49 protein-coding genes, 1 other RNA gene and 3 pseudogenes are annotated in these 47,363 nt (G+C 60.1%); 25 read left to right on the top strand and 28 right to left on the bottom strand.

All coding sequences use genetic code 11. From position 1 onward, the window contains the following. The 8 genes and pseudogenes from DTJ15_RS09030 to DTJ15_RS09000 all read left to right on the top strand — a co-directional run. Positions 1-120, top strand: a pseudogene (locus tag DTJ15_RS09030) (IS5/IS1182 family transposase); the annotation flags it as partial. A gap of 30 nt (positions 121-150) precedes the next feature. Further along, a complete protein-coding gene (locus DTJ15_RS09170; protein WP_193599717.1) occupies positions 151-288 on the top strand; it encodes a polymorphic toxin type 50 domain-containing protein in 138 nt (45 codons plus the stop codon). A gap of 51 nt (positions 289-339) precedes the next feature. Beyond that, positions 340-648, top strand: a complete 309-nt coding sequence (locus tag DTJ15_RS09025; protein ID WP_249109862.1) for a hypothetical protein — start codon at positions 340-342, stop codon at positions 646-648. A 42-nt stretch (positions 649-690) separates the two neighbouring features. Further along, a complete protein-coding gene (locus DTJ15_RS09020) occupies positions 691-1,002 on the top strand; it encodes a hypothetical protein (RefSeq protein WP_249109861.1) in 312 nt (103 codons plus the stop codon). Positions 1,003-1,059: 57 nt separating this feature from the next. Continuing rightward, entirely contained in the window at positions 1,060-1,212 is a 153-nt protein-coding gene (locus tag DTJ15_RS09015) for a hypothetical protein (protein ID WP_249109860.1), read from the top strand. Then, complete coding sequence (locus DTJ15_RS09010; protein ID WP_103765193.1) at positions 1,200-1,520, top strand: hypothetical protein; 321 nt, start codon at positions 1,200-1,202, stop codon at positions 1,518-1,520. Before DTJ15_RS09015 ends, DTJ15_RS09010 begins: the two co-directional genes overlap by 13 nt. A gap of 77 nt (positions 1,521-1,597) precedes the next feature. Continuing rightward, positions 1,598-2,002, top strand: a complete 405-nt coding sequence (locus tag DTJ15_RS09165; protein ID WP_408902179.1) for a hemagglutinin repeat-containing protein — start codon at positions 1,598-1,600, stop codon at positions 2,000-2,002. A gap of 133 nt (positions 2,003-2,135) precedes the next feature. After that, a pseudogene (locus tag DTJ15_RS09000) lies at positions 2,136-2,921 on the top strand (hemagglutinin repeat-containing protein). 298 nt (positions 2,922-3,219) lie between these two features. Here the strand turns inward: DTJ15_RS09000 and DTJ15_RS08995 are convergent. From DTJ15_RS08995 to DTJ15_RS08965, 7 genes are all read right to left on the bottom strand, one after another. Further along, a complete protein-coding gene (locus DTJ15_RS08995; RefSeq protein ID WP_249109859.1) occupies positions 3,220-4,032 on the bottom strand; it encodes an NrtR DNA-binding winged helix domain-containing protein in 813 nt (270 codons plus the stop codon). Between the two features lie 41 nt (positions 4,033-4,073). Further along, positions 4,074-5,261 (bottom strand): hypothetical protein, encoded by a 1,188-nt coding sequence (locus DTJ15_RS08990; protein ID WP_249109858.1) that lies wholly within the window; start codon positions 5,259-5,261, stop codon positions 4,074-4,076. 228 nt (positions 5,262-5,489) lie between these two features. After that, positions 5,490-6,245, bottom strand: a complete 756-nt coding sequence (locus tag DTJ15_RS08985) for a 1-acyl-sn-glycerol-3-phosphate acyltransferase (RefSeq protein WP_103765189.1) — start codon at positions 6,243-6,245, stop codon at positions 5,490-5,492. Between the two features lie 67 nt (positions 6,246-6,312). Continuing rightward, the gene (locus DTJ15_RS08980) at positions 6,313-6,978 is read right to left on the bottom strand and encodes a YdcF family protein (protein WP_192848469.1); all 666 of its coding nucleotides are present in this window, start codon (positions 6,976-6,978) and stop codon (positions 6,313-6,315) included. Then, positions 6,975-7,856, bottom strand: coding sequence for a hypothetical protein (locus tag DTJ15_RS08975; protein WP_249109857.1), 882 nt, complete (start codon positions 7,854-7,856; stop codon positions 6,975-6,977). The genes DTJ15_RS08980 and DTJ15_RS08975 overlap by 4 nt, the downstream gene beginning before the upstream one ends. Beyond that, the gene (locus DTJ15_RS08970) at positions 7,853-8,596 is read right to left on the bottom strand and encodes an ATP-binding cassette domain-containing protein (protein WP_249109856.1); all 744 of its coding nucleotides are present in this window, start codon (positions 8,594-8,596) and stop codon (positions 7,853-7,855) included. The genes DTJ15_RS08975 and DTJ15_RS08970 overlap by 4 nt, the downstream gene beginning before the upstream one ends. Positions 8,597-8,619: 23 nt before the next feature. Further along, on the bottom strand, positions 8,620-9,057 hold the full coding sequence (locus tag DTJ15_RS08965) for a hypothetical protein (protein WP_043557919.1): 438 nt from the start codon (positions 9,055-9,057) through the stop codon (positions 8,620-8,622). 131 nt (positions 9,058-9,188) lie between these two features. Here DTJ15_RS08965 and DTJ15_RS08960 point away from each other — a divergent pair, with 131 nt between their 5' ends. From DTJ15_RS08960 to DTJ15_RS08950, 3 genes are all read left to right on the top strand, one after another. After that, positions 9,189-11,105 carry a hybrid sensor histidine kinase/response regulator gene (locus DTJ15_RS08960; protein ID WP_081563287.1) on the top strand — a complete coding sequence of 639 codons (1,917 nt, stop codon included), beginning with the start codon at positions 9,189-9,191 and terminating at the stop codon, positions 11,103-11,105. Further along, positions 11,102-12,601 carry an ATP-binding protein gene (locus DTJ15_RS08955; protein ID WP_052348878.1) on the top strand — a complete coding sequence of 500 codons (1,500 nt, stop codon included), beginning with the start codon at positions 11,102-11,104 and terminating at the stop codon, positions 12,599-12,601. Before DTJ15_RS08960 ends, DTJ15_RS08955 begins: the two co-directional genes overlap by 4 nt. A 94-nt stretch (positions 12,602-12,695) precedes the next feature. Further along, positions 12,696-13,142 (top strand): SufE family protein, encoded by a 447-nt coding sequence (locus DTJ15_RS08950; RefSeq protein ID WP_043557920.1) that lies wholly within the window; start codon positions 12,696-12,698, stop codon positions 13,140-13,142. Between the two features lie 77 nt (positions 13,143-13,219). On the opposite strand, the gene DTJ15_RS08945 is transcribed toward DTJ15_RS08950, so the two are convergent. Beyond that, complete coding sequence (locus tag DTJ15_RS08945; protein WP_197981626.1) at positions 13,220-13,531, bottom strand: hypothetical protein; 312 nt, start codon at positions 13,529-13,531, stop codon at positions 13,220-13,222. A gap of 315 nt (positions 13,532-13,846) precedes the next feature. Then, positions 13,847-16,297: a membrane-bound PQQ-dependent dehydrogenase, glucose/quinate/shikimate family gene (locus DTJ15_RS08940; protein WP_043557921.1), complete on the bottom strand. Its 2,451-nt coding sequence runs from the start codon at positions 16,295-16,297 to the stop codon at positions 13,847-13,849. 387 nt (positions 16,298-16,684) lie between these two features. Between DTJ15_RS08940 and rpmI the strand changes: the two genes are divergently transcribed. The 6 genes from rpmI to lpxB are packed head-to-tail and all read left to right on the top strand — an operon-like array spanning position 16,685 to position 22,250. After that, entirely contained in the window at positions 16,685-16,888 is a 204-nt protein-coding gene (rpmI, locus tag DTJ15_RS08935) for a 50S ribosomal protein L35 (RefSeq protein WP_043557923.1), read from the top strand. A gap of 14 nt (positions 16,889-16,902) precedes the next feature. Beyond that, positions 16,903-17,256, top strand: a complete 354-nt coding sequence (rplT, locus tag DTJ15_RS08930) for a 50S ribosomal protein L20 (protein ID WP_043557924.1) — start codon at positions 16,903-16,905, stop codon at positions 17,254-17,256. Positions 17,257-17,311: 55 nt separating this feature from the next. Beyond that, a complete protein-coding gene (locus DTJ15_RS08925; RefSeq protein WP_249109855.1) occupies positions 17,312-17,476 on the top strand; it encodes a hypothetical protein in 165 nt (54 codons plus the stop codon). Next, the gene (pheS, locus tag DTJ15_RS08920; RefSeq protein ID WP_043557925.1) at positions 17,452-18,522 is read left to right on the top strand and encodes a phenylalanine--tRNA ligase subunit alpha; all 1,071 of its coding nucleotides are present in this window, start codon (positions 17,452-17,454) and stop codon (positions 18,520-18,522) included. The genes DTJ15_RS08925 and pheS overlap by 25 nt, the downstream gene beginning before the upstream one ends. Position 18,523: 1 nt before the next feature. Beyond that, positions 18,524-20,992, top strand: coding sequence for a phenylalanine--tRNA ligase subunit beta (gene pheT / locus DTJ15_RS08915; protein WP_249109854.1), 2,469 nt, complete (start codon positions 18,524-18,526; stop codon positions 20,990-20,992). A 34-nt stretch (positions 20,993-21,026) separates the two neighbouring features. Continuing rightward, on the top strand, positions 21,027-22,250 hold the full coding sequence (lpxB, locus tag DTJ15_RS08910) for a lipid-A-disaccharide synthase (protein ID WP_081563289.1): 1,224 nt from the start codon (positions 21,027-21,029) through the stop codon (positions 22,248-22,250). Positions 22,251-22,316: 66 nt separating this feature from the next. On the opposite strand, the gene trpS is transcribed toward lpxB, so the two are convergent. From trpS to DTJ15_RS08825, 17 genes and pseudogenes are all read right to left on the bottom strand, one after another. Further along, the gene (trpS, locus tag DTJ15_RS08905; protein ID WP_249109853.1) at positions 22,317-23,306 is read right to left on the bottom strand and encodes a tryptophan--tRNA ligase; all 990 of its coding nucleotides are present in this window, start codon (positions 23,304-23,306) and stop codon (positions 22,317-22,319) included. 103 nt (positions 23,307-23,409) lie between these two features. Next, on the bottom strand, positions 23,410-23,901 hold the full coding sequence (locus DTJ15_RS08900) for an FKBP-type peptidyl-prolyl cis-trans isomerase (protein WP_043558393.1): 492 nt from the start codon (positions 23,899-23,901) through the stop codon (positions 23,410-23,412). 86 nt (positions 23,902-23,987) lie between these two features. Beyond that, positions 23,988-25,220: an argininosuccinate synthase gene (locus DTJ15_RS08895; RefSeq protein WP_043557929.1), complete on the bottom strand. Its 1,233-nt coding sequence runs from the start codon at positions 25,218-25,220 to the stop codon at positions 23,988-23,990. A gap of 110 nt (positions 25,221-25,330) precedes the next feature. After that, positions 25,331-26,542, bottom strand: coding sequence for a 23S rRNA (adenine(2503)-C(2))-methyltransferase RlmN (rlmN, locus tag DTJ15_RS08890; RefSeq protein ID WP_373364578.1), 1,212 nt, complete (start codon positions 26,540-26,542; stop codon positions 25,331-25,333). Between the two features lie 72 nt (positions 26,543-26,614). After that, entirely contained in the window at positions 26,615-27,370 is a 756-nt protein-coding gene (locus tag DTJ15_RS08885; RefSeq protein ID WP_248630590.1) for a TlyA family RNA methyltransferase, read from the bottom strand. Then, on the bottom strand, positions 27,370-29,328 hold the full coding sequence (dxs, locus tag DTJ15_RS08880) for a 1-deoxy-D-xylulose-5-phosphate synthase (protein WP_081563502.1): 1,959 nt from the start codon (positions 29,326-29,328) through the stop codon (positions 27,370-27,372). Before dxs ends, DTJ15_RS08885 begins: the two co-directional genes overlap by 1 nt. A 6-nt stretch (positions 29,329-29,334) precedes the next feature. Further along, positions 29,335-30,243 carry a polyprenyl synthetase family protein gene (locus tag DTJ15_RS08875; protein ID WP_249109852.1) on the bottom strand — a complete coding sequence of 303 codons (909 nt, stop codon included), beginning with the start codon at positions 30,241-30,243 and terminating at the stop codon, positions 29,335-29,337. Between the two features lie 178 nt (positions 30,244-30,421). Continuing rightward, positions 30,422-30,667: pseudogene (locus tag DTJ15_RS08870) on the bottom strand (exodeoxyribonuclease VII small subunit); the annotation flags it as partial. A gap of 187 nt (positions 30,668-30,854) precedes the next feature. Further along, positions 30,855-32,201: an NCS2 family permease gene (locus tag DTJ15_RS08865; protein WP_249109851.1), complete on the bottom strand. Its 1,347-nt coding sequence runs from the start codon at positions 32,199-32,201 to the stop codon at positions 30,855-30,857. Between the two features lie 14 nt (positions 32,202-32,215). Next, on the bottom strand, positions 32,216-33,607 hold the full coding sequence (locus DTJ15_RS08860) for a glycosyltransferase family 2 protein (RefSeq protein ID WP_249109850.1): 1,392 nt from the start codon (positions 33,605-33,607) through the stop codon (positions 32,216-32,218). A gap of 3 nt (positions 33,608-33,610) precedes the next feature. Beyond that, the gene (lepA, locus tag DTJ15_RS08855; RefSeq protein ID WP_043557939.1) at positions 33,611-35,413 is read right to left on the bottom strand and encodes a translation elongation factor 4; all 1,803 of its coding nucleotides are present in this window, start codon (positions 35,411-35,413) and stop codon (positions 33,611-33,613) included. A 78-nt stretch (positions 35,414-35,491) separates the two neighbouring features. After that, the gene (locus tag DTJ15_RS08850) at positions 35,492-36,460 is read right to left on the bottom strand and encodes a peptidoglycan -binding protein (RefSeq protein ID WP_043557940.1); all 969 of its coding nucleotides are present in this window, start codon (positions 36,458-36,460) and stop codon (positions 35,492-35,494) included. Between the two features lie 2 nt (positions 36,461-36,462). Further along, positions 36,463-38,007 carry a MotA/TolQ/ExbB proton channel family protein gene (locus DTJ15_RS08845; RefSeq protein WP_249109849.1) on the bottom strand — a complete coding sequence of 515 codons (1,545 nt, stop codon included), beginning with the start codon at positions 38,005-38,007 and terminating at the stop codon, positions 36,463-36,465. Then, on the bottom strand, positions 38,004-38,729 hold the full coding sequence (locus tag DTJ15_RS08840; protein WP_052348880.1) for an OmpA family protein: 726 nt from the start codon (positions 38,727-38,729) through the stop codon (positions 38,004-38,006). The genes DTJ15_RS08845 and DTJ15_RS08840 overlap by 4 nt, the downstream gene beginning before the upstream one ends. A gap of 97 nt (positions 38,730-38,826) precedes the next feature. After that, positions 38,827-39,654 (bottom strand): inositol monophosphatase family protein, encoded by an 828-nt coding sequence (locus DTJ15_RS08835; protein WP_086431222.1) that lies wholly within the window; start codon positions 39,652-39,654, stop codon positions 38,827-38,829. 2 nt (positions 39,655-39,656) lie between these two features. Beyond that, on the bottom strand, positions 39,657-40,223 hold the full coding sequence (gene efp, locus DTJ15_RS08830; RefSeq protein WP_043557943.1) for an elongation factor P: 567 nt from the start codon (positions 40,221-40,223) through the stop codon (positions 39,657-39,659). Positions 40,224-40,369: 146 nt separating this feature from the next. After that, positions 40,370-41,434 (bottom strand): lysine-2,3-aminomutase-like protein, encoded by a 1,065-nt coding sequence (locus DTJ15_RS08825; protein WP_192848482.1) that lies wholly within the window; start codon positions 41,432-41,434, stop codon positions 40,370-40,372. Positions 41,435-41,555: 121 nt separating this feature from the next. Between DTJ15_RS08825 and epmA the strand changes: the two genes are divergently transcribed. Genes epmA through DTJ15_RS08810 form a run of 3 tightly spaced genes read left to right on the top strand, consistent with a single transcriptional unit; the run spans position 41,556 to position 43,725 of the window. Beyond that, positions 41,556-42,557 (top strand): EF-P lysine aminoacylase EpmA, encoded by a 1,002-nt coding sequence (gene epmA, locus DTJ15_RS08820; protein ID WP_043557946.1) that lies wholly within the window; start codon positions 41,556-41,558, stop codon positions 42,555-42,557. A gap of 56 nt (positions 42,558-42,613) precedes the next feature. Beyond that, complete coding sequence (locus DTJ15_RS08815; protein WP_103765178.1) at positions 42,614-43,018, top strand: hypothetical protein; 405 nt, start codon at positions 42,614-42,616, stop codon at positions 43,016-43,018. Between the two features lie 5 nt (positions 43,019-43,023). After that, positions 43,024-43,725, top strand: coding sequence for a hypothetical protein (locus DTJ15_RS08810; protein WP_103765177.1), 702 nt, complete (start codon positions 43,024-43,026; stop codon positions 43,723-43,725). Between the two features lie 10 nt (positions 43,726-43,735). Here DTJ15_RS08810 and DTJ15_RS08805 read toward each other — a convergent pair whose 3' ends face one another. Both DTJ15_RS08805 and DTJ15_RS08800 read right to left on the bottom strand, forming a co-directional pair. Beyond that, positions 43,736-44,314, bottom strand: a complete 579-nt coding sequence (locus DTJ15_RS08805) for a thiamine phosphate synthase (RefSeq protein ID WP_081563299.1) — start codon at positions 44,312-44,314, stop codon at positions 43,736-43,738. Beyond that, positions 44,301-44,732 carry a hypothetical protein gene (locus DTJ15_RS08800; RefSeq protein ID WP_248460891.1) on the bottom strand — a complete coding sequence of 144 codons (432 nt, stop codon included), beginning with the start codon at positions 44,730-44,732 and terminating at the stop codon, positions 44,301-44,303. Before DTJ15_RS08800 ends, DTJ15_RS08805 begins: the two co-directional genes overlap by 14 nt. Positions 44,733-44,860: 128 nt before the next feature. Between DTJ15_RS08800 and DTJ15_RS08795 the strand changes: the two genes are divergently transcribed. The 5 genes from DTJ15_RS08795 to DTJ15_RS08775 all read left to right on the top strand — a co-directional run bounded on the left by DTJ15_RS08795 (position 44,861) and on the right by DTJ15_RS08775 (position 47,159). After that, positions 44,861-45,094: a hypothetical protein gene (locus tag DTJ15_RS08795; protein WP_103765175.1), complete on the top strand. Its 234-nt coding sequence runs from the start codon at positions 44,861-44,863 to the stop codon at positions 45,092-45,094. 5 nt (positions 45,095-45,099) lie between these two features. Next, positions 45,100-45,492: a cell division protein ZapA gene (locus DTJ15_RS08790; RefSeq protein ID WP_081563301.1), complete on the top strand. Its 393-nt coding sequence runs from the start codon at positions 45,100-45,102 to the stop codon at positions 45,490-45,492. A 97-nt stretch (positions 45,493-45,589) separates the two neighbouring features. Continuing rightward, a non-coding RNA gene (gene ssrS, locus DTJ15_RS08785) (6S RNA) lies at positions 45,590-45,749 on the top strand. A 14-nt stretch (positions 45,750-45,763) separates the two neighbouring features. Next, positions 45,764-46,333, top strand: a complete 570-nt coding sequence (locus tag DTJ15_RS08780; protein ID WP_249109848.1) for a 5-formyltetrahydrofolate cyclo-ligase — start codon at positions 45,764-45,766, stop codon at positions 46,331-46,333. Between the two features lie 10 nt (positions 46,334-46,343). Then, positions 46,344-47,159: a TIGR00282 family metallophosphoesterase gene (locus DTJ15_RS08775; RefSeq protein WP_043557959.1), complete on the top strand. Its 816-nt coding sequence runs from the start codon at positions 46,344-46,346 to the stop codon at positions 47,157-47,159. The last annotated feature ends 204 nt before the right edge of the window (positions 47,160-47,363 follow it).

The following is a 47,363-nucleotide window of genomic DNA, read 5'->3' as shown; positions in this document are numbered from 1 at the left end:
ATCGAGATCATGTTCGGAAGGCTCAAGGACTGGCGGCGGATCGCAACACGCTATGACAGGTCTCCGACAGTCTTTTTCTCAGCCGTCTGCCTCGCCGCAACCATCATGTTCTGGTTATGAGTCCTGAACCTAGGGAATCTATATATAAGTTTGATTTTAATAAAAAAAATCGGGGAATATACACAGGGGGAAGGAAAATTCTATGACACTACTATAGGTAGTATACATGTGTCTAAGAAAGGTGCACATATCGTTCCAGCAGCCCCAAAGGGATGGGAAAATAAATAAAAAGTATTATGAATTTTTCTGTCTTGGTAAAGGCTAAGAAGAGAGGAATCTATGTCTATAGAAATGATACCGGATATTTATTTATGTATTATGACAGCATTTTTAGGAGAGATATATCCTGAAATTCGTTTAATATCTGCGGATTACGGTGAGGATTTAGTTATTAGAGTACATATGGTTTTAGATAGACCTGTGAATGATGAGGATATTGAGGAGATGGATTGCGTAATTACAGAAATTGATGCTGCATTTAATTTGGAAGATGCATCAGATATAGAAGATAGAATTTTTTTCTCGGAGGAACCGCTTTGTGAAATAGAGGCTCTCCCATATATCATTTATATGAGGTATGAAGAATAGTATGTTTGTATTGGATTTATAAGTTTACACAGTGAGGGTAGAATGCAGATTTCACAACGTGAAAGGAATATGAGGCTTGTAGGGGTATCACAAGTTTTACTTGGGGAGGTGCATAGAAATTTACGATTTGTATCGGTTAATTTTATCGGGAATGATATACATGTAACATTCGCTTTTGATGAAAGTTCGAAGGGTAATGTAAAAATGAATTTCTATAGGATTAAGAAAAAAATAGCCACAAGCTCTTTCTTAAAAGATGTTGGGGATATTATATTTTCAGCTATTTTATCAAATGAAAAATTTAACTCTGTGGGTAAGTTTGGGAGAATTATTTATGCTAGAAAAGAGTGTTAGTAGATGATATTTATATTTTTCCGATTAAATATTAAAAATAGATATTAGGGATAGGTTATGAATGTATCTGATGCAGATTTTTTTACATTTTATCAGAATTTTTTAGCAGTCATTTTTGCTGAAGGTGATGGTGACATGCCTTTTACAGTTGATTTGTTTGGAGCGGATGTAGTTGAGGAGATATGGTTTGAAAAGCGATGGCAGCTTTGACTCGATTGGGGTTTTCAGGGCTGATTTATTATCGTAGGGATGGATTCGATATTAGAATTATTCTGAAAAAAATGTTTCTAGATAAAAGTGAAGAGAATTGGCTTAATTGTTATTTTATTCCTACCGTTCTTGGTAAGGGTTTAGCTGTGAAGTATCTTATTTCTCTCGATGAAGAGAATGATCCGCAGGTTATCAATAATATTTGCGAAGAGTTTCGTAAGGATCTGGAGCGTATTTTTGATGAGCATGGTGTAGGATTTGATGTGGACCTGCCCTATGATAATTTGCTTTCACTTGATAGTAAATGAGGGGTTTTCGTATTTTATGGTATAGGCTGGGTTCTGTAATGAGAACCCGGTTTTTTTATTGTAAATCATGATACCGATTGCCCTTCCGTATAGGGCCTTGGACGTTCGTCGGTTATGGCAAGTCTCGTGATGCTGATGCGAGGGATGGCACGAACTGGACTTCCAGCACGGTGAATGCCGACAAGGGAGACCTGATCCTGAAGGTTGGAGGTACGGCCACGATTATCGGGTCCAGCCTGAGTGCGGGACATGACATAGGTATTGATGCGTCCTCGGTTGCGTTCAGGGCGGTGTCGCGGAGCCCGAAACAGACGCAGGACAGCATGTCCAGCTATTACGGTGTCAGCGGTGGTCTTACCGGGGATTCCGTGCACGGGAGCGTGGTGCAGTCCGCGCTTGCGGCGAGCCACAGGGCAAGGGCAGCACCGTGCTGCGGACCTTCAATGCCATGCAGGGGGCCTATCAGCTGGGTACGGGGCTGAGTACGGCCGTGATACTGGTTTCTCGAAACTGTTCAGTCTGTCCAGCAGCACGCAGGTCTCCAGTAGTGGGGGAAGTGACGGCAGCAGCAATGGCGGCAGCGGGTCTCTTGTCGGTGTGTCGGTCTCGTTTGACATGTCGAAGACCAGAAGCCACTCCGAACAGGAGCAGAGCACGGTTCTGGGCAGCATGGCCACAGCGGGCAACCGGCTTTCCATCGTGGCCCGTGGCGATCATCCGGGGTTGGCGGATGACGGGTCGATCAGTGCCATTGCGGCGCAGCTGGCTGCGAAGAACAATATTGATCTTGAAGCGGGCTGGAACCGTCAGAGTGCCCTGAACCACACCACGCAGAAGGGCCTTTCGGTTGGTGTTGAAGCGAGTGTGGGCACGAGCGGTGTTGGCTTCAGCCTATCTGCCTCCGGGTAGATGCAGCGGACGAACATGGAGAGCCATCAGGCGACAGCGGTTGATACGGTCCTGAATGCGACCAATAGCGTCAGCCTGACATCCGGTGGCAGGACCACGCTGAAGGGAGCGGAGGTCAATGCGCCCCGGATTGATGTAAAGGCGGCGGAACTGGAGATTACCAGCCCGCAGAACACGTCGGATTACCGCAGCACGGCCATGCAGGCGACGGCTGGGGTGAAGATACCGCTTTATGGTACTGGTGGCAGTGTCTCTGCGAGCTATCAGAACCAGAAGACGACGGATCATTTTGCGTCGACGGGGAAGGTGCTTTCCGGCCTGTATGCGGGCGATCAGGGGATCGGGATTGACGTTGCGGGCAAGACGAGCCTGACAGCAGGCGTGATCTCCAGCACGGCGTCCCGTGAGAAGAGCCACTTTAATACGGGCAGTCTGGAAGCCCACAGCCTTGGGAACAGTTTTGCATGGAAGAGCCAGAGCGTGGGCTTCTAGGCGGGTGTCGGGAGCGACACGCTTTCCGGGTCAATGACGAAGATAATGATCAGCTTCGGCACGGGCATGGCTTAGAACTCCATGAGCATGCTGGGCGGGAACCGTTCGCATGATGAGAGCAGTGAAAGCCAGTCCGCGCCCCCTGAGTGAATATGCCTTGGGGAAGTGTCGGTGGGTGTACCAGCACTTCACGAACTTATGGAAGAAGCAGGACAGGGAAATTGGGACAGTTTTGTGATGTCTTTCCCTAAAGATGGGCCTGTTTCAATGAAGTTCCATCATACGTGATAAAAATCGCTTAAAGAGTCGGCACATCAAGCGGTAAAAATGCCGCTCCCAGATAGCAGGAAGCCATAGCGGCTGGCCGGAAGCGGTATAGCTGGGCGGGGCGTCCTACGGTTGGGCGGTCGTAGGTGCCGGTTTCTTCCACAAGCTGCTGATGCAGGACAAGGCGGCGGAAGTTGGGCTTGTGCATGAGGCGGCCAGATACCGTTTCCATCGCCTGTTGCAGCTGTAGAAGAGTGAAAGACGAGGGAAGCAGTTCAAAAACGGCTGGACTGTAGCGGGTGCGGGCACGTAGCCGGGACAGGGCCGTGGCGAGAAGGCGACGGTCATCCCGGTCCGTGTTTTTCTGTTTGGGCGGGCTGCGTGGCACCAGCCCGGATTCCCACAGCAGTTCGTAACGCTCCAGAACACGGGTATCGTCCCACGGCAGGCCATCCAGCCCAAAGGCTGGAGCGATGCGGCTCTGGCGTTCCTCATTGTTGTCGGCCCATTGCCTGATGGCCGTGATGAACTCGGCCAGCTGCTTGTTGCCGCTTTCGTCCCGGCGGTCTTCCCAAGGGAAACGCTGGTAAAGCGAACCGTGACAGCCCCGTGGATGGCTGTGGCTCAGGGCCAGATAGGTGATGTGAATATGGGGCGTCTGTTCCCGTATGGGAAAGGAGCTGAATGTATAGAGCTGCTCCATGTAACCGATGGGGCAGTGTGTCAGGGTTTCCGCCCAATGGCAGAGGCGTTTCTGCAGGGAATGATGGCTTTCCTCCAGGGGGGGAGTGTCCCGGTCATGGCGCAGCAGGGCGACGTGGGGTGCATCATCGCCCAATGTCATGAGAACGGTAATCAGGTCTGTCGGGCAAAGGCTTTGGAAGGTCATTGAGGATGAGGAGCAAGCTGGCGGAAATGGCTGTACAGGGTCTGCAAATGGTCGGATGAAAGCCCCGGGGGAACGCCGTGGTCAAGAGGGATGCTGACCGTCAGGGGATGGGAGGAGAGGGACAGCATCCGGGGGCTGGTCATCATGTCGTTCAGGAGCCCCTGCATGGCGATGGGTACGTTGTGCTGGATCCATGAACTCTGAAGCAGATCATGCAGGGGCTCCTGCCAGTTGGTCAGACTGACGGACAGAATGCCAGAAAAGGCCGGGACATAAAGTTTGCCACCAAGGGAGAGATGCGGCGGTGGCGTGTCCTGTTTTCCCGGAGCCACCGGATGGATGGTGGCACTGAGCTCATGAAGCCTGAGCTGTAATGGGATGTCAGGCCAGGAGGATGTGGCATGATCGGTTTCTGGCGGCAATCTGAGGGGTGTCGTGCCGGTGCCGGGTAGCAGGGCAAAAGCAGCATGAACCTGTTCCACCCGAAAATTCTGTAGAAATGAGGAGGGATAGGTCAGCTCTCTGGCCGTGATGGCAGCGGAAAGCAGAGGCCTGTTCTGTAGGGCAGGGTCAGGTTGCGACAGGGACTGCGGTGCAAAACGGATGGTCCCGGCAGGGTGATTCAGCATGAGGCTGTGTGGCAGGCGGGAGGAGGCCAGTTCCAGTTCAGCAATGCGGAAATGTGCCCAGTACAGGGGCAGCGTGCCGTGGTCATGGCATCTGGCATCTGGTGGACAGGGAAGACTTTCTTTGCTGATGCGCAGTTTTGCCTTGCGCAGGCGCAGGGTCAGGCTTTCGCCGTTGCGGACCATGCGGAGGATGGTGCTGTCCGGCAGCTGTAGTGGAAGTTCGGTCCGTGTGGTCAGGGAATGTGCCCAGTCCAGCCAGTTCCCACCCAGGCGGAGCATGGGGGTGGCCCCGACAATATCGGCCCCGTTGAGATGGGTGTGAAAGGACACGCCGTAAAGCCGACGCCAGGCCCCGAAAGGCCATCCTCTGGCAGAGGTTTTCTGTATGGTCAGGGTTGGGGTGGGACCGTCCGAAGGCAGGGACTGGACGGCCAGATGGGCCAGCTGGTTGGAAAGCAGGGCCTGCGTCCGAAGGTACAACCCCCAGCTGCCTGCCAGAAGAGCGAGGAACAGACAGGAGGTGATCAGGGTGAAACGGCGGCGGAACAGGCTCAAGATTTGTCCTCCGCTGTGGAAGAAGGATAGAACGACGGGCCTGTTACTTTGTCCCCAGAAGGTTCTTCATCTTTTGTAGAGTAATCACACCAGAATGTTGATACGGGGCAAAAAGGGAGGCCCTCTGCAGTCCTCATGAAATGTGTTGTATTACAGATGGTTAGGCAGATACCCACAGGGCAGCACTTTCATGGTCTATACCTGCGTCCATTCCGTGCGGGACAGGAATTACTGGTTATCCTTCTTCACATCCACAGAGTTTTCCACAGCTTCATGGGGCAGGTCATGTTCCTGGCAGAGTGCCTCCCAGGCGCCGCTGATGGCCGGTATGAGGTCACGTCCCTTCAGGCTGGCGGCGAGAGGCTTCCCGATGGCAACCCGGAGCGTGCCGGGGTATTTCCGCCACGGGGAGTGTGGCCAGAACAGGCCGGAATTCGTCACTACGGGAAGGATGGGGCAGGTGGCCTGTCGGGCCAGAGCGATGACGCCATTCTGTAGCGGAACAGCCTGACCGGGTTTCGTGCGTGTGCCCTGCGGGAAGATGATGATCTGTCGCCCGGCTCCCTGTGCCTTTGCCACGGCATCCATCATGCCCCGCAGGGCCTGAGATCCGCCGGAACGATCGACAGGAATCATGCCGCTGAGAATGAGCATGGGGCCGACCAGCGGAATGGATGTCAGTTCCTTCTTGATGACATAGGCCGGCAGCGGCACGGTATTCATCCAGACAAAACCATCAAAGAAAGACTGATGCTGTGAGGCAATGAGCGCAGGGCCATCAGGCAGGTTCTCCTGCCCGCTGATGACGATGCGGATGCCGCAGAGGCGTTCCAGCCCCCAGAGCACGGCCCTGGACCAGAGCTTGGCATAGCCCAAGGCGGCATCCCGCCGGTTGAGCAGGCGGATGGGAAAGGCGAAGACCCCCATGACGAGGGTCAGAATCAGGAGATACAGGTTGAACAGGCTGCCGCGGACGAGACTCATCATAATGCTCCCTGCATGGCGCAGAATCTATCCGAAGAGCAAGGGAAAAAGATGGGCGAGCCAGAAATCAGGCGGGAGGTGTTCCTGAAGCTGGAGGAACAGGGCGGAATCCTTCCTGGGCATGGTCCGGCTGGTGGAGGACCATGAGACGGATGAAGGCCCCGATCAGCTTTCCGTACTGGCTGAACATCAGCAGCATGGTGTGTGGATGAAAGGGGGTGCTCATGGCGGGAGGCTGCACCCAGTAGGGGGTGAACTGAAGCTGCGGGGCAATATCGTGGAACTCCAGCAGGGAGCGGCGCATGTGATACCCCGCCGTGACCAGAACAAGATGATGCAGGTTTTTCTGCTTTGCCCATTGGGCGGTTTCCCATGCATTGCCGATGGTAGTGGCGGCCCGATATCCAAGGCTGATGCGCTGCGTCAGATCCGGCGGCAGCGGGCCGATTCCCGTGGCGGCCAGAATATGGTTCAGCCCCGTATGGGGGGAAACGCCGGAGATCAGGAGCAGTCGCTCCGGTTTCTGCTGGAGCAGGGCAATTCCGGCTTCTATGCGGTTTTTGCCGCCCGTCAGCGCAACGATGCCGTCGCAGTCAGCCGGGATGCTGTGCAGGTCCGGTGAGGGGCGCAGGGCATCGGCACAGAAATAAATGAAACTGGCCAGCATGAGCCATCCTGCGATGGTCACCCCACCAGAGAAGAGAGACCAGACAGGGGGGCCCGGCCGTTTCATGATGCCTGTTGCTCCTGTCTGGCACAGACCAGATGCACCATGGCCCAGCCCGCCAGTGCCATCAGGACCGGCATCAGGGAAAAGGCCAGCCAGAGCCGGACTGGCAGCAGTGATGGAGAGATGAAGGACGACATGCTTCCCTCTGCGGGTGGCAGGCGCAGCAGAGGGTGCAGAGCAGCGGTGATGAAGCCCAGTGAAGGCAGGAGCAGGACGATGCCTGCAAGGCTTCCCAGAAAGGCCATCAGGGCGACCCGCCGGGCAAAAATACGGTGAAGGACGGACAGCTTTCCGCCCAGTCTCCACAGGACGGCCTGCTGCTGCCGGTTGGCCAGAGCGACGGTTCTGGCTGCCAGATAGAGCAGGGCGGGAACGATCAGGGCTGCTGCCAGCCCAGCCATCAGGGCGACATGGCGTGCAGTCTGCTGGAGGACTGTCATGAGTGGGGTAAGCTTTGTCAGCTGGGGCGGCGGCGGAACGATGATGGCCTCTGGGGCGGTGCTGTGAATAAAGGCGGCCAGTCTGGTCATGTTCCCATGATACGAGAGGGTGAGAATCCTGGGGAGAGGCCCCTCCCACGGGGCGGACCATGCGGCCAGAAGTCGGGAAACCTCCTGCTCTGGCAGGAGGGTGGCGTGGGTTTCGGGGAATGTGGCGGTCAGGGCTTTGGGCAGGCTGTCCGCCAGGGCGGGAGCCTCCTTGCCGATCACAGGCAGGGCGATGACGATCTGGCTGTTCACCTGTCCTTCCCAGCGTTGGACAGCTCCATCCACACCATGGGGCAGGGCCAGAGCCAGCCCGGCCAGCCATGTGACGAGACAGAGGCCAAGCAGCAGGGGCCATAGGGCAGGCCGGTCTGTAGCACGGGACAGGCATGTCATGGGAGCAGCCTTTCATCTCTGGGGGACAGGATCAGCGGGGCTGCCAGATCATTCCCGGAGGCAGAAGAAATGGAGACTTCCGGTGATGGGGGGAGCCGGGGCAGGGTCAGGAGCTGGTCATCAGGGTCTGTCCCTTCTGGCTGGTGCTGCATGGCCAGAAGGGTTGTGGTGCCATTTCTGGCCAGGCCCCGCAGGGTGGAAAGAAGATGATCCCGCAGGATAGGGCAGAGGGTCAGGGCTGGTTCATCTACCAAGACGATGGAAGGCTGGGTGATCAGGGCCCGGGCACAGGCGGCCCGCATTCTCATGGTCTGACTGAGTGAGTGAGGAAGAAGCTGTGCATGGCTCTCCAGCCCGAACCAGCGGATGATGGAGTCGGTTTCCCGTTTCACATCTGCTCTGCGCAGGTGGTTCAGCTCCAGCGGCAGGGCAATATTGTCCGCCAGCGTCAGGCGGTCCATGAAAAGGGGGGCTGCCTCGATGTACCCGATGCGCTGCTGGAGCTGCCTGCGACCCCGTGCGGAAAGACCGGGTCCTGCGGCATGGTTGAGGAGGGTCATCATCCCGCCCGTGGCAGGGCGGCGCAGGGCGATGGTATCCAGCAGGGCTGTCTTGCCCGCCTCGGCAGGGCCTGTCACCCAGAGGGTGCCACCCCGTTCCAGCCGCAGGGACAGGTGCTGCACGCCACCCGGCACGAGAGACGTGCCGACAGGCAGCGGAAGCGTCTCCAGGGCGATCATGCAGGGCTCCGCATGGCTGTGCCTCAGAGCCTCCGGGCCAGCCAGGCCGCCGCCGTGGAGGAGGCTGCTGCCAGAGCCATGAGGAGCAGACCATCCTTTATCAGCCCGTGCGGTGTAAGGGTGTGGCCGGCTACCATGAGCTGTTCGGGGATGGTATGGGCGATGTGGTTGACGATCTCATGCGTCTGCTGGTCTTCCGTGAGAGACCCGAGATTGGCCGTGGCAACGGTGACAAGGTGCGGCAGCAGGGACCAGCCGACGCCAAGGATGAGCAGGATGGGAGCAAACAGTTCTGTCAGCTGAATGAGAAAGCTGAAAACGAAATGCGCCACGGCCCATATGAGGTTGAGCAGGACCCGCCCCATGATGGCTCCGCCCTGCTGCTGGCGTGATGGCGTGGCCGAGAGCAGGCGTTCGCCCCGTGCCGGGGAGGAATGGGAGGAAGAGGGCGATGTATCCATGAATGTTTCAGACCTTCCTGCAAGACAGCCGGGCTGGCAATGGCATAGTAATGGCGAGGGAGACGGAAAGCAGGGCGGAGGGGCCTCTGTTCTGTCCTCCTGCTTCTGCACCTAGCTTCAAGAGAGGCGTAATGCAAATCTTACCCACGCTGGATGAAAAAGATGTCCATGTTCTTCTTCTGGATCCAGCCGGTCCTGCTCACAGTCGGGTCCATGAGCTTCTGCGCAGGGAGGGGATGGATGTTGTCTGCCGGCAGAGTGCTGAAATGATGCTGGAAGTGTTGGAGGCCCGCTGTCGTATCAATCAGGTGGATATGGTCATCTGCTGCACTCTCCAGAAAGGCATGAGCGCCGGGCAGTTCGTTCGCCGTGCCAAGGCGACTCCTGCCATGCAGGGCGTACCGGTGCTGATGCTGACGGAGGATGTATCCTCACGGGTTGAGCTGGACTGCTTTGAAAGCGGGGCCGATGCCTACCTTTCCAGCTCTGCCCATTCTGACCTGCTGCTGCTGCGGATACGCACGCTCCTGCATCTGGCGGAAGAAAAGCGCCAGCTTCATCCCCAATGGCACATGCGGCGGGCCAGGGTTGTCATCGTCCGTGCCCCTGATGATGAGACCCTGCTGGATTTCTGGAATGACCCCAGCATCATGGATCATGAAAACAGCCGGGACGGCACGGAGGAGGCTGGGCTGGGGGAGCTTCTCTGGCGGGATGGACACACGGTGACCTCTGTCACCCGCTCCAGTGATCTGCTGAATGGCGGCTGGCTGACAGGCCCGGACGGGCCGGACTGCATCGTGCTGGAGGACATACAGGATAACGAGACAGACCTCGCTTTCTGCCGTCTGCTGGACCAGCGCCGCCAGGCCCTGCGGGAGCAGGGGGGTACACCGTTCCGCATTCTCTGCATCATACAGGCAGCCCGCTTCCGGGGTGAATCCTGCGTGGCTTTTCTGGAAGCTGGCCTGGAGGACCTTGTTCCGAGTGACATGACGCCCATGGTGCTGGCTCTGCGCATCCGGGCCATGGTCCGGCGGCGGCGGGAGAATGAGGCGTTTCATCAGCGGGAGATGGAACGCCAGCAGTCGGCTCTGGCGCTGGAGGCTGCACAGGCGCAGGCCTCGCTGGCGGAGGCTCTGGCCAGAGCCAACAAGGAGCTGGCCAAGGCGAATGAGGAGCTGGTGCAGACACAGGCCCGACTGGTCCAGACGGCCAAGATGGCTTCATTGGGAGAGCTGGTGGCCGGCATTGCCCATGAGATCAATAATCCTCTGGCGTTCACTCTGGGTCATGCCGATACGGTCGAGCGATGCCTGCACTGGATGGATACTGTCGTGCAGGATGAGGATGGTCAGACCCGCATTCGGCGGGCCAGGGACCGTCTGGCTGCGATGAAGACAGGGCTGGGGCGTATCCGGGACCTGGTCGTGCGTCTGCGCCGTTTCTCCCGTCTGGAAGAAGGAGAGTGGCGCATGGTGGATGTGGGCGAGGCGATAGAGACAGGGCTGGCCCTGGTCCGCCATAGGCTTGGCAGGTCCATTGCCGTGGACTGCCAGCTTGAGGCACCCCGGCAGCTGGTCTGCCAGGAAACACTGTTCCATCAGGCTGTCATGAATCTCATTGCCAATGCTGCCGATGCGCTGAATGATATGCGGCGGGAAGGGCAGAAGCATCATGATGGGCTGATACGGATTGCGACCCGTCTTTACGATGATGTTTATGAAATTACGGTAAGTGACAATGGTCCAGGCATAAAGGAGTCGATCCGCCCCTGGATTTTTGACCCGTTCTTCACCACGAAGGCGCAGGGGGAAGGGACAGGGTTGGGCCTTTCCATCGTTCATGGCATCGTGCAGGCCCATGGTGGAACCATCGACGTGACAGACGCCTGTGAGGCTGGAGATGGCTGCCAGAAAGATGGGCAGACCAATGGCGGGCGTGGTGCATATTTCGTGATTCGCCTTCCTGTCCACGAGACGGCAGAAGGCTGGGCTGTGCGGGAGCCTGAACGGCACAGGGCACAGGAGGAAGTAAAAACGGCATGAACGAGCCTTACAGTATCGAGGCCCAACCTTGTGTTCTTCTGGTGGATGATGAGGAAGAGATTCTCGTGGCACTCGGGGATCTGCTGGAGGAAAGCTGCACGGTTCTGACAGCGGCCGAGCCTGGCAGGGCCCTTGCCCTGCTGGCCGCCCATCCGGAGATTTCGGTCATCATTTCAGACCAGAGGATGCCGGGCATGACAGGGGACCAGTTTCTCAGCCGTGCCAGTGCCTGCTCCGACGCCCGGGCTATTCTGCTGACAGGATATGCGGATCTGGATGCCGTTGTGGCAGCCCTGAATCACGGCAGGATCGTTGCCTATGTGCACAAGCCGTGGGAGGCGGACCATGTGCTGTCCCTCGTCCATGAGGCACACAGGACATGGCAGGCCCAGAGGGCCCTGAAGGTGGAGCAGGCCCTGTTGCATGGCCTCATGGAGAGCCTGCCGTTCGGTCTGGTTTTTTCCGATGCGCAAGGCCGTTGTATCCGCAGCAACCGGCATCATCAGGGGACGTGCGAGAGTGACCATTACACGGCCATTCTTCAGCCTGTGATTGCCCGTCTGCGGGAAAAGGTCTGGGAGGACGGGCAGGCAGAGGAGCTTCTGGAGGTCGTGGCGGAAGATGGGCAGAGACGCTGGCACGAGATTGTCCGCCTGGCGCTGAAATGGCCGGAGGATGTCCCGCTGAAAGAGGCCTGGCAGGTCAGCATGGATCGGGACGTGACCCAGCGTGTGATGGTGGAAGACCGGCTGAACCGGGGTGAGCGGCTGGAAGCCCTGGGTCGTCTGGCCGGTGGTGTCGCGCATGATTTCAACAACCTGCTCACCATTCTGGGTAATTGTCTGGAGGCTCTTTCCGGGCAGTTGCAGGGAGATGAAGCGGCCCGTGCCACCCAGAAGAAATGGCTGGCCCGGGCGTTGGAGACCGTGGAACGGGGGGAGGGGCTGACCCGCCGTCTGCTTCAGTTTGGCCGGGCGGGGCGGAATGGTGGGACGGTGCGCCCGTTTGACATCGCGGCTTTTCTGGAGGAGCGGGCCAGCCTGTTCCGGCATGGTTTTTATGGAGCCGTCCCGGCCATCCGTTTTGTGCTGGACCTCCCGGAAGGGACTGTTCCCCCTGTATTGACCTGCCCGGAACAGCTGGAAATGGCCCTGCTCAATCTGTGTGTGAATGCCCGGGATGCGATGCCTGATGGCGGGACCGTGACTCTTTCTGCCAGCCGGATACGCCACGTCCTGCCTGCTGCCCCATCCAGTTGCGAGCAGGATCATGCGCTGGCCCTTGATGTCCGGGACGAAGGGGAAGGCATGAGTGAAGAGGTCCAGCGCCATATTTTTGAGCCTTTTTTCACCACCAAGCAGGCGGGGAAAGGCACAGGGCTGGGGCTGGCTGGCATTTACAGTTTCGTTCTGGCCCATCATGGGGATGTTGTTGTGCAGAGCCGGCCCGGAGAGGGAACGGTGATGCGTCTTCTGTTACCCTTGCTGAAACAGTGAGCCGAAGACATTTCGGAGGGGAGCGGTTCCCATTTTGGTGCCTCCAGTTATGATGGATCGCACGAACATAAATTGATGAAGGAAGGGGGATGGCATGGCCGATAGGGAAGCCTGTTTTGTTCAGCCGCAGGAAGATGATGCAGCACAGGCCATCACGGCCATCGGGGATGAACTGGCGCTGTTCGATGACTGGATGGAGCGTTATCAGTACATCATCGAGATGGGGAGGAAACTGCCGGACTTTCCGCAGGATTGGCAGGATGACGCGCACCGGGTGCCGGGTTGCCAGAGCCAGGTCTGGCTTGAAGCTGAGGAAAAAAACGGATGTCTGTTTTTTGCTGGTGCGTCTGACGCCGCTATCGTTCAGGGGCTGGTGGCGTTGCTGCTGCGTGTCTATTCCGGTCGTACACGGGATGAGATTCTGGCGACTGACCCGGTTTTTCTGCATGAGCTGGGATTGGTGAAGGCGCTTTCAGCCAATCGGGGCAATGGCGTGGAGGCCATGGCAAAAGCCATCCGGCAAAGAGCCGCCGCAGTCTGAGCCCGTTGGCCGGAACAGAAAATGCCCTCTGGCGGTAAAACCAGAGGGCCTTTTCATGCAGGGGCTGTCCCCGTGTCTCAGTGCGTGGCCGGAGCCGCAGCATCGGTGGCAGGCATGTCGGACTTCATCGGGTTGGAGCTGTCCTTCACGCTGTCAGCTGTAGCTTCAGCCTTTTCGGCCGGCTTGGCGCTGGCGGCATCCTGAGTGTTGCACTTGCTGAATTTGCCGTTCTTGTCGCGGCAGGGCTTGGCCTTCGGCTTTTCACACTTTGTGAACTGACCTTTCTCATTGCGGCAGTGGTGAGCCTTGCCATGAGAGGCGGCAAAGGCAACCTGGCTGGTCAGGGCACTGGCAATGAGGGCGAATGTGGCCATGCGACGGAACATCATGGGGGTTTTCCTTCTGTCAGAACAGGGAACGAATAGGCTGGCATTATCCTATACAGGAAATTCAGGCTGGTGATAGTGAAGTCTATGTTATTTTTAAAGAATAACGGCCAGTCATTACCAAATATTATCAATTGAGGTTGGGTGGGGGACAGGGCTCTGGAATTGTCTCCATCGTCCCGGGTTACTGATAGTGCTGCACGGGAAGGATATTGGCTGCTGGCCTGTATGGTCCGGGATCAGCCGCATGATGAAAAAAAGGGGAGGCCCGGCTGGACCTCCCCTTTTCTGTTTTGTGACAACCTGTTTGTCAGGGTCTCACTTCTTCTCGGCCTGTTCCGGCAGAGCATAGGCGATCAGATAATCACCCATCCGGCTCAGGAAGGAGCCATGCCCACCAGCGTAGGTCACGATGTACTGGCGACCGTTGATGCTGTAGGTCATCGGTGCAGACTGTGCCCCGGCAGGGAGACGGTCTTTCCAGATGACATGGCCGGTCGTCAGGTCATAGGCCCGGATGTAGTAGTCCTGCGATGATGTCAGGAAGGCTACATTGCCAGCCGTTGCCAGCGGGCCACCAAGGCTCGGGACACCGATCTTGATGGGCGGCAGCTGGATCGGGAGGGACGAGCCATGCAGGGAGTCACGCAGCGTACCATTGCGGTGCTGCCAGACAACCTTGTTGGTGCGCAGGTCGATCCCGGCGACAGCCCCCCACGGTGGCGTGCGGCACGGCACGAAAAGGCCGAACTTGGCAAACAGCGGGTCCAGGAAGGGATGCAGGTTGACGGCGTACGGGATGCCGTAATTCGGCTGGAGACCCGTCTCACCGCCGCTGCCACCCTTGTCACCATTCGGGTCGGGCCAGCGCGGGTTGCCCGGGCCACGGGGAACCAGAGTGGAGACGAACGGAATGGAGATGGGGTTGGAGAAGGCTACCTGGCGGCGAGGATCAACCGCAAGGCCGCCCCACTCGAACATGCCCAGATCGCCAGGGAAAACCAGCGTCCCCTGCGTGGAAGGCGGCGTATAGGGCCCCTCGTAACGCAGGCTGTGGAAGTAGATGCTGCACACCATCTGGTCAAGGATCGTGGCCCCCCAGATGTCACGGTCGGACAACGGATCTTTCGGGCGCAGGCTCAGCTCGGAATGGGGCTGGGTCGGGCTTGTATGGTCACCCGTGGCAGCGCCACCCGGGGCAGGAACCTCCGGTGCCGGAACGATCGGCTTGCCGGTGCGGCGGTCCAGAACAAAAATGTCACCACTTTTGGTCGGGATGTAGATGGCCGGAACCAGGCTGCCATCCTTCTGGGTGATGTCCACAAGGTTGGGCTGTGCGGAGGCATCCATGTCCCAGAGGTCATGATGGACGGTCTGGTAGAACCAGACGAGCTTGCCTGTGTCCGCATTCAGCGCAATGACACCCGGCGGATAGCGTTCGGCATCCTTGTCACGGTAGCCACCCCACTGGTCAGGCGTGCCAACCCCCATGGGGATGTACACCATGTTCAGGTTCTTGTCGTAAGACGAGACGGACCAGGAGTTGGGGGAGTTCGGATGGAAATGCGGATGCTCTTCGCTCGGCATTTCATTCGGGTCAGGATTGGCGGCGTCGAATACCCAGACAAGCTTGCCCGTGTAGACGTCATAGGCCCGTGTTGCCCCGGAAGGCTGGTGGACGGAGCCGTTGTCCTTCACCGCACTGTTGACGATGATCAGCTTGTCGGTAACGACGGGCGGTGATGTCGGGGCATACTCCCCAGCCGTCGTGTAAGGCTGGTGGGAGAAGCGCAGATCGACCTGGCCGTTGTCCCCAAAGCCCTGGCAGACCTTGCCTGTCTGTGCGTCGATCTCGACCATGCGGCCGTCATTGACCATGGCAATGATGCGCTTGGTGCAGTCTGTCGTGGTGACAGGCTGGCCGCTGCTGTCGACGGCATTTTCAGGCTTCGTGTGGGCACTGACGCCACGGCATGTCAGATGCTGGAAGCCAGGATTGACGTTCAGCTTGGGGTCGAACACCCATTTCGTCTTCCCGGTCACGGCATCGACGGCAAAGACCTTCTGATGCAGGGAGCAGAAATAGAGTGTGTTGTCGAACTCCAGCGGCGTGGCCTCGTTGGTGGCCTCACCCGGGTCGCGGGACTTGTCCGGCAGGTCACCGGTCCGCATGACCCAGGCAACTTTCAGCTGGTTGACGTTCTGGCTGTTGACCTGTGTCAGAGGGGACCAGTGATTGCCATCCTGCGTGCGTGCGTAGGAGGTCCAGTCACCATCCGGCACGTTGTCCGGGTTTGCCGGGCTGGCATTGACCTGCTCTGTAGGCAGCGAACCACCGATGTCATACGGGTCCATGAAGGCGGAAACCACCAGTGCCAGGGCACTGAGGACCACGCCGATGCCCAGAGGAATGGTGGCCAGCCGGTTGGCGGCCAGCGGACGGCGGATGAAAGGAAGCAGCAGGACGATGCCGATGACGATGACCACATCCAGCCGGGGCACGAGGCTCCAGAGGTTGAGGCCTACGAGGCAGAGAGCCCAGATGAGCGTGCCAAGCAGGACGACCGCATAGACAGCAAGGCCGATCGGCTTCCGTTTATGGACGAAGAACGCGCTGAGCAGCGTGCCCAGCCCGCTGATGAGATAATAGAAGGGACCGCCTTCGCTGATGGCATAGATACCACCGGCAACCAGCAGCAGGCCGACGATCGCCATGAGGATGGCAACCAGCGAGACCCAGATTCCCCCCGTACGGGAAGTGGAGGACATGGATAAGCCTCAGTGTTGTTAAACTCGATCACTCAACCTGGATAAGCGTTGCCCTGACAGGAATGTCCCGTCATGGATGATGATCTCCTGCCTTTAAGCACAGGGAAGGGGCCATGGGTCAAGCATCAGGGGGTAATAATTCGGACTGGATGAGTGCCTCTATCATCATATTCACAACCATGTGATATTTACTTCACAATGGTTAATGCTCACTGCTCAAAAAACATGCCGTTCTGATGCGGTTTTTGCTTGAGGCCGTCCCCCGTTGTCCCTATAAGCGCCAACAGGTCGTGCACGCGCCCGGGCCATATGATGTGGCATGCCCGGCCGTGCGGTTTCCGTTGTCCGCCAGGGGAATGGGAACTTCAGAACTGTAAGGAGATGAAAATGCCCAAATTGAAGACGAAGTCTTCGGTCAAGAAGCGGTTCAAGATCACCGCGACTGGCAAGGTGACCTGTGGTCCCGGCAACAAACGCCATGGCCTGATTAACCGTCCGCAGAAGATGAAGCGCAGCAACCGTGGTCCGCAGACAATGACGGACATGGATGCCCGTACCGTCAAACAGTGGGCACCCTACGGGCTGTCATAAGGAGTTAAGAAACCATGGCACGTGTTAAACGGGGTACGACCACCCACGCCCGTCACAAGAAGGTCCTTGATCTGGCCAAAGGCTATCGCGGGCGTTCTTCCACAAACTATCGCATCGCTCTGGAGCGCGTCGAGAAGGCACTGCGTTATGCCTATCGCGACCGCCGCAACAAGAAGCGTGATTTCCGCTCCCTGTGGATCCAGCGCATCAGCGCTGCCGTGCGTGAGCATGGCCTGACCTACAGCCGTTTCATCAACGGTCTGAACAAGGCCGGGATCGAGATCGACCGTAAGGTTCTGGCTGCCATCGCCTATGACGATGCAGCGGCCTTTGCCGAGATCGTACGCAAGGCTCAGGCAGCCCTGTAAGGGGATTCCTCATGCTTCATGGTCTGTTCCTGATGGACCGTGAGGAATGGGACTGATGATTGGCGGGCTGTTCTGGCAACGGAGCAGCCCGTTTTTCTTTGAGGCTGCTTCAGAAACGTTTCAAGATCCGGACCTTCAGGGGCCGGGGCAGGAAGCGTTCCTGAAACAGGCTCATGAGATGATGGAAGACAGGCTATGGCCAATGACCTCGACACTCTGAAGGATGAGACACTGGCGGCCCTGAAACAGGCCAGCACCCATGGGGAATGGGATGCTGTCCGTGTGGGGACGCTGGGACGCTCAGGCAAACTGACCGGCCTGCTCCGGCAGCTCGGTTCGTTCCCGCACGAGGAGCGGAAAGAGCGGGGGCAGGCCCTCAACCGCCTGCGTGACGAGCTGACGGCCCTGATCGAGCAGCGTGGCAGGGAGATCGAGGAGCTGGCCCTCCAGCAGCGTCTGGCGGAGGAGACGGTGGACATCACCCAGCCTCCCGCCCCGGCACCGGCCGGTCTCATCCATCCCGTCAGCCGGACGATCGAGGAAATCACGACCATCTTCGGGGCGATGGATTTCCATGTGGCGGAAGGGCCGGACATTGAAAGCCAGTGGCACAATTTTTCCGCCCTGAACACGCCGGAACATCATCCGGCCCGGACAGAGCAGGACACGTTCTACCTTCCGGCAGCCGGAGAAGGCGAGGACCTGCGGGTGCTGCGGACGCAGACATCCGGCGTGCAGGTCCGCACCATGCTGGGTGAGAAGCCCCCCATCCGCATCATCGCACCGGGCCGGACCTACCGGGCCGATCATGACGCCACCCATTCCCCCATGTTCCACCAGTGCGAGGGGCTGGTCATCGAGAAAGGCATCACGCTGGGCCATCTGAAGGGCTGCCTGACCGAATTCCTGCGGGCCTTCTTTGGTCAGCCGGACCTGCCTGTCCGGTTCCGGGCCTCCTACTTCCCCTTTACCGAACCATCCATGGAAATTGACATCGGCTGGTCCCGGGAGACAGGCGTGATCGGTGCCGGGGCGGACTGGCTGGAAGTGCTGGGTGCCGGCATGGTCCATGCCCGGGTACTGAGCAACTGCGGGCTGGACCCGGCAGAGTGGCAGGGCTTTGCCTTCGGCATGGGGATCGAACGTCTGGCCATGCTGAAGAATGGCATCACGGACCTGCGGTCCTTCTATGAAAGTGACCTGCGCTGGCTGCGTCATTACGGTTTTTCATCACTGTCCCCGGCAACGCTGACGGAGGGTTTCTGACATGAAATTTTCACTCTCATGGTTGCGGGATCACCTCGATTTTACCGCCTCTCTGGACGAGATATGCACGACGCTGAACCGCATCGGCCTTGAGGTCGAAAGCGTGGATGACCCGACGGAACGTCTGGCCGGGTTCCGTACGGCAAAGATTCTGGAGGCTTCCCCCCATCCGGATGCAGACCGCCTTCAGCTCTGCCGTGTCTCAGCCGGTCAGGGCTTCGAGGACGTTCAGGTCGTCTGTGGTGCGCCGAATGCCCGCACGGGGCTGCATGTCATTTTCGCTCCGCCGGGGACCTACATTCCCGGCAGTGACATGACGATCAAGCCCGGCAAGATTCGGGGACAGGCCAGCAACGGGATGCTCTGCTCCCTGCGGGAGCTCGGGATCGGTGAGGAGTCCAATGGCATTGCTGAACTGCCTGATGGTTCTCCGCTGGGTGAGGATTATGTCCGCCATGCCCGGCTGGATGACCCCGTCATCGAGATTGCCATCACGCCCAACCGTGGCGATGCGCTGAGCGTCCGGGGCATTGCCCGTGACCTCGCTGCTGCGGGGCTGGGCACCCTGAAGCCGTGGCTGACGGAGACGGTGGAAGGGCAGGGTGAAAGCCCGATCCAGTGGGAGATCAGCCACCCGGCCTGCCGTTATGTTACGGGGCGGCTGATCCGTGGCGTGAAGAATGGCCCCAGCCCGGCCTGGCTGAAGCGTCGTCTGGAGAGCGTGGGGTTGCGGCCGCAATCCGCCCTGGTGGATGTGACCAACTATCTGATGATGCATGTCGGGCGGCCGCTGCATGTTTTTGATGCCGCCCGCCTGACCGGTGACAGGCTTTCCCTGACATCCGGCACGGGGGAGCATTTCCGTGCGCTGGATGGGCAGGAGCTGGTTCTGGGCACGGATGATCTCGTCATTGCGGATGAGGCCGGGGTGCAGTCGCTGGCGGGCATCATTGGCGGTGAGGCCAGTGCGGTGACCGATGAGACGGTCGATGTCTTCGTGGAATCCGCCCTGTTTGACCCGGTGCGCATCGCCCTGACAGGCCGCCGCCTTGGGGTGCAGACGGATGCCCGTTACCGTTTCGAGCGTGGTGTGGATCAGGCTCTCGTACGTTCCGGTCTGGAAGCCGCCACGGCCCTGATCGTGGAGCTGTGTGGCGGCACGCCAAGTGAGGTGACCGAGGCGGGGGCGGAACCGGCATGGCAGAGAACCGCCAGCCTGCGTTTCGAGCGTCTGGCCTCGCTGGGCGGTCTGGAGATCGAGGCGGACAGGGCCGTGGACATCCTCGAGGCCCTGGGGTTTGAGGTGCAGGAGCGCACGGCAGAGAAGGCCGTGTTCTCCGTGCCGTCATGGCGGAATGACGTGGCGGCAGGGCATGGTCTGGCACAGGCTGTCACGCTCGATGCCGCTGTGGCCGAACGGGCTGCCGCCAGTGTGGAGGTCATGGAAGCCGAGGCCGATCTGGTCGAGGAGGTTCTGCGCATCCGTGGTCTGGATGAAGTTCCGGCCCTGTCCCTGCCCCGTGCCCATATGGTGCCTGCTCCGGCGGTGACACCACAGCAGGCCCGGGCAGCCCTTCTGCGCCGTCTGTGTGCGGGGCGTGCCCTGATGGAGACCGTTGGTTTTTCCTTCGTGTCCGATCAGGATGCGGCCCTGTTTGAAGAAGGACGGGAGCAGGACCGGTTGCTGAACCCGATTGCAACGGACCTGAACCAGCTGCGGCCGACACCAATCATCAACCTGCTGCGTGCCCTTGGGCGGAATCTGGCTCACGGGCAGGGCTTCAGCGGGGATGCCTCCTTCTTCGAGCTTGGCCCCTGCTTCGGGCAGCAGGGCACCCGTATGGTGCTGGCGGGCGTGCGGGGTGGCGTGAGTGGCCGAGCTCCGGGTCAGTCTGCCGAGGAACCATCATGGATGGATGCCAAGGCCGATCTCATGGCGGCTCTTGCAGCTCTCGGTGTGGCCGAGGCTTCCCTGAGCAGCACGGCGGATGCGCCGGGCTATTACCATCCGGGGCGTTCCGGTGTCGTGCGGCAGGGGCCCAAGCTGGTGCTGGGCAGCTTCGGTGAGCTGCACCCCCGTGTGGCCCGTCACTTCGGCCTGAGCGGCACGGTGGCGCTCTTTGAGATGACGCTGGACAGGGTTCCGCTGCCCAAGGTGAAGCGGAAGGCTGCCCCGACGCTGTCGGTCCTTCAGCCTGTCCGTCGTGACTTTGCCTTCCTGGCTGATGAAAAGGTGCAGATACAGGATGTGCTGAAGGCTGTCCGTATGGCAGACCGCAAGTTGATCACGGATGTGCGTCTTTTCGACATCTTTGAAGGTGGCTCCGTTCCGGCAGGGCATCGCTCTCTGGGAGTGGAGGTGACCCTCCAGCCGCAGAAAGACAGCCTGACGGATACTCAGCTTGATGCGCTGATGACGGCTGTAGAAAGTGCCGTCCAGAAGGCGACGGGGGCAACGCTGCGGCGTTGAGCCCTGCAACGGCGGGAAAGAAGGAGAGGCTGCCATGGTGGATGAGAGTGCCCCTGTAGAAGGTGAGGTTCCCCTTCATCACCATGGCCGGGTGATCTGGATTCTGGCCGGTGAGCCCAGTGGGGACAGTATCGGGGCCCGTCTGATGCAGGCCCTGCACCGCATTGACCCGATGCTGGTCTTTGCTGGTGTTGGCGGAGGGCGGATGGAGGCCCGGGGCCTGCGGAGCCTCTTCCCGATGGAAGACCTGACGGTCATGGGGTTCATGGAAGTCCTGCCCCGGTTGCGCCTTCTGTCACAGAGGCTGCTGGAAGCTGAGCAGGATATTGAGCTGCGCCGTCCTGATATTGTCATCACCATTGATAGCCCGGGTTTTTCGTTCCGGCTTCTGCGGCGCATCCGCAAGCTGAATGTCCGGCGCCTGCATTATGTAGCGCCGCAGACATGGGCCTGGCGGGAGAGTCGGGTCAAAGGGTATCGGGGGTTGTGGGACAGGCTGCTCTGCCTTTTCCCGTTTGAGGAAGCATGGTTTGCTGAACGGGGCCTGCCCGAGGCCCGGTTTGTCGGCCATCCCATCCTGCAATCGGGCGTGGCGCATGGTCAGGCACAGCGTTTCCATAAACGGCATGACATTCGGTCGGACAGCCCTATTCTGATCCTCATGCCGGGCAGCCGGTCCTCCGAGGTCCCAAAGCTGCTGCCTGTTTTTGAGAAGACTCTCGGAATTCTTCATGAACGTTTCCCCGATCTTCAGCCCGTCATTCCGGCCACGTCGGGCATGGCCCCACTCGTGAAGAAGATGGTGCGGCACTGGGCGGTTCACCCCTCCATCCTGACGGATACGGAGGACAAGCACGATGCTATCCGGGCTGCTGACTGTGCCCTGACCAAATCGGGTACATCCATTCTGGAGCTGGCCATAGGGCAGGTACCCATGGTGGTCACCTACAGGGTCAATCCGCTTTCAGCCCTGCTGGGGCGGCTTTTCCTGCGGCTTCCCTTCATTTCCATGATCAATATTCTGGCAGGGCGTGAAGTCGTGCCAGAACTGGTCCAGCATGACTGTACTCCCCAGAAACTGGCGGATGAAATTACTTCTCTCCTGACAGATGGGGCAAAGCGGCAGGCCCAGCAGGAGGCTTTTGCCGATATTCTGGCCATGCTGGAAGCTCCGGGCGGGGAGCTGCCTGCCATGTCAGCGGCCAGAGAGGTATTGGCACTGATGGAAACGCCATTGTCTGAATTGCGGCGCTCATGAAAAAAGCCTGTCCTTGTCAGGGGACAGGCTTTTTTCATGCCGAAGGATGGCAACCTGGGAGTGCTTTCAGCGCAGGAAGCCAACCAGCTTTTCTGCCTCGCTCACAATCGGTTCCGAGACGGCACGGGCCCGTTCGGCTCCCTGGCGCAGGACCTGCATGAGGTGAGCTTTGTCATCCATCAGGCGGCGGGTTTCATCGGCCACGGGGGCCAGTGTTTCGACCAGCAGGTCAGCCAGAGCCTGCTTGAAGGTGCCGAAGCCTTGGCCGGCAAACTGGCTCAGCACGTCAGCCAACGTCCTGTTGGACATGGCAGCGTAGATGGTCAGCAGATTGCGGGCCTCCGGGCGGCCTTCCAACCCGGCTTCCTCGGAGGGCAGAGGTTCGGCATCCGTGCGGGCCTTGCGGATCTTCTGGGCGATATCGTCTGCCGTATCATTCAGGATGATGCGACTCTGGGCAGACGGGTCGGACTTGGACATCTTCTTGCTGCCGTCCCGCAGGCTCATCACACGGGCAGCATGAGGCGGAATGAGCGGTTCAATCAGCGGGAAGAACTCGACACCCATATCGTGGTTGAACTTCTGTGCGATGTCATTGGCCAGCTCAAGATGCTGCCGCTGGTCGTCACCCACGGGCACCCGTGTGGCGTGGAAGGCCAGAATGTCCGCCGCCATGAGGTTGGGATAGACATACAGGCCAGCGGAATGGTTTTCCCGGTTCTTGCCTGCCTTGTCCTTGAACTGTGTCATGCGGTTCAGCCAGCCCAGACGGGACACGCAGTTGAAAATCCAGCCGAGGCGGGCATGGGCACTGACGGCGGACTGGTTGTACAGGCGGGTCGGGTCGATGCCGGAGGCCAGAAGGCAGGCAGTGGAGGCCAGTGTCTGTTCACGCAGGGCCTCCGGGGACCATGGCATGGTCAGGGAGTGCATGTCCACAAGGCAGAACAGGCAGTCATGGTCCTTCTGCAAGGTGACCCAGTTGCGGATGGCTCCGAGATAATTGCCCAGATGGGGAATGCCTGTTGGCTGGATTCCTGAAAAAACACGCTGCATGAACATGGTCCTGACAGAAGGAAAAGACAAAAGCCGCCCCGCTCAGAGGTGAGGGGACGGCGGAAAACCCTGCTGGCTGGGCAGATGGCAGAAGGCTATGCCCTTATTGAAGGGAATTGTCATCCTCGACACCCAGAAGCTGGATCTTGAAGATCAGCGGGCTGTTGGGCGGGATGATCCCCATGGACCGTTTGCCATACCCCAGCTGGGGCGGGACATAGAGCTCCCACGTATCGCCAACACGCATCAGGGGCAGCCCTTCCATCCAGCCGTCGATGACACCATCAAGAGGCATCTCCATGTAGGCGGCGCCGGTGTGCATTTCCGAGGCATCAAAAATGCCCCCGTCTGGCAGGCGGCCCTCATAGATGACCATCATGGTGGCTCCCTTCTGTGGGTGGGGCGCATCCTTGGGGCCAGATTTCAGGACCTTGTAGGCCAGACCGTCAGGCAGTTTCTGCACTCCGGGCTGTTTGTAGACCTGATCCATGAACTGCTGGGGTGTCAGGTCCGGTTTCTGGTCGCCAGAGCAGCCTGTCAGGCCGAGCAGACCAGCCAGAGCGCAGACCGGCAGATAACGGAAGAAAGAACGCAGACAACGGGACATGGAAATGCCTCTTTGCAAGCTGGGAGGAAAAGGCGGGCACCACCGGGCCGTCAGACCCGGTGGAGACGGCAGGCTCAGGGTGTGCCGCCGCGGCGTCCCTTGTTGGCACCCAGCCGCAGCCGCAGGGCGTTCAGACGGATGAAGCCCTGTGCATCCACCTGATTGTAGGCACCTTCGTCATCCTCGAAGGTCACGACACGGGCATCATACAGGCTGTCGGGGCTTTCGCGGCCCACGCAGATGACATTGCCCTTGTAGAGCTTCAGGCGCACACGGCCATTGACGGATTTCTGGCTGCTGTCGATCAGGGCCTGAAGCATGTGACGCTCCGGGGAGAACCACAGGCCGTTATAGATCAGCTCGGCATAGCGGGGCATGATGCTGTCCTTGAGGTGGGCAGCTTCACGGTCCAGCGTGATGGACTCCATGGAGCGGTGCGCCTGGAGCAGGATGGTACCGCCGGGCGTCTCGTAAATGCCGCGGGACTTCATGCCGACGAAGCGGTTCTCCACGATGTCGAGACGGCCGATGCCGTTGGCTTTGCCCAGCTCGTTGAGGCGGGCCAGCAGATTGGCCGGGGAGAGGGCCTCACCATTGATGGCCACCGGGTCACCATGCTTGAAGTCGATGGTGATCTCGGTTGCCTTGTCCGGGGCAGCTTCCGGGGAGATGGTGCGCTGGAAGACGATCTCATCCGGCGGCAGGGAGGGATCCTCCAGAATCTTCCCTTCGGAGGAAGAGTGCAGCAGGTTGGCATCGACGGAGAACGGAGCCTCGCCCCGCTTGTCCTTGGTGACAGGAATCTGGTTCTTCTCGGCAAAGTCCAGCAGCTTGGTGCGGGAGGTCAGGTCCCATTCACGCCATGGGGCGATGACCTTCACGTCCGGTTTCAGGGCGTAATAGGCCAGCTCGAAGCGGACCTGATCGTTCCCCTTGCCTGTCGCACCATGCGCCACGGCGTCCGCACCGACGGCCTCGGCAATCTCGATCTGGCGTTTGGAGATCAGCGGGCGGGCGATGGAGGTGCCCAGCAGGTACTGGCCTTCATAAACCGTGTTGGCACGGAACATCGGGAAGACGTAGTCCTTGACGAAGGTTTCCCGCAGGTCTTCGACAAAGATTTCCTTCACGCCAAGGGATTCAGCCTTGCGGCGTGCGGGTTCCAGCTCTTCCCCCTGACCGAGATCAGCCGTGAAGGTGACAACCTCGCAGCCATAATGCTCCTGAAGCCAGCGGAGAATGACGGACGTATCCAGCCCACCGGAATAGGCCAGAACGACTTTCTTGATGCCTGAGGCTTTGCTCATGATCGTTATATACCTCTGCTGAAAGACAGAACCAGATATCGTTAAGTTATTATGGTCTTGTAACAGCTGTCAGGCCATTGGGCCAGAGGCCCATATCCGCAAGGGAAGGCTCAGGCCTCGTTTTTGCGGGATTCGGCCTGCCGTTTCCGCTCGCTCTGTGTCTTGAGCTGCCCGCAGGCGGCGAGGATGTCCTTGCCACGGGGCATGCGGATGGGGGCGGCATAACCGGCATCCATGACGATCTGGGCAAAACTGGCCAGCCGCTCCCGTGTGGAGGGGCGGAAGTCCGATCCCGGCCATGGATTGAAGGGGATGAGATTGACCTTGGCGGGCAGGCCACGGATCAGCCGCACCAGCTCCCGGGCTTCGGCATCACTGTCATTCACGTCCCGGATCATGATGTATTCAAAGGTGATGCGGCGGGAGTTGGAGGCGGCCGGATAGCGGTGGCAGGCGGCCATCAGCTCCTCGATCGGGTATTTCCGGTTCAGCGGTACGAGCTGGTCCCGCAGGTCGTTGCGGACGGCATGGAGGGAAATGGCCAGATTGATGCCCAGCTCGTCACCGCAGCGGTCCATCATGGGCACGACGCCGGAGGTGGAGAGCGTGATCCGGCGGCGGGAGAGGGCGATGCCTTCGCCATCCATGATGATCTTCATGGCCTTGGCGACGTTCTCATAATTGTAGAGCGGCTCTCCCATGCCCATCAGCACGATGGTGGAGAGCAGGCGGGGCGTGTCCCCCTTGGGGCTGGGCCATTCGCCATAGCTGTCCCGTGCTGCCATGAACTGCCCGACAATTTCGGCTGCTCCCAGATTGCGGACGAGCTTCTGCGTTCCCGTATGGCAGAAGGTGCAGGACAGGGTGCAGCCCACCTGGGAGGAGATGCAGACGGCTCCACGGTCTTCCCGCCTGTCTGGAATATAGACAGTCTCTGCCTCCTGCCCGTCCCGGAAGCGGAAGAGGAACTTGCGCGTGTCGTCTTTGGATGTCTGCTGCGTCGTCAGGCTGGGGCGGCCGACGATGAAGTGCTTTTCCAGCTTGGCCTGCAAGGGCTTGGCGATGGTGGACATGCGGGAGAAGTCCGTCACGCCCTGATGATAGATCCAGTGCCAGAGCTGCTTGGCCCGGAAGGGCTTCTCGCCAATCTCGGTCAGGACCCCGGCCAGCTCTTCCCGGGAGAGGCCGACCAGCTCACGGCGTCCATCCTCCGTGACCGGTGTTGGCGGTGCGAACAGGGCTGACTTGGCCTCGATGCGTTTGCGCTCGCTCTCGTTGAGGGCATTCACGGCATCGGAGGAAATGGGAGCTGAAGAAGGCATCGGATGTGTCATGTGGTGGCTATAGCATGGGAACCCGTTTCCGGGTCAGAAAAGTGAGGGGCGAGGGTGGGCTTACCCGATGGCGTCCTTGCGGGCGGCGATGAGGAACTCCCTGTTGCCTTCGGGCCCGGTGATCGGGCTGGGAACCAGGCCAAGGATGGTCCAGCCGGGGAGGCTGGCAAACCAGTCCCGGATTTCCTCGCAGACACGTTCATGCACGGCGGGGTCCCGTACGACCCCCTTGGGGCCGATGTCGGCCCGGCCTGCCTCGAACTGCGGCTTGATGAGGGCCACGGCCCAAGCCCCATTTTTTGCCATGCCAAGGGCCGGAGCCAGAACGGTTTTCAGGCTGATGAAGCTGGCATCGCAGACGACGATGTCCGGGGCCTCGGGTATGTGTTCGGCATTCAGGTGGCGGGCGTTGGTTTTCTCCAGCACCACCACACGGTCATCGGAGCGTATCTTCCAGGCCAGCTGGCCGTGTCCGACATCCACGGCATAGACTTTTGCCGCCCCATTCTGGAGCAGCACGTCGGTAAAGCCGCCCGTTGAGGCTCCGACATCCACGGCGATCTTTCCCTCCGCAGAGAGGGGGAAATGTTCCAGTGCATGGGCCAGTTTCAGCCCACCACGGGAGACCCAGGGATGGTCCTGCCCTTTCAGGGTCAGGGGCATGTCTTCAGCGAGCTGATCCCCTGCTTTTTTGACGGGCCTGTCACCATGCGGGCCGGCATAGACCAGCCCGGCCATGATGAGGGCCTGTGCCCGGCTGCGTGTCTCCACCAGCCCCCTGTCCACAAGGAGCTGGTCCGCACGGCGTTTGGCCATCAGGCCCCAGCCTTGCCATCAAAGGCCTTGCGGGCCAGATCGGCAATGTGACGGGCTGTCAGGCCCGCTTCTTCGTACTGGGCTGCAGGAGTGTTGTGGTCGATCCACGTATCCGGCAGGGCCATGGGGCGGAAACGGACCTGATCAAGCAGGCCAGTTTCGGCCAGATGCTGCACTACCTGCGTGCTGAACCCACCCGGTGCGCCATCCTCAATGGTGATGAAGACCTTGTGCTGGCGGGCGAGGGATTCGATCAGCGCACCGTCAACTGGCTTGGCGAAGCGGGCATCGGCCACGGTGACGGCAATACCGTCCCTGGCCAGCGTTTCGGCGGCCTTCAGGGCCTCGTGTAGGCGGGGGCCGAGAGCAAGGATGGCCACGCCTTCTCCTTCGGAGGAGCGGATGATGCGGCCTTTGCCGATTTCCAGAATTTCCCCTTCATCGGGGAGTTTCTGGCCCAGACCAGCCCCACGGGGATAGCGCAGGGCGATTGGTCCGCTGTCATGCGCCCATGCCGTGGCCGTCATGTGAAGCAGCTCCACCTCATCAGACGGAGCCATGACCGTCATGTTGGGCAGACAGCAGAGATAGTTCAGGTCAAAGGAGCCTGCATGGGTTGCGCCGTCCGCACCGACAAGCCCGGCCCGGTCCACGGCAAAGCGGACAGGCAGGTTCTGGAGGGCCACGTCATGCATGACCTGATCATAGGCCCGCTGGAGGAACGTGGAGTAGATGGCGCAGAAGGGACGCATCCCTTCGCTGGCGATCCCGGCGGCAAAGGTCACGGCATGCTGCTCGGCAATGCCGACATCAAAATAGCGGTCAGGATGCTGCTGGGCCATTTTGTCCAGCCCGGTGCCGGACGGCATGGCTGCCGTGATGGCAACCACCCTGTCATCCTGGTTGGCCCGGTGGAGCAGCTCGCGGGAGAAGACATCCGTGTAGGTGGGGGGACCAGCAGGCCCTTTTTTCTGCTTGCCGGTTTCCACGTCGAAGCGGGCGACGGCATGATATTTGTCCCCGGCGGCCTCGGCCGGCTTGTAGCCACGGCCCTTTTCCGTGATGACGTGCAGCAGGACGGGTCCCTTGTCCTCGGCATCCCGCAGGTTGCGGAGGATGGGGACGAGCTGGTGCATGTCGTGTCCATCTACCGGGCCGATGTAATAGAAGCCCAGCTCCTCGAACAGCGTGCCGCCGGTGATCATGCCACGGGCATATTCCTCGGCCCGCTTGGCTGTGCGCTCAATGCGGGAGGGCAGCCGTTTGGCCAGCTTGCCCGCCATGTCCCGCAGGGTGAGGAAGCGGCGGGAGGACATCAGGCGGCTGAGATAGTTGGACATGGCCCCGACAGGCGGCGCAATGGACATCTCATTGTCATTCAGGATGACGATGAGCCGTTCCGCCCCCTTGCCACCCATGGCCCCGGCATTGTTCATGGCCTCATAGGCCATGCCGGCGGAGATGGACCCGTCCCCGATGACGGAGATGACATTCCGTTCCCGGTAGGAAGGATGGTCCTCCGCATAGAGGTGATGGGCAACGGCCATGCCCAGTCCAGCAGAGATGGACGTGGAGGAATGGGCCGCACCGAAGGGGTCGTAGGGGCTTTCCGACCGGCGGGTGAAGCCGGAGAGACCGCCCGGCTGGCGCAGCGTGCGGATCTGCTCACGGCGGCCGGTCAGGATCTTGTGCGGATAGGCCTGGTGGCCGACATCCCAGATCACCCGGTCATCCGGTGTGTTGAACACTGCATGGAGGGCGACCGTCAGCTCGACCACGCCGAGGGAGGCACCCAGATGCCCACCCGTGGTGGAAACCGCATTGATGGTCTCCGAGCGGAGTTCTTCGGCCAGGGTGGTGAGCTGCTCGATGGACAGGTTTTTCATGTCCGCCGGTACGCTTACCCGATCCAGAAGAGGATAACGGCCCAGAGTAGGGATGGAGGAAGACGTGCTCATGAACAATCAGTTCCTGCGTTCAACGAAATAATCAGCGAGGGCACGGAGCGTATCCGCACGGGGACCGAAAGAGGAAAGGGACTGGCGGGCCTGCTCGCTCAGGCGCAGGGCCTCCTTGCGGGCCCCTTCGATGCCAAGCAGCGAGACGTAGTTGGACTTGCAGGCATCTTCATCTTTCCCTGCCGTTTTACCCAGTTCTTCGGTGCTGGCGGTAGTGTCCAGAATGTCATCAGCCACCTGGAAGGCCGTGCCGAGGTCGGTTCCGTAGCGGACGATGGCTTGGCGGCGTGGGTCATCGGCCTTGAGCCCTGCCAGAATGGCCCCGGCTTCTGCTGCATAGCGGATGAGGGCACCTGTCTTCATGGCATGAAGGCGTTTGACCTTCTCGAGAGGAAGAGCCTTGCCTTCCCCGCGGATGTCGATGACCTGACCGCCCACCATGCCTGCACTGCCGGAGGCACGGGCCAGTGCCAGCGCCAGCTCGGCCCGGACGGCGGGGTCTGCACTTGTGGCGTCTTCCAGCAGGACTTCGAAGGCACTGGTCTGGAGGGCATCACCAGCGAGGATGGCGAAGGCCTCATTGAATTTCTTGTGGGTGGAAGGCTGGCCCCGGCGGAGGTCATCATCATCCATGGCAGGCAGGTCATCATGGACGAGAGAATAGGCGTGCAGGAACTCGACGGAGGCAGCCACACGCAGGGCGGCTTCACGGGATGCCCCGAAAAGGGCTGCGATCTCCAGCACGAGGAATCCTCGCAGCCGTTTGCCGCCATTCAGGGCGGCATAGCGCATGGCGTCGATCAGCAGGGATTCATCACCCGGCACTGGCGGCAGGAGAGCATCAATGCTGGCCTCGATCTCACGACAGGCCTGGCGGAGGGCATCCTTGAGGGGAAGGGCGTGGCTGTCGGTCATCGGGAAGTCTCCTTGCGGAAGGTGGCTGTCGTAAGTGTGTGCAGGCAATGATTCATCAGAATGGAATCTCATCATCCAGATGAGGCGGCGGGGAAGACCAGCCTTCCTTTGGGGCGGGTGATGGCCTCCTGGGGCTGGCGTTGGCCCTTCTGCGTGGGGCAGGCTGTTCTGCCTTCTCCAGAGGTTCTTCCGACAGGGAGCCATCAGCCTTCTGGACGATGGCCTTCACACGCATTTCTGCCTCTCCCAGCTTTTCCTCACAATGGCGGCGCAGGGCAGCACCGCGTTCATAAGCGGAGATTGCGTCTTCCAGCTTCATCTGGCCGCTTTCCAGCCCGCGGACGATCTGCTCAAGTTCGGCCAGGGCGTTTTCAAAAGAAAGCTGGTGCAGCGGTGTTGTCTGTGTCGTCGTAGGGTCGGGCATGAACTATCCAGCCGGGGTTCAGATCATGAAACTTACAGGGCATTACAGGGATGGAGAGATTTTTTCCAGCCCTCATCCTGCCCGTCGGGGAACATCACGGAGCGCCGTGATGTTTTTCCGGGAGAGTGGCAACCCTGTTTTAACGTTTTTTATCGAGGAACATCAGGGCTTTTGTCTTACAGTTTCATTAAAACCGCCCCTGCAGAATCAGGTAACAGAGAAAAGTTATATCAAGACAAATTATGACAGGTGTAACTTTGTGAAATGCCCGTTTGATGAGTAGCATGGCCGTGTAGAGCAGCATTCCGCAGGCAAGGGCCAGCATGAAACTGCCCGTAACGACCGTCAGCAGAACCATGCAGAGGGGTGGGAAGGACTCTTCCAGATTGTCGGGCAGTTCGGTCAGGTTGCTGAGCATGATGATTCCGACAAAGACCAGTACAGGGGCTGTTGCCAGAGCGGGGATGGCTGTTATCAGGGGCCAGAAGAAACAGGAGAGGGCAAACAGCAGGGCGACCACAAGGGCGCTGAGGCCTGTACGGCCACCGGCTTCGGCGCCTGTCAGGCTTTCCAGATAGGCGGAAACGGTACAGGTTCCAAGCAGGGCCCCGATGATGCTGGCTGCTCCGTCCGCTGCAAAGGCGCGGGGAGGCAGGTCGGGTTGTTCTCTGGTGCCGCAGAGCCCAGCCTGTCGTGTCACTGTCAGCATCGTTCCTGTGGCATCGAAGAAATCGCTGAGCAGGATATAGAGCGTGATGGGCAGCAGCAGCCCGAGATGCTGAAAGAATTCATGGAAGTCGAAGGGCGCAAGCATGTTGACCGGATAATGGGGCCAGTCAATCAGGTGGCCGGGAAGCTGGGTCAGGGGCTGCCCATCAGGGCCGGGGACGACAAGGCCGGCAAGGGTCAGGACCATGATGGTGACAAGCAGCCCTGCGGGAATACGGAGAAGCTGGAGCAGCAGGCAGAACATCACCCCAGCCAGGGCAAGGATCACGGCCGGGTGCGAGAGGGAGGCAAAACCAAGCCCGCCTGCGGATGGGACGGCGATTCCGGCGGAGATGAGACCGATCCGGGCGATGAAAGCGCCAATGGCTGTCTGGATGCCCAGTATGATGCAGGGTGGAAAGCTCTGTATGATTTTCAGGCGAAGCCGTGTGAGCGAGAGGAGCGTGAAACACATCCCGCTGAAGAGGACGACCGTGAAGGCCGTGGAGGGTGAGACATGGGCCTGCTGAACGACCACCTGGGCAAACAGGACATTGCTGCTCATGGCGGGGGCCAGGGCTATGGGCAGCCGTGCCCATAGGGCCATGAGCAGTGTTCCGGCTACGGCACCGGCGATGGTGGTCATGATCATGTCATGGCGGGCCAGTCCGGCACCTGCCAGAACAGCCGGATTGACGGCCATGATATAGGCCATGGAGCCAAAAATGGTCAGTCCGGCACTGATTTCACGGGGGATTGTTGAGTGACGCCGGGTGATCTGGAAGAAATGGTCAAGGGAAGAGCGGATCACGGCGTCATGTTTCATGAAAGAGGGGATGTCTAGCGGGGCCAGTCGTGGAAGAGCCGGTAGAGCAGGGGGGTAAAGAGTGTAAGGGCCTCCTGCTCTGGCAGCTGGGCATAGAGAGCCCCGATGACGGATGGTGAGAGCCACCGGCCCTGCCGTATGGCTTCATGGAGTCCAGCGGCTGAAAAACCATGGAGTGTAAAGTGCTGGAGAGCGTTTTCCACGGGGTCCAGCCTGGAGAATGAGGAGATCTCTGCGGGGACGAGGGTTACGGGGGCGTCATCGGGGAAAGCCAGCGCCGTCGGGCGGAGCGACAGCCTGACAGCTCCGTCATCCTGTTGGAGATGGAGGGGCAGGCAGTCCAGCAGGGTCGGGAAACAGGTGGAGGCAGGGGCTGCTGCGGGCAGGTATGGGAGGCCAGACGGACGGTCTGCATACAGCCATGCCCGATTTTCCATTCCCGGTACGGGGTTTTCCGGTTTGATGAGGCAGAGCGGTATCAGCGTGGGACTGTCCCGGAGTTCCTCAAGGGGGTGGAAGCCTGTCATGCGGCTGTCCCTGTTCAGGGCAAGCCGCTGTCCGTCGCGGTGCAGATGGAACCGGTTGAAGCGGCAGGCGGTCTCGGGGGGAGGTGCCCCGGTGGAGGAGGTAGGGGCCTGTCCATTCTGTATGGCGTAACAGGCACCGAGGATCAGGCCCTGAAGGAGATGGGCGCTGATATCCAGCGTCTGGGGCAGGAGAGCCTGCCCTTTGTCGTAGAACTGTTCGCTGCGGTCGAAGTGGCGGCGCATCTGCGGTGTGTGGCTGCTGGTGGCAGCATCATGCAGGATGCGGGCAGCGGACCAGTCCGGCGCTGCATGGATATGGGCAAACGGGTCTGGCAGGCCCTGTCTGCTGGAAGGACGGAAAAAAGACCGTGTGACCCGGCTGTCCGGGAAATTGCTGTCGGCGTGGGTCTGAAAGAGGGCCCGTGGATGGGGCATCTGCCCATCAAGGGTTTTGTGGGCCCATTGGCCAAGGCCGGTCAGGCACCAGTTGACAGGGAGATGACTGGTTTTCTGGAAGGTCTCTGCCCCCAGTTCTGCCTCCATCCCGGTCAGGAACGCCTTCACGGAGCCGCCATCAGGCGTGAAATATTCATCCACGGCCAGCTGGATGATCCAGTCGAAATGGTCGCCCTCCTGCTGGAGCATGGTCAGCAGGGCATCCTGATGGCGGTGCAGGCTGTCTGTTTCCTGGCGGTCCGTTGTCAGCAGGCGGATGTCGTAGTTGCGGGCTGCCTGGGTCAGGATGTCCTGCGTACCATCGGTGGAATGGTCGTCACAGATGAGCAGGGCCGAAAAACCCGCCGCCATATGGTGGGCGATCCACCAGCCAAGCCTGTTGGCTTCATTGTGGACGCAGAGAAGGGCGGCGGTCCGGGGCATGGGTCAGTCCATCTTCAAGGCGGCGAGGAAGGCGCTCTGCGGGATTTCGACCTTGCCGAACTGCCGCATGCGTTTCTTGCCCTCTTTCTGCTTTTCCAGCAGCTTGCGTTTACGGGAGATGTCACCACCATAACATTTGGCCGTGACATCCTTGGAGAGAGCCCCCAGCGTCTCACGGGCGATCACCTTGGAGCCGATGGAGGCCTGGATGGCGATCTTGAAGAGCTGGCGGGGGATGAGGTCTTTCAGCTTGGCGCAGATGGCCCGGCCCCGTGTCTCGGCCACGGTACGGTGGGCGATGAAAGCCAGGGCATCCACTGGCTCGTGATTGACGAGGATGGAGATGCGGACCAGATCGCTCTCCTCGTAACCATCCATCTGATACTCGAAGGAGGCATAACCCCGCGTGAGGGATTTCAGACGGTCATAGAAGTCGAACACCACCTCGTTGAGGGGCAGGCGGTACACGACCATGGCCCGGTCTCCAACATAGGTCAGGTCGATCTGGACGCCACGACGTTCCGTGCAGAGGGTGAGGACGGACCCCAGATACTCGTCCCGCACGAGGATGGAGGCCTTGATCCACGGCTCTTCGATATAGTCGATCTTGCTGATCTCCGGCATGTCGGCCGGGTTGTGCAGCTCTTCGACCTCGCCGTTGTTCATGTGCATCTTGTACACGACGGAGGGAGCGGTGGCGATGAGGTCCAGATTGAACTCACGGGAGAGACGCTCCTGGATGATCTCCAGATGCAGCAGCCCGAGGAACCCGCAGCGGAACCCGAAGCCGAGGGCAGCCGATGTTTCCGCTTCGAAGTGGAAGGAGGCGTCATTGAGCCGCAGCTTGCCGAGGCTGGTGCGCAGCTTGTCGAAATCGTCGGCATCGACAGGGAAGAGACCACACCAGACGACCGGTATGGAGGGCTTGAAGCCGGGCAGGGCCTTTTCCGCCGGGCGGTTGTCCAGCGTGATGGTGTCACCGACATTGCAGTCCGCCACGGTCTTGATGGCGGCGTTGATGTAGCCCATCTCGCCCGGGCCGAGGGAATCGACCGGCTGCATCTTGGGCAGGAACACGCCGACCTGGTCGACATGATAGGTTGCCCCGGTCTGCATCATGCGGATCTTGTCGCCCCGCTTCAGGCGGCCTTCCTTGATGCGGACAAGGATGATGACGCCGAGATAGCTGTCGTACCAGCTGTCCACCAGCAGCCCCTGAAGGGGAGCCTCGGCATCACCCTTGGGGGCAGGCAGGCGCTGGACGAGGGCTTCCAGCACGCCTTCGATGTTCAGGCCCGTCTTGGCACTGATCTCCACGGCATCATCTGCCGGGATGCCGACCACTTCCTCGATCTGGGCACGGACACGTTCCGGCTCAGCGGCCGGGAGGTCAATCTTGTTGAGAACGGGGACGATCTCATGGTTGGCATCAATTGCCTGATAGACGTTGGCCAGAGTCTGCGCCTCGACGCCCTGTGAGGCATCCACGACCAGAAGGGACCCTTCGCAGGCGGCGAGGGAACGGCTGACCTCGTAGGCGAAGTCCACATGGCCGGGCGTGTCCATGAGGTTGAGCGTATAGACGTTGCCATCCTTGGCGGGATAGGTCAGCCGGACAGTCTGGGCCTTGATGGTGATGCCCCGCTCCTGCTCCAGCTCCATGGAATCGAGAACCTGCCCCTTCATTTCACGGGCAGTCAGGGCGCCGCAGGCTTCGATCAGCCGGTCGGCCAGGGTGGATTTGCCATGGTCGATATGGGCGATGATGGAAAAATTGCGGATGAGGTGAAGCGGTGTGTCGGTCATGACGCCCTAATTAGGTGATTCTGAAAGTTCTGTCAGCATGTGTGGTGGCGGGGAGGCCCCCGCCACGGGTGAAGGGGGCTAGCGGTCTGTCAGGCGGAACTCGATCCGTCGGTTGCGGGCCAGAGCTTCCGGGCTTGAGCCATTGTCCAGTGGCTGATAGCCGGAGAATGCCGTGGCAGCAATGTGATGCGGGTCCACCCCATTGGTGATCAGTGTTTTGACGACCGTAATGGCACGGGCGGATGACAGCTCCCAGTTGCTTGGGAAAGTGGAGCGGATCGGCTTGCGGTCCGCATGGCCATCAACACGGAGAATCCATGGGACATCAGACGGAATGGTGGCCGCCACCTCACGGAACGTACGGGCCAGGGTGAGGAGCTGTTTCTGGCCTGTCGGGGTGAGAGTTGCGCTGCCGCTGGGGAAGAGAATCTCGGACTGGAAGACAAAGCGGTCGCCCACAATGGAGATTCCTGGCTGATTTTTGAGAATATCCCTCAGTCTGCCAAAGAACTCGGAACGGTAACGCTGAAGCTGGTTGACCTTGTCAGCGAGGGCGATGTTGAGCTTCTGCCCCAGCTCGGCGATGCGGGCATCCTTGTCCACCTCGTTCTTCTTTTCAATCTCCAGGGCACTGGAGACGGCCTGGAGCTGGCGGGTCAGCTCGGTGATCTGCGATGAGAGATCGGCAATGCTGCCAAGCTGGGCGCTTTCGACCTCTTTTGAGTGGGTCTGCATGTCGTCCAGCTGATGCTGTCGCTCATCAAGCTGGCTCTTCAGCGTGGCGACCATGGCACGCTGTTCCTGCTCGGCACTGCTCAGCGTTTTGACCTTTGCCTCACTGAGGGAGAGCATGTCACTGAGATGGGTGAGCTCCTGCTTCAGGTTTTCCAGAGCGTGTTCTCTCTGGGTGATGGTCGCAGAGAGGAATTCCTGCCCGAGGACGAAGACGAGCAGGACGAACGTGACCACCATCAGCAGGGAGGAGAGGGCGTCCACATAGCCCGGCCAGGCATTGATGGAGCCGGAGCGGTGACGGCGGCGGGCCATGGTCAGCCCTCCCCACGCCGGGAGATGAAGGGGCTTTTCTCACTTCTGGCAAGGGAAACGATATCGGTACGCAGGCCGAGCAGCTGCCTTTCCATGTCCTGAAGCAGCTGGGTGACGGCCGGATCCTCGAAGTGACGCTGGCTGACGCTGCTGCTCAGGGCCTTCATGGTCCGCAGTGTGGCCTGGTTCCCTTCTTCGATCTGCTGAAGGATCTGCTGGAGCTGCGAGAGGTCCTGCGCAGGGGCGGCAGGGGGGGGCTGATGGCTGCGGAGGGTCTCGTTGATTTCTGTCAGCTTCTCAATGATGTGCGTCTGTCCAGCCCGGATGGCCTCATCATGCTGATGGGATGTGGTTTCACGTTCATGAGGCAGGGCTTCACGGATCTCCGCCAGCTTCTCGATGATGGCGGCCTGCCCTTCACGGAGGACTTTATCATGAGGCTGAGCGGCTGCTTCACGATGATGCAGGAGATTCTCGCTGATGCGCGTCAGTCTCTCAATGAGAGACCCCTGATTTTCACGGGATGTGTCATGTTGCGTCGCTGGAGCTCCCTTGCGGAAGGTCTCATTCATGCTGGTCAGCTGGCCGAGAATGGCGGACTGGTCCTTGTGGAAGGCACCATCGGCATAGAGCTTGTGCATGGTTTCGTTCAGGGCGCGCAGGCCAAGAATGATCTTGGCGTTGTCCTCTCCGTCCACCTCCAGGATGCGGCGCAGGATGGTGATGTTCTGCTGGAGCAGGGCCACATTTTCCGTCGTGAGCCGCATGAAGTCCTGCACACGTGGCAGCCAGGCTTCCATGGTGGCCAGCCTGTCTTCTGCGGGGCTCTCAGGTCCTGTTTCCGGGTTTTCGAGAAAGGTCTGGTCAGCCAGCCATTCTTCGATCTCATTGGCAAAACGGTTCTGCGCCTGTCCTGATGTCAGGTCGAGGAAGCCGAGAATGAGCGACCCCGCCAGACCGAACATGGAGGCAGAGAAGGCCGTGGACATGCCACCGAGCGGTTTGACCAGTCCTGTTTTGACGTGCTCGAACATGGTGGATATGTCCGCCCCGCCAGAAGGCATGGCGCTGATGACATCTGCCACGGAACGTACGGTGAGAATCAGCCCATAGAACGTGCCCAGCAGCCCGAGAAAGACCAGAAGCTGCGTGATGTAGCGGGAAATCTCCCGGCCTTCATCCATGCGGGCTTCCAGGCTTTCCAGCATGGCCCGTGTGGTCTGGGTGGAGAGGGAGAGACCGGGATTCTCATCCCGCCGTGCCCGCAGGACACGGGCCATGGGGGAGAGAAGCCGGGGCGGCTCCGGCACTTTCAGCCCGGCTCGTGGCTGGCGCAGGATGTTGACCCAGCGGACTTCAGGAAAGAGCCGGATGGTCAGATGGAGGTTCCAGAGAATGCCCAGCAGCAGGATGGCGATGATGACACCGTCCAGTCCCGGATTGACCATGAAGGCATGGACCAGCACATCCCGCAGGGCAAAGGCCAGCCCCATGATGATTAGCAGAAAAACAACGATACGGACGAGATAACGGGTCGGGCGCGTCATGGTGCCGTGTTTCCTTTTTCAGGACTGTCTGAAGGAGAGGGGTTGGCTTCGGGGAGGATGTCCAGCCTGTCCGCAGGGGCGGTGTCGGTACTGTCTGGCCGCCCTTGGGCGATGGGATAGATGCGTGTCGTGGCAATGCCGCTCCGTACCAGCAGGCCACGCACGGCCAGGGCACGGGAGAGGGCCAGACGGCGGGGTGCAGAGATGTCGCTGCCGGGCACCGTGGCATAACTGCGGAGTACGAAGCGTGTGTCTGCTTTCGGGGCCATGGTCTCCGCATAATGGCGGATGGACTCGATGGTTGTGGCGTTCAGGCCGGTGCTGCCGGTGTCGAACAGGATGCGCAGGGCGTCCGCCTCCTGCGGCTCGGTATGGCTGTGGCTGCTTCCGTCGGGCTGGACGTCCGCTGCGGGAACGGCAGGGTGCAGGATGACAGGGAATTCTGGTGGGGTGATGACTGTCGGTTTGGGAGCCTCAGCAGCAATGCTGGGAACCCGGGTATATCCCGGCGGTACGGGCGGGGCCTGCGGTACGGGGGCAGGATGGGTCACCGTGCGATTTTCCTGCCGGGCGGATTGCCGGGGTGTCTGGGTTGCTGGTGCAGCCTCGGGGAGGGCATCCAGATTCGTGGAAACCTGGGCCCGCACCGCCGGGGCGCACAGAAGCCCCGCCACGAGAGGCGTGCAAAGCAGAGGGAAGAGGGAAGCCAGCCGGTTTTTCATGCCTGCATCCTATGCGGAGGAGCCGCATCCTGCAATCTTTATGGCAGTACCATAGCAGAGAACACGGCTCCATCCCCGGTCATGGTGGAATGATGTTTCAGTCCTGCGTGAGGGCGTTGTGCACCAGTTCACGCAGGGGGGCATGGAAGTGCTGGTTGCCAGCGACGACATGGACATCATCATCAAGGGTACCGAGGTCGTTGCCCTCAACATCCGTGGCATGGCCACCGGCCTCCCGGACAATCAGCAGCCCTGCGGCACAGTCCCACGGCTTCAGGCCCAGCTCCCAGTAACCTTCATAGCGGCCGGCAGCCAGCCAGGCGAGGTCCAGGGCGGCAGCGCCGCAGCGGCGGATGCCAGCGACCTTGGGCATCAGGCTGCTCAGCACGCGGCCAAAAGGCATGCGGTACTGGGCTGGTACCTTGGCGAAAGGAATCCCCGTGGCAAACATGGCTTCCGAAAGCTTGCGCCGGGCAGAGACACGGATGCGCCGGTCATTGAGGAAGGCACCAATGCCTTTCTCGGCCCAGAACATCTCATGAGAGGCCGGGTTGTAAACGACGGCGGCCACCAGCTCGACGTCCCCATTCGGATGACGACGCTGGAGGGCGATGGAAATGGCCCAGTGCGGAATGCCGTGGAGGAAGTTGGAGGTGCCGTCCAGCGGGTCGACAATCCAGCGCCATGTCCAGTTGTCACCGCCAGAGGCCCCGCTCTCTTCCATAAGGAAGGCATAGCCGGGACGGGCACGGGCCAGTTCTTCACGGATGGTCTTCTCGGCCCGCATGTCGGCCTGGGAGACGAAGTCTCCCGGACCCTTGATGCTGACCTGGAGCTGCTCGACCTCGGCAAAGTCACGCAGGAGAGACCGCGCCGCTTTCTGCGCGGTGTTCTGCATGACAGCCATATGGGGAGAAAGACGCATGATCAGTCCTTGGCACGCTCGACGTAGGTGGCGTCTTCCGTGCGGACGACAATGCGCTCACCAGCCTCGATGAAAGGAGGCACCATCACCTTCACGCCGTTGGAGAGCACGGCAGGCTTGTAGGAGGAGCTGGCCGTCTGGCCCTTGACGACCGGGTCGGCCTCGGCAATCTCCAGCGTGACCTGCGGCGGCAGGGTGACGGCCACCGGGTCGCCCTCGACCAGCTTGACGCTGATGGTCATGTTGTCCTGAAGGAAGGGGAGCTGATCGCCAAGGATGTCCTTCGGCAGCATGGTCTGCTCGAACGTCTCGGGGTCCATGAGGACGATGTTGTCGCCATCCATGTAGGAATAGATGTAGTCGTTGTCCTCTGTGACGAGACGCTCGACGGTGTCGGCCGTACGCCACCGCTCGTTGCTCTTGTTGCCGCTGGCGAGGTCGCGCATCTCCACCTGGATGAAGGCACCGCCCTTGCCGGGGGTCAGAATCTGCTGCTTGAGGACGGTCCAGCGGCGGCCGTTATGTTCGATGACCTGCCCGGCCCGGATGAGGTTGGCTTGCTGTTTCATGTCAGCTCCTGATGTACATGCAAAAGATCGGGTATTGCTCAAGGCTTCTGGCCATGCAGGCAGGGCAGAAGCGGAAACTCTCTGATGAACTTCAGGGAGACTTCTAGCCGCGTCGGTGGGGCGGGCGCAAGCTCCCTCTGTACACTCTAGGTAAAAGGGTAAGGCTTTCCGTCCGGTCCCCGTGCCTGCGAGGAGCCGGAGCTTTCATCGGCCGGGGTGGAGACGAGATAATCCGGCCCGAGTGGAACCTTGCCTTTCCCGCCCGGTATGTCCACGACATAGGTCGGCCAGACCAGCCCGGAGACCCGGCCCCGCAGGCTTTCCAGCAGGGCACGGCCTTCCTCCACCGGCACATGGAAATGCGCCGTGCCGGGGGCGGAATCGAGGTGATGCAGGTAGTAGGGCTTGATGCGGGCGGCGATCAGGGCACGGAGGAGGGCCTCCAGCGATTCCGTCGTGTCATTCACGCCCCGCAGCAGGACGGACTGGGACAGGACGGGGATACCCCGGCCCAGCATCTGCCGGACAGCCACACGGGCCTCGTCCGTCAGCTCCCGGGCATGGTTGATGTGGGTAACCATCCAGAGGGCACGGTCAGTCTCCATGGCGTCGAGAAGCGCCGTGGTCAGGCGTTCCGGGGCGGCGACGGGAACACGGCTGTGGATGCGGATGATGTCGATGTGACTGATGGAGGACAGGCGCTGGATGATGTGTTGCATCCGGCGGGGGGAGAGCATCAGCGGGTCGCCCCCGGTCAGGATGATTTCCCGTATCTGCGGATGTGCCTCTATCCAGTGGAAGGCGGTTTCCAGAGCCTCTTCCCCCAGCAGGCCGCCATCGGGCCCTACATGCTCCCGCCGGAAGCAGAAGCGGCAGTAGAGCGGGCAGACCAGCAGGGGCTTGAGCAGGGCCCTGTCTTCATAGCGATGCACGATGCCGGGAACGGGGGAGAGGGCCTCATCACCGATCGGGTCTTCGCTTTCATGGGGCATGGTCCGCAGCTCCCGGGCATCGGGAATGACCTGCCGGGCGATCGGGTCATCCGGGCTGGTGATGAGCCGCTGGAAGGCGGGGGGAATGGCCGTGGCATAATGCCTGGCCACCTCCTCCAGTGCCGGGGCCTGTTCCGGCGTGATGAGCTTCGCCTCGAGAAGCGATTGTGTGCTGCGGAGGGTTCTGCCTGACGGGGAGGATGAGGCGGTATCGTGCATGAAGTTGCTCTAGCGAAAGGCCGCGTCGTCCTGCAAGAAAACTCTGCCTATGGTGCCGTGCGGGGCCTCTGGCCTATAGGGAGGGGACGGCATCGCCGGATGAGGGTGGAAGGAAACGGTCATGGAGAGTTCCAGCGCAACACAGACGACAGCCCGGATACAGGAGCGCCTGCCCCTGCTGCGCCGACGTGCCCGGATGGTGCAGGCCGTGCGGGCCTTCTTTGAGGGCAGGGGGTATCTGGAGGTCGAGACACCCTATGCCGTTCCTGCCCCGGGGGAAGAGGTGCATCTGCGCTGTTTCCGCACGGTTCTGGAACGTCCTGATGGCACGGACGAGGTCCGTTACCTCCATACCAGTCCTGAATTTGCCATGAAGCGTCTGGTGGCGGCCACGGGGCAGCCCCTGTTCCAGCTGGCCCGTGTCTGGCGCAACGGGGAGCGGAGTGCGACCCACATGCCGGAATTCACCATGCTGGAATGGTATCGTCCCGGTGCCGGGCTGTCGTCCCTCATGGATGAGACGGAGGACCTGCTGCGTCGTGTCCTGCCGCCCCGTCTCTCTCATGGGGATGTCATGCTGGAGCTGGACCGGCCTTTTGAACGCCTGACGATGCAGGAGGCTTTTGCCCGTCATGTCGGGGTGGACCTGCTGGCCAGTGCCGGGGATGCCGACCGTCTGGCCCGTGAGGCCGGGGTGGTGCTGCGGGAGGGAGAAAGCTGGGAGGACCTGTTCTTCCGCCTGCTTCTGGAAAGGATCGAGCCGCATATAGGGCGGGAGCGACCGACCTTTCTGACGCATTGGCCTGCCGAACAGGCGGCTCTGGCAAAGCGTGATCCGGCTGATCCTCGGGTGGCCCTGCGTTTCGAGCTGTATGCTGCCGGGCTGGAGCTGGCCAATGCCTTCGAGGAGCTGACGGACCCGCAGGAGCAGCGCCAGCGTTTTGAAACGGACCGGGCACGGCGGATGCAGATCACACCAGAGCAGGACTGGCCGCTGGATGAAGCTTTTCTTGAGGCATTGGCCGACATGCCGCCGACTTCTGGCATTGCACTGGGCTTCGACAGGCTCGTGATGCTGGCAACGGGTGCCCCTCGTCTTGAGGAGATTCTTTGGTTAAGCTGAGGCGGAGCGGAATTTTCTGTTTTCAGGGTGCAGGCGTGCGGAACAGGGGGAGGAATATGGAACGAGATGTGAATGGTTCGGGAAAGCGCCGGGCATGGCTGGTCCTTGGGGCTGTCATGCTGCTGGGCGGGTGTACGGTCCCGGCCCTTCAGCGGCCAAAGGTTCTGGATTCCATGGTTGGTCAGTCAACCGTTGAACTGCTGCGGCGGTTTGGGGTTCCGGCCCGTACCTACGATGTACAGGGGCACAATTTCCTCTCTTATATCGAGACACAGACGCAGGTTTCGCCGGGCTATTCCAGCTGGGATTGGGGCTGGGGCGGTGGATACGGGTACGGCTATGGTGGCGGCTGGGGGGGCATCAACATTCCCCCGAGCTATTACAGCGCTACCTGTCAGACGACATTTGAGGTTGTGGGAGACAAGGTTGTGGGATGGAAGCTGTATGGGGGAGGATGTTGAGCCTGATGCGTAGCTCTTTTGGAGGACAGGCTCTGTCCGTGAGGCTGGGTCTGTCCTGTATGGTTCTTGCCGTTCTGGTGGGTTGTTCTGGCCATCGGGTGGTCCGGCAGGATCCTGTTGACGTACATGGCTCAACCCATGCGGAGGCCTTGCCCGAGGCGAAAAGCATTCAGGCGACATACCGGCCTGCCGCACCGGATGCGCCTCCCAATCCGCAGGTCCGGTACCACATGCCGCCTGCTTTCTCTTTTGAGGACAGGCCGTTGAGCGACAATCTGGCCAGTGCCATTGAGCTGGCCGATTTTGAGGCTGCCGTCATAAGGGCGGGATACTGGTCCATTCTTGAGGGAGAGAAGGATCATACCGTGCTGGCTGTTCCCAATGGGCCGTTTGAAGCCTTCAAGCATGAGGTCAGGCCGGACCTCATGAGGGCAACGGGGCATGGTTATCTGACAGGCTTCATTGGCCAGATGATTCTTGTGGGGCACTGGGACATGCCGACAATCCGGCGCAAGGCGGCGAAGAGGGGCGGGAGCATACAGGTGCGGACATTGGCCGGCCCCGGCTATGACGTGATCCTGAAGCCCACGGCCTTCGGGAATGTGGAAGTCATCGGCAAAGATGGCACCGTGACATTGGCCGGTGATGGCTATCCGCAGTCCAACGGGGTTCTGTATATGGTGGATTCAATCCTTCCCTACCAGTAACAGGGTTTCGTCAGGGGATGGCTGCACTTATGGCCGTGAAATGGTCCAGGCCATTCTCTGCCGGGTCCAGCGTGATGGCCAGAAAGTCAGCTCCGGCCTGGGTGGCCGCCAAGGCTTCTTCCGTGGTGCAGACATGCTCGGCCACGACAGGCAGTTCCGCAAACAGGCTCCACTGCTTCAGGGCTGTCAGCCCGATGGCGGGCAGGCTGACATAATCGGCTCCCTGTTCCCCGGCCAGCATGGCGTCATCCAGTGTCAGGCAATGGCAGCCGATCTGGAACGCTTCCGGTCTGTCTCTGCGTCCGGCAAAGGTTTTGACATCTTTCGGGCTGGAAAGATGGACGCCATCGCTCTCCTTGAGGGAGAGACCATGGAGCAGATCAAGGTTGGCGGGAGCCAGAATCAGGGCGACATCTCTTTCCCAGGCCATCTGACGAACGGCATCCAGCTGTTTCCGCTCTGGTGGCCTGTCGAAGCAGAGCCGCAGAGCCGTGACGGCCTCTTGCGCCAGCAGGGGAGGAAGCTGCGCCTGAAGCTGTGTCAGGGCGGGAAGTGAGGGGATGACAGGGTAGAGGTCACAGTGATTCATGAGGGTCAGATGTGACAGATTGTTGGCTGGTTGACCAGCATTTCGTCTCCTGGAAGAGAGGCAGGTCCAGCATGACGTCACCTTCTGGGCGGCTGGAGAAAAGGCGATGTTTCATGTCGTCGGGGAGTCCAGCACGGAAATCGCGGCAAACGACTCCGTCAATCCCTTCATGCAGGGCGCTGATGGCCAGTGAGGCGCTGGCACCGCAATCAAGAATGGAAGGGGCTTCAGCTCCTCTGGTGAGGTGGAGCCACCAGTCTACGCCCAGGCTTGCCCCGGCATGGAGGGGCGAGAGGATGGTGAAGGGCCGTGTGGCGAAATGTTGATGAGCCTTCAGGAGGGCAGGGCGGGTGGAAATGGTGATGAAGGGGCGTGGAAAGGGTGGAAAGGTGCTTGACGCACTGTAAAGATCGGTCATTCTGGCTTCATCTGGGAAATCAGCTGGATGGTCATGTTGGGAGTGCAGGGGAATCCTGCCATGGCAGACGTGCATCATAGGCCATGAAGGTGGGGGTGTCAGTGCAGGAGAACAGGCAGTTGAGTGTCATGCAGAAAAATCCGGATCTTGAACGGTTGGAAATTGCCCTTGTCCAGCTTGGTTTTGCTCTGGAGCAGCAGGAAATCCAGGCCGAAGCCGAGCGTACGGAACAGAAGGAAATGAGGCAGGCCCTGCTGGACAGGATCGATGCTCTTGAGGCCCGCCTGCGGACAATTCTCGAGATGGATGCCGGGGCGCTCGGGGCTGCTGCGTCTCCTGAAACAGAAGAAGAGGAAAGATAAGGGTCATGGCGCAGGTAACGCTTTCGGTCGGTGGCCTCAGCTACACGGTTGGCTGTCAGGATGGTGAGGAAGACCATCTGAAGGCGCTTGCCGCCTCCATTTCGCAGCGTCTTGAGGAAGTACGCAGAACATTGGGGCCGCGTGGTGATGGCGAGGCCATGTTTCTGGTATCGCTTCTCATGGCGGATGATCTTTACGAGGCTCGAAAGAAGCAGATGACGGATGAGGAGCGCAGTCTGGTAGAGCGTAGCCGCCAGATCGAAGCCTCCTACAAGCAGACGGCAGGGCGTCTGGCTGATGCTGCCGATATTGCGGCCAGTCTGCTCAGCAGGGTGGAAGAAGGTCTTCGGCCTTCTGGTAGTGCAGCGGCTGCGGGTGAGGCAGCGGCCGGTGAATGAGATTCTGTAGAGGCTATCGGTTCTGTCTGTGGCTGTAATCCGCAGAAAGCATGGCTCCAGTGCTTGTCTATCGCCGGGCAGGGGTGCAATATGAGAGGCGGAGCTGCCTGGTGCGTCAGGCAAGATCAACCTCTGGGCCGATAAGCACTTCCAAGGGAACTGGCTCTGTCGTGGCTGTGGTCACGTTATTACCGGTGCCCACCTGCCCTAGCAGGTCCGGGAGGGCTGATGAGACCAACGGCCAAGGCGGCTTCACCAGGTGATGGATTCCATGGCATTGCTTTCTCTTCCTTCCGATCAGACCAAGGCGATGATCCGTCAGGAAGTCCTGGCCCGTCGCCGTTCTGTCCTGCCCCGGCAGAACCGCCAGCTTGTTTCCAATCTTCTGGCCTATCTCTGTCGGATGCAACCAGCTGTCATTGCTGCTACCTGGCCCCTTCCTGGAGAGGCGGACCTGCGTCCGTTGTGTCGGCAGCTTGGTTGGGCGGGATATCGTGTGGTTCTGCCGGAAACTCCCCCCAGGGGTCAGCCACTCGTCTTTCGGGAGTGGCGGCATGACCGGCCGATGCGGAAAGGTCGTTTCGGGACGCAGCACCCTACAGGTAGGCGGTGGGCGCCGGATGTCATTCTGGTCCCCCTTGTGGCGTTCGACAGACAGGGAGGGCGGCTTGGTTATGGGGGGGGCTATTATGACAGGACATTGCCGCTCCACTCACAGGCTGCTCTTGTGGGGTATGGTCTGTCCTCGCAGGAAAGGGAGGCCCTGCCCATGGATGAACATGACCATCGATTGCCAGTCATCGTGACGGAGCGTGAGGTCATTCATATCAGTAAAGAATGAAGGATAGACATTGAGACTGCTATTTCTGGGAGACATTGTTGGCCGGTCAGGGCGTGAGGCTGTTCTTGGTGGGCTGAAAGGCTGGCGGGAAGAGCTGTCGCTGGATGTGGTTGTGGCGAATGCAGAGAATGCCTCTCATGGATTCGGCCTGTCTCCCCAGATCGCGCGGGATCTGCTTGATGGTGGCGTGGATGCGATCACGCTGGGCAATCATGCCTGGGATCGCAAAGACCTCATCGGTCAGCTTGACCAGCTTCCAGCTGTTGTCCGTCCGGCCAATTATCCTGAAGGAACCCCGGGGCATGGGAGCTGTGTCGTCACCTTGCCCTGTGGACGGAAGGTTCTGGTCATCAATGTGATGGGACGTGTTTTCATGGATGCGCTGGATGATCCATTCCGGGCGGTGGAGGCGATTCTCTCCCGGCATCGTCTCGGGGGAACCGTCCATGCGGCCATTCTGGATGTCCATGCAGAAACAACCAGTGAAAAGATGGGATTCGGCCATCTTTATGATGGAAGGGTCTCTCTCGTGGTCGGGACACACACGCACGTACCAACGGCCGATCACCGTATTCTGAGAGGCGGGACTGCCTATCAGACGGATGCAGGCATGTGTGGCGACTATGATAGTGTGATTGGCATGGAAAAAGAGAACGCCATTCGCAAGATGCTTAAGAAGGTGCCGACGGAACGGTTCCAGCCTGCGAGTGGAAAGGCCACTGTCTCTGGCCTGATGGTGGAGACAGATGATGCGACGGGCCTTGCCATCAGGGTCTGTCCGTTCCGGCAGGGGGGAGATTTGTTACCTTCCATGCCGAATTTCTGAGGTTGGATGATTCTATTATTTGGGTGGGCAGAGGGAGTGGATCGCAGGGTCCATTCCCTCTGCTGTTTTTGGGGGTGTAACTTTTTTTGAAGTTTTTTTGATTTTTTTGGTGTGATGGGGTTGTGCGGTGAGGGGGATCTGCGTATAAGCCCATTCACCGGCGGCGCTGGGGCGGGAGTTCTGGGGCGGCTGGGGTGGTCATTG

Source organism: Parasaccharibacter sp. TMW 2.1891 (assembly GCF_023337675.1).
In the GTDB taxonomy this organism is placed as follows: domain Bacteria; phylum Pseudomonadota; class Alphaproteobacteria; order Acetobacterales; family Acetobacteraceae; genus Bombella; species Bombella apis.
The sequence above is the reverse complement of the archived record's forward strand: the minus strand, read 5'-3'. Positions and strand labels throughout refer to the sequence as shown.

Bases quoted from the DNA above. Each gene is read 5' to 3' on its own strand.
- DTJ15_RS09025 (WP_249109862.1), top strand. From the start codon at position 340: ATGTCTATAGAAATGATACCGGATATTTATTTATGTATTATGACAGCA.
- DTJ15_RS09020 (WP_249109861.1), top strand. From the start codon at position 691: ATGCAGATTTCACAACGTGAAAGGAATATGAGGCTTGTAGGGGTATCA.
- DTJ15_RS09015 (WP_249109860.1), top strand. From the start codon at position 1,060: ATGAATGTATCTGATGCAGATTTTTTTACATTTTATCAGAATTTTTTA.
- DTJ15_RS09010 (WP_103765193.1), top strand. From the start codon at position 1,200: ATGGCAGCTTTGACTCGATTGGGGTTTTCAGGGCTGATTTATTATCGT.
- DTJ15_RS08995 (WP_249109859.1), bottom strand. From the start codon at position 4,032: ATGACATTGGGCGATGATGCACCCCACGTCGCCCTGCTGCGCCATGAC.
- DTJ15_RS08985 (WP_103765189.1), bottom strand. From the start codon at position 6,245: ATGAGTCTCGTCCGCGGCAGCCTGTTCAACCTGTATCTCCTGATTCTG.
- DTJ15_RS08980 (WP_192848469.1), bottom strand. From the start codon at position 6,978: ATGAAACGGCCGGGCCCCCCTGTCTGGTCTCTCTTCTCTGGTGGGGTG.
- DTJ15_RS08975 (WP_249109857.1), bottom strand. From the start codon at position 7,856: ATGACATGCCTGTCCCGTGCTACAGACCGGCCTGCCCTATGGCCCCTG.
- DTJ15_RS08970 (WP_249109856.1), bottom strand. From the start codon at position 8,596: ATGATCGCCCTGGAGACGCTTCCGCTGCCTGTCGGCACGTCTCTCGTG.
- DTJ15_RS08965 (WP_043557919.1), bottom strand. From the start codon at position 9,057: ATGGATACATCGCCCTCTTCCTCCCATTCCTCCCCGGCACGGGGCGAA.
- DTJ15_RS08960 (WP_081563287.1), top strand. From the start codon at position 9,189: ATGCAAATCTTACCCACGCTGGATGAAAAAGATGTCCATGTTCTTCTT.
- DTJ15_RS08955 (WP_052348878.1), top strand. From the start codon at position 11,102: ATGAACGAGCCTTACAGTATCGAGGCCCAACCTTGTGTTCTTCTGGTG.
- DTJ15_RS08950 (WP_043557920.1), top strand. From the start codon at position 12,696: ATGGCCGATAGGGAAGCCTGTTTTGTTCAGCCGCAGGAAGATGATGCA.
- DTJ15_RS08945 (WP_197981626.1), bottom strand. From the start codon at position 13,531: ATGATGTTCCGTCGCATGGCCACATTCGCCCTCATTGCCAGTGCCCTG.
- DTJ15_RS08940 (WP_043557921.1), bottom strand. From the start codon at position 16,297: ATGTCCTCCACTTCCCGTACGGGGGGAATCTGGGTCTCGCTGGTTGCC.
- rpmI (WP_043557923.1), top strand. From the start codon at position 16,685: ATGCCCAAATTGAAGACGAAGTCTTCGGTCAAGAAGCGGTTCAAGATC.
- rplT (WP_043557924.1), top strand. From the start codon at position 16,903: ATGGCACGTGTTAAACGGGGTACGACCACCCACGCCCGTCACAAGAAG.
- DTJ15_RS08925 (WP_249109855.1), top strand. From the start codon at position 17,312: ATGATTGGCGGGCTGTTCTGGCAACGGAGCAGCCCGTTTTTCTTTGAG.
- pheS (WP_043557925.1), top strand. From the start codon at position 17,452: ATGGCCAATGACCTCGACACTCTGAAGGATGAGACACTGGCGGCCCTG.
- pheT (WP_249109854.1), top strand. From the start codon at position 18,524: ATGAAATTTTCACTCTCATGGTTGCGGGATCACCTCGATTTTACCGCC.
- lpxB (WP_081563289.1), top strand. From the start codon at position 21,027: ATGGTGGATGAGAGTGCCCCTGTAGAAGGTGAGGTTCCCCTTCATCAC.
- trpS (WP_249109853.1), bottom strand. From the start codon at position 23,306: ATGCAGCGTGTTTTTTCAGGAATCCAGCCAACAGGCATTCCCCATCTG.
- DTJ15_RS08895 (WP_043557929.1), bottom strand. From the start codon at position 25,220: ATGAGCAAAGCCTCAGGCATCAAGAAAGTCGTTCTGGCCTATTCCGGT.
- rlmN (WP_373364578.1), bottom strand. From the start codon at position 26,542: ATGCCTTCTTCAGCTCCCATTTCCTCCGATGCCGTGAATGCCCTCAAC.
- DTJ15_RS08885 (WP_248630590.1), bottom strand. From the start codon at position 27,370: ATGGCCAAACGCCGTGCGGACCAGCTCCTTGTGGACAGGGGGCTGGTG.
- dxs (WP_081563502.1), bottom strand. From the start codon at position 29,328: ATGAGCACGTCTTCCTCCATCCCTACTCTGGGCCGTTATCCTCTTCTG.
- DTJ15_RS08875 (WP_249109852.1), bottom strand. From the start codon at position 30,243: ATGACCGACAGCCACGCCCTTCCCCTCAAGGATGCCCTCCGCCAGGCC.
- DTJ15_RS08865 (WP_249109851.1), bottom strand. From the start codon at position 32,201: ATGAAACATGACGCCGTGATCCGCTCTTCCCTTGACCATTTCTTCCAG.
- DTJ15_RS08860 (WP_249109850.1), bottom strand. From the start codon at position 33,607: ATGCCCCGGACCGCCGCCCTTCTCTGCGTCCACAATGAAGCCAACAGG.
- lepA (WP_043557939.1), bottom strand. From the start codon at position 35,413: ATGACCGACACACCGCTTCACCTCATCCGCAATTTTTCCATCATCGCC.
- DTJ15_RS08850 (WP_043557940.1), bottom strand. From the start codon at position 36,460: ATGGCCCGCCGCCGTCACCGCTCCGGCTCCATCAATGCCTGGCCGGGC.
- DTJ15_RS08845 (WP_249109849.1), bottom strand. From the start codon at position 38,007: ATGACGCGCCCGACCCGTTATCTCGTCCGTATCGTTGTTTTTCTGCTA.
- DTJ15_RS08840 (WP_052348880.1), bottom strand. From the start codon at position 38,729: ATGAAAAACCGGCTGGCTTCCCTCTTCCCTCTGCTTTGCACGCCTCTC.
- DTJ15_RS08835 (WP_086431222.1), bottom strand. From the start codon at position 39,654: ATGCGTCTTTCTCCCCATATGGCTGTCATGCAGAACACCGCGCAGAAA.
- efp (WP_043557943.1), bottom strand. From the start codon at position 40,223: ATGAAACAGCAAGCCAACCTCATCCGGGCCGGGCAGGTCATCGAACAT.
- DTJ15_RS08825 (WP_192848482.1), bottom strand. From the start codon at position 41,434: ATGCACGATACCGCCTCATCCTCCCCGTCAGGCAGAACCCTCCGCAGC.
- epmA (WP_043557946.1), top strand. From the start codon at position 41,556: ATGGAGAGTTCCAGCGCAACACAGACGACAGCCCGGATACAGGAGCGC.
- DTJ15_RS08815 (WP_103765178.1), top strand. From the start codon at position 42,614: ATGGAACGAGATGTGAATGGTTCGGGAAAGCGCCGGGCATGGCTGGTC.
- DTJ15_RS08810 (WP_103765177.1), top strand. From the start codon at position 43,024: ATGCGTAGCTCTTTTGGAGGACAGGCTCTGTCCGTGAGGCTGGGTCTG.
- DTJ15_RS08805 (WP_081563299.1), bottom strand. From the start codon at position 44,314: ATGAATCACTGTGACCTCTACCCTGTCATCCCCTCACTTCCCGCCCTG.
- DTJ15_RS08800 (WP_248460891.1), bottom strand. From the start codon at position 44,732: ATGACCGATCTTTACAGTGCGTCAAGCACCTTTCCACCCTTTCCACGC.
- DTJ15_RS08795 (WP_103765175.1), top strand. From the start codon at position 44,861: ATGCAGAAAAATCCGGATCTTGAACGGTTGGAAATTGCCCTTGTCCAG.
- DTJ15_RS08790 (WP_081563301.1), top strand. From the start codon at position 45,100: ATGGCGCAGGTAACGCTTTCGGTCGGTGGCCTCAGCTACACGGTTGGC.
- DTJ15_RS08780 (WP_249109848.1), top strand. From the start codon at position 45,764: ATGGCATTGCTTTCTCTTCCTTCCGATCAGACCAAGGCGATGATCCGT.